Here is a 57,304-nt window from a genome sequence, read left to right as displayed (position 1 = left end):
AGCCGGATGCGAATGCGGTCGCCCGGCCGGGCGCGGAAGGTCTGCGGGTCGGTCGCCGTACGCCCGTTGACCAGGTAGTACGGGTACGCCACATCGCCCGCGTCACCGCCGAGGAGCGTGCTGGTGGCGCCCATCAGCATCCGCGAGGGCCCGCCGCCGCGCGAGGGCTTCGCCGCGGCCTTCATCGACATGCCCGCCATGTCGTGCCCCATGTCGCCGTGGTCCATGCCCCCGTGGTCCATGCCGCCGTCGCCGTGGTCCATGCCGCCCATGCCCCGGCGGAGTTCGGCGAGCACGGCGTCCGGGGTGGAGCCGTCCACCCCGTCGACCCAGTCGTCCAGGACGACGACCCACTCCTTGTCGTACGCCAGGGGCTCCCTGGGGTCCTCCACGATCAGCGGCGCGTACAGGCCCCGGTCCTGCTGGGTGCCGGAGTGCGGGTGGAACCAGTACGTGCCGGGGTGGGCGGCGGTGAAGCGGTAGGCGAACGACGCGCCGGGCCTGACCGCACGCTGGGTGAGGTCCGGCACGCCGTCCATGTCGTTGCGGAGGGCGAGGCCGTGCCAGTGCATCGACGTGGGCTGCGGGAGGTGGTTGGCCAGGGTGAGCGCGAGGGTGTCGCCCGCGGTGACCCGGATCTCCTTGCCGGGCAGCGCGTCGCCGTAGGCCCAGCTGCTGACCGTACGGCCGCCGAGGTCGAGGCGGGTGGCGGTGGCGGTGAGGGCGACCTCCCGGACGGTGCCGCCCCTGGCGGCGCGGGCCTTCTCGGCCGCTGCGGCCTCCGGGCCGTCGGGAGAGACGAAGCCGCCGGGGCCCTCGGGGCGGCTCGTGGTCCGGGCGGAGCGGCCGGCGTGGTCCGTGCCGGACGGAGTGGTGGAGCCGCAGGCGGCGAGCAGGCCGCCGCCCGCTGCGGCGAGGCCGGCGCCGAGCACGGCGCGGCGGGTGTGCATACGCATGGAGAACACCTCGTGGTGTGCGGGTGGAGGAGCAGGGCGCGCGGGCCGACGACGGGGCACGGGCAGGAGCCGGTGCGTACGTCGGCGGCCGGGCGCGCTGCTACACGCGCAGCACCGCGAGCCGGGCGAGGCGTCTGTGACGGGGGAGGGGCGGCGGGTTCGGCCACAGGGCACGCAGCAGGCGCGCCGGGGCCGCGGCGGACAACTCAGCGGAACGCCGCCGGACGAGCAGCCCGCCCGCTGCCAGCAGCGCGAGCGCTCCGACCGAGAGCACGGCGAGGCAGACCGAGCCGGGGTCCATGCCGTGCGGGCCGGGCGCCGAGGCGTGCCCGCCGGCGTGCGGCGGGGCCTGCGCGACCGGCCCGGCGGCCATGGGGTTATCCGCCGCCGTGGCGTGACCGGACGGCGTGTGCGCCGCGACTGCCACGGCGGCGCCGTGCCCCTCCTCCGGCATCGGGTGCCCGAAGGTGTGCATGGTGACGATGCCGGCCACCAGCGCGGCGAACAGCAGCAGCCGGCCGCACCAGGCGGCGGCCTTCCGCTGTGCGCGCATCGGGGTCTCCCACGGGGGCGGGGCGTACGGGTGACGGACTCCCGGTCACCTTACCCCCGCGGGGTATCGCCGAGCTGCCGGGGGATCAGCTTGCCTGGGCCTTGACGTAGAGGTTCTTCGCGTCGTTGCCGAAGTAGGGCCCGAACATGGTGTTGGGCAGGAAGGTGTAGCCGAAGCTGTTCACCGACGTCTGCAGGCCGGTGCCGGTCTTCTCGTCGAACGCGCGGAACCACGGCCCGCCGCTGGAGCCGCCGGTCATGTTGCACGGCAGCCCGTGGTCCTTCGAGGAGAACGGGTCCTTGGTGGTGGTGCCGCTGCAGTGGATCAGCCGGTTGCCGTCGTACGGGGCGGCCGCCGGATAGCCGAAGGCGTACATCTTCCGGTGGTAGCCGGAGTTGAAGGAGACGCCCTGGCCGCCGACCACGTCGGTGAGGCGCTTGCCGCCCAGCGGCGCGACGACCGCGGCCCCGACGTCGTAGTCGATGTCCTCGCTCGCGGTCCACTGCGGGGTCGAGAGCGTCCTGGCCGCGGCCCACTTGCCGTACGGGGCCCGGCCGTCGTGGTAGCCGGGCACGAAGATCCAGTCGGTGTGCCAGGCGCCGTCCAGCTTCACGCAGTGCCCGGCGGTGAGCACCGTACTGCCGTTCTTGCCGGCTACCGCGTCGCCGGAGCAGGAGGCCGGGCGTCCTTTGTAGGTGAAGAAGACCCGGCCGGCGGTCTGTACGACCTTGCCGCCGCCGGTCCACGGCCCGCCGGGCTGCGGGAAGGACCGCGGCGCGGGCGAGGGGAGGGACGGGGACGGCAGGGCGGGCGCGACGGTCGCCGGCCTGCCCCGCGGGACGGCGGGCGAGGCGTCCGCGGCCGCGCGGGCCGCCGCGGCGGTCAGCTCCCGGCGCGCGCCGGCCGGCAGGTCGAGCGGGTGCGCGGCGCGCATGCGGGCGGCGGTCCAGTGGGCGGCGGCCCGCTGTGCGTCCGGGGAGGGCCCGGCCGGCGGTGCGACGGGCCGTTCGGCGGCCGTGGCCGGTGCCGCGAGCGCCGGGGTGCCGAGGGCGCAGGCGGCGGCCAGCGCCGCGACGATGCGGCCGGCCGGGCGGCCGGACGGGCGGGAGCGGGGGCGCCGGACGGTGCCGGCGCCCCGGGCGGTGTGTCTCACGCGTTACCCCTTTGACCGATGGCCTCGCGGGTGCCGCGGGCCACGACGTACCGGCCGCCGGACGGCGGTCCGGAGCGGTGCGGGCAGTGCGGATGTGCAGCGCTGTGCAGGGGCAGGCTCCCACCGGCGCCGGGACGGTGTCAGGGGCGCGTCAACGGTTGGGCCGGAACGGCAGGGGAACGCGAAACCCCGGGCGGCCCCCGGGCCTGCCCGAAGGGGCCGTGACAACGTAATGTGACGGTAACCCCCGCACGCGATACTGGCGTGCCGCGCCCCGCCTCGGGGCGAGGGCGTGGACAGGCCGTTCGACCTGCAAGGATTGGTGAACATGGACAAGCAGCAGGAGTTCGTGCTCCGCACGCTCGAGGAGCGCGACATCCGCTTCGTACGGCTGTGGTTCACCGATGTGCTCGGTTTCCTGAAGTCGGTCGCGGTGGCCCCCGCGGAGCTGGAGCAGGCCTTCGACGAGGGCATCGGCTTCGACGGCTCCGCCATCGAGGGCTTCGCGCGGGTCTACGAGTCCGACATGATCGCCAAGCCGGACCCCGGCACCTTCCAGATCCTGCCGTGGCGCGCCGAGGCCCCCGGCACCGCGCGGATGTTCTGCGACATCCTGATGCCGGACGGCTCCCCGTCCTACGCCGACCCGCGCTACGTCCTCAAGCGCATCCTGGCCAAGACCTCGGACCTCGGGTTCACCTTCTACACCCACCCCGAGATCGAGTTCTTCCTGCTCAAGGACAAGCCGGTGGACGGCGGCCGGCCCACCCCCGCCGACTCCTCCGGCTACTTCGACCACACCCCGCAGAACGTCGGCATGGACTTCCGGCGCCAGGCGATCACGATGCTGGAGTCGATGGGCATCTCGGTGGAGTTCAGCCACCACGAGGGCGCCCCGGGCCAGCAGGAGATCGACCTCCGGTACGCCGACGCGCTCTCCACCGCCGACAACATCATGACGTTCCGGCTGGTCATGAAGCAGGTGGCGCTGGAGCAGGGCGTGCAGGCGACGTTCATGCCCAAGCCGTTCTCGGAGTTCCCGGGCTCCGGCATGCACACCCACCTCTCGCTCTTCGAGGGCGACCGCAACGCCTTCCACGAGTCGGGTGCCGAGTACCAGCTCTCCAAGGTCGGCCGGTCCTTCATCGCGGGCCTGCTGCGGCACGCGGCCGAGACCTCCGCGATCACCAACCAGTGGGTGAATTCCTACAAGCGGATCTGGGGCGGCGCCAACCGCCCGGCGGGCGCCGGCGGCGAGGCCCCCTCGTACATCTGCTGGGGCCACAACAACCGCTCCGCGCTGATCCGGGTCCCCATGTACAAGCCCGGCAAGATGGGCTCGACGCGGGTCGAGGTGCGCTCCATCGACTCCGGCGCCAACCCCTACCTGACGTACGCGGTGCTGCTGGCCGCCGGGCTCAAGGGCATCGAGGAGGGGTACGAACTCCCCGCCGGCGCCGACGACGACGTATGGGCCCTGTCGGACGCCGAGCGGCGCGCGCTGGGCATCGAGCCGCTGCCGCAGAACCTCGGCGAGGCCATCTCCCTCATGGAGCGCAGCGAGCTCCTGGCCGAGACCCTGGGTGAGCACGTCTTCGACTTCTTCCTGCGCAACAAGAAGCAGGAGTGGGAGGAGTACCGCTCCGAGGTCACCGCCTTCGAGCTGCGCAAGATGCTGCCCGTGCTCTGACGGCGGCCGACGCCGCCCGTTCATCTGAAAAACCGATCCGGCAGGTTCTCCGAGAGGCAACCGCCCGATGGCACTTCCCGCTCCGCAGGGACGGCGGAGCAGCACGTTCACCCGGCTGCTGCGGCACGGTTTCACCGATCCGCAGGCGGCCGGGAAGCTGCTGGACGCCCCCGAACTGTCCTCCGTACGGTCCGACTCGGTGCTCCTCGAAGCACTCGGGGCCACCGCCGATCCGGACCAGGCGCTCAGGGGGCTGGTCCGGCTGGCCGAGGCGCAGCCGGCGGAGGACCAGCAGCGGCTGCTGTCCACGCTGGTCACCGCCAAGCCGCTGCGGGACCGGCTGCTGGGCGTGCTGGGCGCCTCCGAGGCGCTCGCCGACCACCTGGTCCGGCACCCCGGCGACTGGGAGACGCTGGCCACGTACGAGTCGGCGGACCTGCACCCCACCACGCCCGAGTTCGAGCAGGCGCTCGCCGAGGGCGTCTGGGGCGAGCCGGGCGCGCAGCTCTCCCGCGAGGACGCGCTGCGGGCCGCGTACCGGCGGGCGCTGCTGGGCATCGCGGCCCGTGACGTGTGCGGCACGACGGACGTGGCGCAGACCGCGGCGGAGCTGGCCGACCTGGCCACCGCCACGCTGCGGGCCGCGCTGGAGATCGCCTCCGAGGAGCAGCCGGGGGACGCGGCCGGCTGCCGGCTCGCCGTCATCGGGATGGGCAAGTGCGGCGGCCACGAGCTGAACTACGTCTCCGACGTGGACGTCATCTTCGTCGCCGAGCCCAAGGACGGCGTCGAGGAGTCCGACGCGCTGCAGGCCGCCACCCGGCTCGCCGCGCGGATGATGCGGGTCTGCTCCGACGTCACGCCCGAGGGCACGATCTGGCCCGTCGACGCCAACCTCCGCCCCGAGGGCCGCAACGGCCCGCTCGTCCGCACCCTCAGCAGCCACCTCGCGTACTACCAGCGCTGGGCCAAGACCTGGGAGTTCCAGGCGCTGCTGAAGGCCCGCACGGTGGCCGGCGACCCGGTGCTCGGCCAGGAGTACGTCGACGCCGTCACCCCGCTGGTCTGGCAGGCCGCCGAGCGCGAGAACTTCATCGCCGACGTCCGCCAGATGCGCCGCCGGGTCGTCGCCAACATCCCCGCCGCCCAGGTCGACCGCGAGCTCAAGCTCGGCCCCGGCGGGCTGCGGGATGTGGAATTCGCCGTACAGCTGCTGCAGTTGGTGCACGGCCGCAGCGACGCCACGCTGCGCAGCGCCACCACGCTCGATGCGCTGAAGGCGCTGGCCGCCGGCGGCTACGTCGGCCGCCAGGACGCCACAGCGCTGGACGCCGCCTACCGCTTCCTGCGCACGCTGGAGCACCGCATCCAGCTGCACAAGCTGCGCCGTACGCACCTGATGCCGGAGGACGAGCAGGACCTGCGCCGGCTCGCCCGCTCGCTCGGCATGCGCACCGAGCCGGTCGACACCCTCCGCAAGGAGTGGAAGTGGCACGCGCGCGAGGTGCGCCGGCTGCACGAGAAGCTGTTCTACCGCCCGCTGCTGGACGCCGTCGCCGTGCTGGAGCCGGGCGAGATCCGGCTCTCCGCGAAGGCCGCGGGACAGCGGCTGGAGGCGCTGGGGTACGAGGACCCGGTCGCCGCGCTGCGCCACCTGGAGGCGCTGGCCTCCGGCGTCACCCGCAAGGCCGCCATCCAGCGGACCCTGCTGCCGGTGCTGCTCGGCTGGTTCGCCGACTCCGCCGATCCGGACGCCGGGCTGCTCGGCTTCCGCAAGGTCTCCGACGCGCTCGGCAAGACGCCCTGGTACCTCCGGCTGCTGCGCGACGAGGGCGCGGCCGCCGAGAACCTCGCCCGGGTGCTGTCCGCCGGGCGGCTCGCCCCCGACCTGCTGCTGCGCGCGCCGGAAGCGGTCGCGCTGCTCGGCGCGCCGGACGGGCTGAAGCCGCGCGGCCGGGCCGCGCTGGAACAGGAGGTGCTGGCCGCCGTCGGCCGCGCGGAGGGCGCCGAACAGGGGGTGGCGGTGGCCCGCGGGGTGCGCCGCCGCGAGCTGTTCCGCACCGCGGCCGCCGACCTGATCGGCGCGTACGGCACGGAGGCGAGCCCGGCCGAGGAGGACCACGGGCAGGCGGTGGACGCCGTGGGCTCGGCGCTGTCCGACCTGAACGCCGCGACCATCGCGGGCGCGCTGCGGGCTGCGGTCCGCGAGCAGTGGGGCGACACCCTGCCGACCCGCTTCGCGGTGATCGGCATGGGCCGCTTCGGCGGCCACGAACTGAACTACGGCTCGGACGCCGACGTGCTCTTCGTGCACGAGCCGCGCGAGGGCGCGGACGAACAGGAGGCCGCCAAGGCCGCGTTCGCGGTGGCCAACGAGATGCGCCGGCTGCTCCAGGCGCCCTCCTCCGACCCGCCGCTGCTGATCGACGCCGACCTGCGCCCGGAGGGCAAGACCGGCCCGCTGGTCCGCACGCTGGCCTCGTACGCCGCGTACTACCGGCGCTGGTCGCTGGTGTGGGAGGCGCAGGCGCTGCTGCGGGCCGAGCCGGTCGCGGGCGACGCGGAGGTCGGGCGGCGGTTCATCGAGCTGGTGGACCCGCTGCGCTACCCGCGCGAGGGGCTGGGCGAGGACGCGGTGCGCGAGATCCGCCGGCTCAAGGCGCGCATGGAGTCCGAGCGGCTGCCGCGCGGCGCCGACCCGACGATGCACACCAAGCTGGGGCGCGGCGGCCTGAGCGACGTGGAGTGGACCGTCCAGCTGCTCCAGATGCGGCACGGCCACGAGCTGCCGGAGCTGCGCACCACCCGGACCCGGGTGGCGCTGGCGGCGGCGCGCGACGCCGGGCTGATCGGCGAGGAGGAGGCGCGCACGCTGGACGAGGCGTGGGTGCTGGCCACGCGCGTACGGAACGCGGTGATGCTGGTGCGCGGCCGGCCCGGCGACACCTTCCCCGGCGACGGCCGGGAGCTGGCCGCGGTCGGGCGCTATCTCGGGTACGAGGAGGGGCACGTCGGGGAGATGCTGGACGACTACCGGCGGATCACGCGGCGGGCGCGCGGCGTCGTCGAGGAGCTGTTCTACGGGGCGTGACCCGGGCTGCCGCGCAGCAGCTCCCGGCAGTGTTCCAGGAACGCCGCCAGCGTCAGGTCGAAGGCCCGGTCCGCTCGGGCGGCGCCCGTGGCGGCCTGGGCGGCGGCCAGCCGCGGCGCCTCGGTGCCGCCGCTGACGTCCCACATCGTGTCCGGTGCCGACATGTCCAGGGCCGAGCCCAGGACGATGTTGTCCAGGCCCGTGATGACCGGCAGCACGAGGGCCGGGTCGAAGCCCGCTGCCAGCAGCAGCCCGGCCACGGTCTCGTACTGCGCGAGCACCCGCGGCGCGCGGATCGGTGCGGTCATGAGCATCGGGATGGTCCGGGGGTGCGCGGCGAACGCCGCCCGGTAGGAGCGCGCCCACCGCTCCAGGGCCGTGTCCCAGGGGACGCCCTCCAGCGTGCCCGGGTCGATCGCATCGGTGACCCGCTCCCGGAGCAGTTCGATCACCCCGGCCCGGCCGTCCACATGGTGGTACACCGAGGCGGTCTGCACGCCGAGCCTGCGCGCCACTTCCGGAACGCTGAAGTCGCCCTTCTCGTCGACGAGTTCCAGCGCCGTCGCGCCGATGCGCGCCCGGTCCAGCAGGGCCTTCCGCGGCCGCCCCATGTTCGTTTCTCCTGCCCGTGAGGTCTTCCGGAATCGTACGGCGGCGGCTACTGTGCCGAAAACCGAAAGGCTTTAGGTTTTCGCCGCGGTCGTCGTGCTGCCGTTCCACCCATGTACGTGCCGGACCGCCCCACCCCTTTCCCGCAGCAGAAGGGCAAGAGCGCATGGCCGTGAAGTCCGGCGCCCGCGACGGGTCGCCACAGCACACCGCACCACCACCCGGCGAGGGCACCCCGGCCCTGCGCGGGGGCACCCTCGGCGTCGCCGACATCGCCTTCTTCGTGGTCTCCGCCGCCGCCCCGCTCACCGTCATGGCCGGCGTCGCGCCGCTCGCCATCGGCGTCGGCGGCATCGGAGCCCCGGTCGGCTACCTCCTGGCCGGCGCCACCCTCGCGCTCTTCGCGGTCGGCTTCACCGCGATGACCCGGCACGTCCGGCACGGCGGCGGCTTCTACGCGTTCATCACCCGGGGCCTGGGCCGGCCGGCCGGTTTCGGCGCGGCGACGCTGGCCCTGCTCGCGTACAACGGCATGCAGATCGGCGTGTACGGACTGCTCGCCACCGGCACCCAGGACGCGCTGGAGGCCCTGTGGGGCGTCCATGTGCCCTGGCCGCCGATCGCGCTCGGCGGCGTCTTCGTCATCTGGTACCTGGGCTACCGCTCCATCGACTTCGGCGCGAAGGTGCTCGGCGTGCTGCTGGTCGCCGAGACCGGCATCCTCGTGCTGCTGGCCGGCGGGGTGCTGCTGCACGGCGGCGCCGAGGGCCTCGCGCTCGACTCCTTCACGCCGGGCCACGTCCTCGTCCCCGGCACCGGCGCGGTCCTCGCCTTCGCGTTCGCCGCCTTCACCGGCTTCGAGTCCACCGCCATCTACCGCCGGGAGGCCCGCGACCCGGGCCGCACCCTCCCGCGCGCCACCTACATCGCCGTCGGCTTCCTCGGCCTCTTCTACGCGTTCAGCGTCTGGGTCGTCATCCAGGCGTACGGCGGCACCAAGGTGCTGAAGGCGGTCGCCGCCGACCCGGCGGGGCTCTTCTTCACCGCCACCACGCACTACGTCGGCGCCTGGGCCGCCGACCTGATGCACGTCTTCATCGTGACCAGCATCCTCGCCTCCCAGCTGGCCTTCCACAACGCGATCAACCGCTACGGGCTGGCGCTCGCGCAGGAGGGCGTGCTGCCGCCCGTGCTGGGCCGGGTGCACCCCAAGCACCGCTCCCCGTACGTCGCGGGCGTGCTGCAGAGCGTCCTCGCGCTGCTGGTCGTCGCGGGCTTCGCGCTGGCCGGCGCCGACCCGTACCACCAGCTGCTGCTGTGGATGAACACCCCCGGCATGCTGGGCCTGCTGACGCTCCAGGCGGTCACCGCCGTCGCGGTGCCCTGCTTCTTCCGGCGCATCCGGCACACGGAGGGCCGCTGGCGCACCCTGGTCGCGCCGACCGCCGCGACCGTGCTGATGGCCGGCGCGATCTGGCTGGTCATCGCCAAGATCGACCTGATGACGGCGGCGCCGTTCGCCACCAACACCGCGCTGGTCCTCACCGTCCCCGCCGCCTTCGCGGCCGGCGTGGTCCTCGCCCTGCGGCTCAGCCGCAGCCGGCCCGAGGTCTACGCGGAGTTCGCCGCCGAGCCGCCCGAGTCTTCCGAGCCGGCGGAGACGACCGGTACGGCCGGGCCGTCCGGACCGGCCGCGCACCCGTCGTCCGCCGCACCGGCCGGCTGACCGGCCGCCACCCGCACCACCTCAGTACCGTGCAGTCCCGTAAGGAGATCCCCGTGTCCCACACCGCCGCCGACACCGTCCTCACCGGCGCCCGCGTCCGCACGCTCGACCCGGAACGTCCCTGGGCGTCCGCCGTCGCGGTCAAGGACGGCCGGATCGCGGCCGTCGGCGAGGAGCAGGACGTACGGGACTGGCGCGACGCCCGCACCGAGGTGGTCGACCTGGCCGGCGCCACCCTCACTCCCGGCCTGGTCGACGGGCACAGCCACCCCGTCTGGGGCGTGGAGATGTCCACCGGACTCGACCTCTCCGGCTGCCGCGACCTGGACGCGCTGCGCGCCACCCTGGCCGAGGCGGCCCGCGCGGCCGGCCGCGACGGCTGGGTCCTGGCGTGGGGCCTGGACCACAACGTCTTCGGCGGCAGGCCCGTGCACCGCGAGCTGATCGAGCCCGCGCTCGGCGGCGTGCCCGCCTTCATCCGCCTGTACGACGGGCACTCCGCGCTGGCCACCGGCCCGGCGCTCGCCGCCGCGCAGATCGACGGGCCGCGCGCCTTCGCACAGCGCGCCGAGGTGGTCTGCGACGCGGACGGCCGGCCCACCGGACACCTCGTCGAGCACGCCGCCATGAACCTGATGCTGCCCGTGCTGCCCCGGCCGTCGGCCGCCGAACGGCGCGCCCGGCTGCTCGGCCTGCTCGGGGACATGGCCGCCACCGGTCTGACCGGCGCGCACGTCATGGACATGGAGGGCACCGGCGTGCTGGACCTGCTGGCCGGCATCGAGGACGGTGCCGACCTCCCCGTACGGCTGCGGATCGCGCCCTGGTGCATGCCGGGCGCGGACACCGAGTCGCTGGACGAGCTGATCGCCCTCCAGCGGCGGACCGGGCGGCACTGGCGGGTGGGCGGCGTGAAGTTCTTCATGGACGGCACGGTCGAGGGCGGCACCGCCTGGCTGGAACACGCCGACTGCCACGGCCAGGGCACCGAGGCGTTCTGGCCGGACCCCGCCGCGTACACCCGCGCCGTCCACCACCTCGCGCGGGCCGGGGTGCGCACCGCCACGCACGCCATCGGGGACGCGGCGGTCCGGCACGTGCTGGACACCATCGAGGCGATGGGTGACCCGGGGCAGCGCGGGCGGCACCGCATCGAGCACATCGAGACCGTGCCGGACGCACAGCTGCCGCGGTTCGCCGCGCTCGGGGTGACCGCCTCGATGCAGCCCACCCACACCGCGTACACCCGCGCCGACCACACCGACGAGTGGTCCAAGCGGGTCGGCGAGGAGCGGGCAGCGCGCGCGTGGCGGTGCCGGGACCTGCGGGACGCGGGCGCCGTGCTGGTCCTCGGGTCCGACTGGCCGATCGCGCACTACGACCCGCGGGGCGTGCTCGCGACCGCCCGGCTGCGCCGCCCGGCCGGCTCGCCGGAGACCGCGCCGGTCACCGTCGAGCAGGCGCTGACGGGCGCGATGGCACTGGAGGGCATGACCTCGCACGCGGCGCTCGCGGTCGGCGAGGAGGAGTGCGCGGGGCGGATCGCGCCCGGCTTCCGGGCCGACCTCACCGCGCTCGGGGCGGACCCGGTGACGGCACCGGCCGACGAGCTGGGCGAGGCGCCGGCCGTCCTGACGATGACCGGCGGGCGCGTCGTCCACCGCGCCTGACGAGGTGTCGTCCACCGCGCCGTACGGGGCACCCGGCCGCGTGCCGGGATGTCCTCACGCGCCGGACGGGCTCGGTTCCGACGGACGGGTCGGGGCCGGGCCGGGCCGGGGCATCCGGGACAGCGACATGCCGTACCAGAGGCGGGCCACCGTGAAGGCGAAGCCCAGGCAGAGCACGCCGCCCACCGCGTCCAGCCAGAAGTGGTTGGCGGTGGAGATGATCACCACCAGGGTCAGCACCGGGTACACGGCGCCCAGCACCCGCACCCAGGTGGCCCGGGCCAGCAGCGCGATGGTGACGCCGCACCACAGCGACCAGCCGATGTGCATCGACGGCATGGCCGCGTACTGGTTGGACATGCTGGCCAGGTTGCCCGAGGCCATCGAGCCCCACGTGTCGTGCACCAGCACCGTGTCGACGAAACCGCCGCCGGGCATCAGCCGGGGCGGCGCGAGCGGGAAGAAGTAGTAGCCGAGGAGGGCGACCGCGGTGGTGAGGAAGAGGACCAGGCGGGAGGCGGCGTAGCGGCCGGGATGCCGGCGGTAGAGCCAGACCAGGACGCCGACCGTGACGATGAAGTGCAGCGTGGCGTAGTAGTAGTTCATCGCCACGATCAGCCACGTCACGGCGTTCACCGCGTGGTTGACGGTCTGTTCGACGGCGATGCCGATGCTGTGCTCGGTGCGCCACACCCAGTCGGCGTTCCGCAGGGCCGCTGCCTTCTGCTCGGGCACCGCGTTGCGGATCAGGGAGTACGTCCAGTAGCTGACCGCGATCAGCAGGATCTCGAACCACAGGCGAGGTCTGGCCACACCGCGCACACGGGCCGCGGCCACCCGTCGGCGCGGCGGGCCGGTGCGCTGCGGAGGGGGCGGCGGTGCGTTTCTCCGGCCCTCCAGAATCCTCGCCTTGGCATCACCCATAGTGCGACAGTCTGCCAGAAATCGGGGTAGACCTGATCATCCCGCAGTCGGGTCCTGGACAGCCTCCCTCGCCCTGGAGGGGGAGGGTATACCCCCACCGGCGGTGGGGTCGGCGCGGCGCGCCGAGGCCGTCGAACCCCGCACGACCAACTCGGGATGGAAGACGAACTCGCTCCGCAGCGGCGCCCGCGAGGACTCCGGCGGGCTCTCCGGCAGACTGCCCCCGACCTCCTCCAGCAGGGCCCGCACCGCCGCCTGCCCCATGGCCTGCACCGGCTGCCTGATCGTGGTCAGCGGCGGGTCGGTGAACGCGATCAGCGGGGAGTCGTCGTACCCGACCACCGACACGTCGTCCGGCACCTCCAGGCCGCGCTGCCGGGCCGCCCGGATCGCGCCGAGCGCCATCATGTCGCTCGCGCAGACCACCGCCGTGCAGCCGCGCTCCAGCAGCGCCCCGGCCGCGGCCTGCCCGCCCTCCAGCGTGTAGAGGGAGTGCTGCACCAGCTCCTCCGCCTCGGCCGGGCCCATGCCGAGCTGCTCGCGCATGCTGCGCAGGAACCCCTCGATCTTCCGCTGCACGGGCACGAAGCGGCGCGGCCCGAGCGCGAGGCCGATGCGCTCGTGGCCGAGCGCCGCGAGGTGGGTCACCGCGAGGGAGATCGCCACCCCGTCGTCCGGCGAGATGAAGGGCGCCTGCACCTTGTCCGAGAAACCGTTGATGAGGACGAACGGCACGCCCTGGCCGCGCAGCGCCTCGTACCGGCCCATGTCCGCCGTGGTGTCGGCGTGCAGCCCGGAGACGAAGATGATCCCGGCCACTCCGCGGTCCACCAGCATCTCGGTCAGCTCGTCCTCGGTCGAGCCGCCCGGCGTCTGCGTCGCGAGCACCGGGGTGTACCCCTGGCGGGTCAGGGCCTGCCCGATGACCTGCGCGAACGCCGGGAAGATGGGGTTCTCCAGCTCGGGCGTGATGAGCCCGACCAGCCCGGCGCTGCGCTGCCGCAGGCGCACCGGGCGCTCGTAGCCGAGGACGTCCAGTGCGGCGAGTACGGACTGGCGGGTGGTGGCGGAGACGCCGGGCTTGCCGTTGAGCACCCGGCTGACGGTGGCCTCGCTGACACCCGCCTGTGCTGCGATGTCAGCCAGGCGCGCGGTCATGGAAGGCGACCTTACCGGTCGGGATGCGGCTTGCCCACCACGCACAGGTTCCGCCCGGCAGGCACACCCGGCCGTCCCCGGCACGGACCGGCGCGCTGGCGAGCAGCAGCCGGCCGGCGACCGTCACCTCCACCGGCCGGCTACGGGTGTTGAGCACGCAGAGGAACCCGTGCCGGCGCAGCGCCAGCACCCCGTCCGGCGCCTCCAGCCAGGTCATGGTGCCGTCGCCGAGGCCGGGCAGGGCGCGGCGCCAGGCGAGCGCGGAGCGGTACATCTCCAGCGTGGAGCCGGGGTCGCCGGTCTGCGCCGCGACGCTCAGCCGCGCCCAGCTCTCCGGCTGCGGCAGCCAGCTCCCGCCGGGCCCGAAGCCGTACGGCGGCTCGGTGCCGGACCAGGGGAGCGGCACCCGGCAGCCGTCGCGGAAGCCGTCCTGGCCGTCGCCGCGGAAGAACGCCGGGTCCTGGCGGACCGCGTCGGGCAGCTCGGTCACCTCCGGCAGGCCCAGCTCCTCGCCCTGGTAGAGGTAGGCGGAGCCGGGCAGCGCCAGCATGAGGAGGGTGGCGGCGCGTGCCCGGTCCCGGCCGCCGAGCCGGGTGGTGTGCCGGACCACGTCGTGGTTGGAGAGCACCCAGGTGGTGGGCGCGCCGACCAGCGCGGTGGCGGCCAGCGAGTCGTCGATGACGGCACGGAGGGCCTGCGCGTCCCACTCCGCTTGCAGGAAGTGGAAGTTGAAGGCCTGGTGCAGCTCGTCGGGGCGTACGTAGCGGGCCAGCCGGCGGGCGTCGGGGGCCCACGCCTCGGCGACGCCGATGCGCTCGCCCTGGTAGGAGTCCAGCAGCCGGCGCCAGCGGCGGTGGATGGCGTGCACCCCGTCCTGGTCGAAGAAGGGCAGCACGTCGGTGCCGATGAGGCGGGCCTGCTGCCGGCGGCCGACGTCCGGGAGCCCGGCCGCCTTGACCATGCCGTGCGCGACGTCGATGCGGAAGCCATCGACGCCGCGGTCCAGCCAGAACCGCAGGATCGCGTCGAACTCGTCGTGCACCTCCGGGCGCTCCCAGTCCAGGTCGGGCTGCTCGGGCGCGAAGAGGTGGAGGTACCAGTCGCCGCGCTCGGTGCGGGTCCAGGCCGGGCCGCCGAACACCGACTCCCAGTCGTTGGGCGGCAGTTCGCCGTGCGTGCCGCGCCCGGGCCGGAAGACGTACCGCTCGCGGGCCAGGTCGGGGTCGCGGAACCACGGGTGCCGGTCGGAGGTGTGGTTCGGGACGATGTCGACGATGACGCGCAGGCCCAGCTCGTGGGCGGTGTCCAGGAACGCCTCGGCGTCGGCGAGGGTGCCGAAGAGCGGGTCGACGGCGCGGTGGTCGGCGACGTCGTATCCGCCGTCGGCCTGCGGTGACGCGTAGAACGGCGTCAGCCAGACCGCGTCGGCGCCCAGCTCCTTCACGTACGGCAGCCGGGCCCGGGCGCCGGGCAGGTCCCCGATGCCGTCCCCGTCGCCGTCCCCGAAGGAGCGGACGTAGATCTGGTAGATGACGGCGTCGCGCCACCAGCCGGTGCCGGGGCGGTCGGGCGCCTGCGGCGCGGCGGGCGAGGGGAAGATCAGCTCATCGGTCATCGGCCGTCCTTCGGTCGATCGGGCTACAGGAAGATCAACGCCCCGGCGGGCCCGGGGGTGACGGGTCTTGGTAACCGCGCTGCAACATCTTCCGGTGTACTTGCAGAAATTTGCCGCAAGCTCTTTCGGTTTCTTTTCGCCGCTGTTACGTTCCTGACGCCCTCTCGGGCGTTTCCCTGCGCATCTCGTGCTTATCTCGGCGTTTTCCCGAAGGAGTTCACATGCGACGTGGCATAGCGGCCACCGCGCTGGTCGCGGGTCTTGCACTGACGGCGACCGCGTGCGGCGGCAACGGCGGCGACCAGCAGAGCGGAGGTGAGCTGTCCGGCACGGTCACCTTCTGGGACACCTCCAACGACGCGGAGAAGGCGACGTACAAGAAGCTCGCCGAGGGCTTCGAGAAGGAGCACCCCAAGGTCCACGTCAACTACGTGAACGTGCCCTTCGGCGAGGCCAACGCCAAGTTCAAGAACGCGGCCGGCGGCAACTCCGGCGCCCCCGACGTGATGCGCACCGAGGTCGCCTGGGTCGCGGACTTCGCCAACCTCGGCTACCTCGCGCCGCTGGACAACACCCCGGCGCTGGACAAGAACGAGGACTACCTGGAGCAGGCCGCCGGCTCCACCCGCTTCAAGGGCAAGACCTACGCGGCGCCCCAGGTCATCGACACCCTCGGCCTCTTCTACAACAAGAAGCTGCTGAAGAAGGCCGGCGTGGAGGTTCCCAGGACCTTCGACGAGCTGAAGACCGCGGCCAAGAAGATCAAGTCGAAGACCGGCGCCACCGCGCTCTACCTGCGCGGCGACGACCCGTACTGGTTCCTGCCCTACCTCTACGGCGAGGGCGGCGACATGGTCGACGCCAAGACCAAGAAGGTCCGGATCGACGACCCGGCCGGCGTCCGCGCCTTCGCGACGATCAAGGACCTGGTGGACTCCAAGGCCGCCGTCACCGACGCCACCGACGGCCAGGAGAACCAGCTCAAGGCCCTCAAGGACGGCGACGTCGCGATGGCGGTCGACGGGCCGTGGGACATCGAGGGCGCGCTGGCCGGCAAGGAGTTCAAGGACAAGGGCAACCTCGGCGTCGCACCCGTGCCCGGCGGCAGCAAGGCCCAGGGCTCCCCGCAGGGCGGCTGGAACCTCTCCGTCTACGCCGGCTCCAAGAACCTCGACGCCTCGTACGAGTTCGTGAAGTACATGAGCTCCGCCAAGGTCCAGCAGCAGACCACCGAGAAGCTGAGCCTGCTGCCGACCCGCACGTCCGTCTACGACGTGCCGTCGGTCAAGGACAACGAGATGGTGAAGTTCTTCCGGCCCGCCGTCGAGAAGGCCGTGGAGCGCCCCTGGATCGCCGAGGGCAACTCCCTCTTCGAGCCGATCAAGGTCCAGATGAACAAGGTCCTCACCGGTGCCGCCACCCCCGAGCAGGCCGCCAAGAACACCGGTGACGCCTACCGGAAGCTGCTCAAGGACTACAAGTGACCACGCTCGCTCCCCCCAAGAGCCGTGACGACCGGGCGGTGCGCACGGCACCGCCCGGCCGGGTGCGCCGGGCCCTGAGCACCCACTGGTACGCCTGGACCATGGTCGCCCCGGTGGTGCTCGTCATCGCGGTCATCATCGGCTACCCGCTGGTCCGCGGCCTGTACCTCTCGCTCACCGACGCCACCGAGGCCAACGTCGCGCGCGACATCGGCATGAACCACATCCCGGCCACGTACCAGTTCGTCGGTCTGGACAACTACACCGCCGTGCTGAGCGACGGCGTCTTCTGGAGCCGGCTGGGCTGGACCGTGGTGTGGACCGTCGCCTGCGTCGGGATCACCTTCACGCTCGGCCTCGCGCTGGCCAACCTGCTCAACCGCAAGGTCAGGGGCCGCACCTTCTACCGGCTCGCGCTGATCCTGCCCTGGGCGATCCCGGCGTTCATCTCCGTCTTCACCTGGCGGCTGCTCTACAACGAGAAGCACGGCCTGCTCAACAAGCTCCTCCAGGGCGGCGGCATCGACGCGATCCCGTGGTTGAACGACCCGACCTGGGCGAAGCTCTCCGTCATCGCCGTCAACGTCTGGCTGGGCGTGCCGTTCATGCTCGTCGCGCTGCTCGGCGGGCTGCAGTCCATCCCCGGCGAGCTGTACGAGGCCGCCGAGATGGACGGCGCGAACGCCTGGCAGCGGTTCCGGCACATCACCGTGCCCTCCCTGCGCTCCGTCTCCAGCACGGTGATCCTGCTCAGCACGATCTGGACCTTCAACATGTTCCCGGTGATCTTCCTGCTGACCCGCGGCGGGCCCGGCGACGCCACCGAGATCCTGGTGACGTACGCCTACCGGCTCTCCTTCGTCGACAGCCCGCGCAACTTCTCCGAGTCGGCCGCCTGGGGCGTGCTGATCCTGCTGCTGCTCTCGGCCGTCGCCGTGGTCTACCGGCGCAGCCTGCGCAAGCAGGGAGAGGTGTGGTGACGATGCGCGACAAGAAGCGGAGCCCGCTGGCCTCCACCGGCCTGCACGCCACCCTCATCGCCGCGTCCGTGGTCGCGGTCTTCCCGCCGCTGTGGCTGCTGGTGACGTCCTTCAAGCCGAAGGACGACGCCTTCACCACCGCGCCGGTCACCCACTTCACCCTCGCCAACTACTCCCACGTGCTGACCGGGACCTCGTTCCTGACCTGGTTCTGGAACTCCGTGGTGATCGTTGGCGTGACCACCGTCCTCGGCGTCTTCCTCGCCGCCACCACCGGCTACGCCGTCAGCCGCTTCCGCTTCCCGGGCATGCGCCCGCTGATGTGGCTGCTGCTGATCACCCAGATGTTCCCGGTGGCCGTGCTGATCGTGCCGCTGTACAACCTGCTGGCCGGCCTCGGCCTGCTCAACCAGCCGGCCGGTCTGGTGGTCACCTACCTCACCATCGCGGTGCCGTTCTGCGCCTGGATGATGAAGGGCTTCTTCGACACCATCCCGGTGGAGATCGACGAGTCGGGCCGGGTCGACGGGCTCAACCCCTTCGGCACCTTCTGGCGGCTCGTCCTCCCGCTGGCCCGCCCCGGGCTCGCCGTCACCGGCTTCTACACCTTCGTCACGGCCTGGGCCGAGGTCGCCTACGCGTCGGCCTTCATGACCGGTGACCAGAACATGACCCTCGCCGGCGGGCTGCAGACCTTCGTCAGCCAGTACAACAACGACTGGGGCTCGATGACCGCAGCGGCCGTGATCGTCGCGGTGCCGGCGGCGCTCGTCTTCGCCTTCGCCCAACGCCACCTCGTATCCGGCCTGACCGCCGGCACGACCAAGGGATGACATGACACAGCGGCCCAACGACACTGCTGCCACTGCTGCCACTGCCACCGGCTGGTGGCGCGACGCGGTGATCTACCAGGTGTACCCGCGCAGCTTCGCCGACGGCAACGGCGACGGCATGGGCGACCTGGCCGGCATCCGCGCCCGCCTGCCGTACCTCAAGGACCTGGGCGTCGACGCCGTCTGGCTCAGCCCCTTCTACGCCTCGCCGCAGGCCGACGCGGGCTACGACGTCGCCGACTACCGTGCCATCGACCCGATGTTCGGCACCCTCGCGGACGCCGAGGCGGTGATCCGCGAGGCGCACCGGCTGGACCTGCGCATCATCGTGGACATCGTCCCGAACCACTGCTCGGACCAGCACGAATGGTTCCGCCGCGCGGTCGCCGAAGGACCCGGCTCGACGCTCAGGGACCGCTTCCACTTCCGCAAGGGCCGGGGCGAGAACGGCGAGGAGCCGCCCAACGACTGGGAGTCCATCTTCGGCGGCCCCGCCTGGACCCGGCTCCCGGACGGCGAGTGGTACCTCCACCTCTTCGCGCCCGAGCAGCCCGACTTCAACTGGGAGCACCCGGCCGTACGCGACGAGTTCCGCTCCATCCTGCGCTTCTGGCTGGACCTCGGCGTCGACGGCTTCCGGGTCGACGTGGCGCACGGCCTGGTCAAGGCCGCCGGGCTGCCCGACATGGGCCACGGCGAACAGCTCAAGCTGCTCGGCAACCAGGTGCTGCCCTTCTTCGACCAGGACGGGGTGCACGAGATCTACCGCTCCTGGCGGCAGGTGCTGGAGGAGTACGAGGGGGAGCGGATCGCGGTCGCCGAGGCGTGGACGCCCAGCGCCGACCGCACCGCGCTCTACCTGCGCCCCGACGAGCTGCACCAGGCGTTCAACTTCCACTACCTCAACACCGGGTGGGACGCCGCCGAGCTGCGCGAGGCCATCGACGCCTCGCTGGACGCCATGCGGCCGGTCGGCGCGCCGACGACGTGGGTGCTCTCCAACCACGACGTGGTCCGCCACCGCACCCGGCTCGGCGGCGGCCTGCCGCGCGCCCGCGCCGCTGCCCTGCTGATGCTCGCGCTGCCCGGCTCCGCCTACGTCTACCAGGGCGAGGAGCTGGGCCTGCCGGAGGTCACCGACCTGCCCGACGAGGTCCGCCAGGACCCGTCCTTCTTCAAGGAGAACGGGCAGGACGGGCTGCGGGACGGCTGCCGGGTGCCGCTGCCGTGGTCCGGTACGGAGGCGCCGTACGGCTTCGGCACCGGCGGCAGCTGGCTTCCGCAGCCGGCGGAGTGGGCCGGGCTGAGCGTCGCGGCGCAGACCGGCGACCCGGACTCCACGCTGGAGCTGTACCGCACCGCGCTCGCCCTCCGGAAGGAGCACCCCGCGCTCGGCGCGGGCGACGCGGTGGAGTGGCGGCCCGCGCCCGAGGGCGTGCTGCACTTCCGCCGCACCGGCGGCTTCACGTGTGCCGTGAACACCACCGCAGAGCCCGTACGGATCACCGTCCCCGGGCGCCCGCTGCTCTCCAGCGGCGTGCTGCCGCAGGAGATACCGGGGCAGCCGGGCACCTACGAGCTGGCCGCCGACACGGCCGTCTGGTGGGCGGAGTGACACTGCCCCCGCGGCTCTCGGACATCGCGGCACAGGCCGACGTCAGCGAGGCCACCGTGAGCCGGGTGCTCAACGGGAAGAGCGGGGTGGCCGGGGCCACCCGGCAGCGGGTGCTGGCCGCACTGGACGTCCTCGGGTACGAGCGTCCGGTGCGGCTGCGGCGGCGCAGCGCGGGCCTGGTCGGGCTGGTCATCCCGGAGCTGACCAACCCGATCTTCCCGGCGTTCGCGCAGATCATCGAGCAGGCGCTGGCGGGGCACGGGTACACGCCCGTGCTCTGCACGCAGATACCGGGCGGCGCCACGGAGGACGAGCTGGTCGAGCAGCTGGAGGCGCGCGGCGTCACCGGCATCGTCTTCCTCTCCGGGCTGCACGCGGACACCGGCGCCGATCCGGCCCGCTACACCCGGCTCACCACGCGGGGCGTGCCGTACGTCCTGATCAACGGCTACAACGAGCGGGTGCACGCGCCGTTCGTCTCGCCCGACGACCGGGCCGCTGCGCGGATGGCCGTCACCCACCTCGCCGCGCTCGGGCACACCCGGATCGGGCTGGCCGTGGGGCCGGCCCGGTACGTGCCGTCCCGGCGCAAGGCGGAGGGGTTCACCGCGGTCATGGGGGAGCTGTTCGGCTTACGGCAGGAGGAGGCGGAACGGTTCGTGCGGCACACGCTGTTCAGCGTGGAGGGCGGGCACGCCGCGGCCACCGCGCTGCTGGACGCCGGCTGCACGGGGGTGGTGTGCGGCAGCGACCTGATGGCGCTGGGCGTCGTACGGGCCGCCCGGGAGCGCGGGCTCGCCGTGCCGGGGCAGCTGTCGGTGGTCGGCTTCGACGACTCCCAGCTGATCGCCTTCACCGACCCGCCGCTGACCACCGTGCGCCAGCCGGTGCAGGCGATGGCGACGGCCGCGGTGGGCGCGCTGATCGAGGAGATCCAGGGAAATCCCGTGCAGCGCACGGAGTTCGTCTTCCAGCCGGAGCTGGTGGTGCGCGGCTCGACGGGCCCGGTCCCGGGGGGACCGGTCCGGCCGGCCGGGCGCGTGGGGCCCGCGTGACGGCGGGCCCCCGGCCGGCCGGACCGGGGCTTGCGGGCTTGAAGGTAACACCGTTGCAATGTCTTGCGTAAGTCCTTGCAACAACTTCGTGTCCGGGCTACAACTGCAACGGCCTTACGGGCATGGCGCGTTGCCGGGCAAGGCCTTCCATCCCCCTCAGGAGGAACCATGCCCCACCGCAGTTCCCCGGTCCGCCGCAGATCCCTGGCCCGCGGCTGTGCGGCCGCTGCCCTCGCGCTCGCCGCGGCGGCCGTCGCCGTCCCCGCCCAGGCGGCACCGCCCGGCAGCAAGGACGTCACCGCCGAACTCTTCGAATGGCGCTACGACTCCGTGGCGCGCGAGTGCAAGGACACCCTCGGCCCGGCCGGCTACGGCTACGTCGAGGTCTCCCCGGCCACCGAGCACATCCAGGGCGGCCAGTGGTGGACCTCGTACCAGCCCGTCAGTTACAAGATCGCCGGACGGCTCGGCGACCGCACGGCCTTCAAGAACATGGTCGACGCCTGTCACGCGGCCGGCGTGAAGGTCGTCGCGGACGCCGTCATCAACCACATGTCGGCCGGTTCCGGCACCGGCACCGGCGGCTCCTCGTACTCCAAGTACACCTACCCCGGCATCTACCAGCCGCAGGACATGGACGACTGCACCGCCCAGGTCAGCAACTACCAGGACCGCTGGAACGTGCAGCACTGCGAGCTGGTCGGGCTGGCCGACCTGGACACCGGCGAGCCGTACGTCCGCTCCCGCCTCGCGCAGTACCTCAACGACCTGCTCGCGCTCGGCGTGGACGGCTTCCGCATCGACGCGGCCAAGCACATGCCGGCCGAGGATCTGGCCGCGATCAAGTCGCAGCTCAGCAACCCGAACGTGTACTGGAAGCAGGAGGCCATCCACGGCGAGGGCGAGGCGGTCTCGCCGAGCGAGTACCTCGGCAACGGCGATGTGCAGGAGTTCCGCTACGGCCGCGACCTCAAGCGGGTCTTCCAGAACGAGAAGCTGGCCTACCTGAAGAACTTCGGCGAGGGCTGGGGGTACATGACCAGTGGCAAGTCCGGCGTCTTCGTCGACAACTGGGACACCGAGCGCAACGGCTCCACGCTCAGCTACAAGAACGGCGCCGACTACACCCTCGCCAACGTCTTCATGCTGGCCTGGCCCTACGGCTCCCCGGACGTCCACTCCGGCTACGAGTTCTCCGACAACGACGCCGGACCGCCCAACGGCGGCACGGTGAACGCCTGCTGGCAGGACGGCTGGAAGTGCCAGCACAAGTGGCCCGAGATCAAGTCCATGGTGGCCTTCCGCAACACCGCCGCCGGCGCCGCCGTCACCAACTGGTGGGACAACGGCAACGACGCGATCGCCTTCGGACGCGGCGACAAGGCGTACGTCGCGATCAACCACGAGGCGTCGAGCCTGAGCCGCACCTTCCAGAGCGCGCTGCCCACGGGGAACTACTGCGACGTCCAGAGCGGCCGCACCGTCACGGTCGACGGCGCCGGCCGGTTCACCGCCACCCTCGGCCCCAACACCGCCCTCGCCCTGCACACCGGCGCCCGCAGCTGCGGCTGACCCGCAGGCGCGTCAGGCCCACCGATCCGGCCGCCCGGCGACCTCCCCGCCTGCCGGGCGGCCCTTCACCCCACCGAGGAGAACCGCCGTGACCGGCACCCTCCGCCGAACCGTCACCGCGCTCGCCGCCGCGCTCTGTGCCGCGGCGGCCGCCGCCCTGCCCGGCGCCGCCCCCGCGACCGCAGCCGAGCAGCCCTACCCGGCCAAGGCCGAAGCCCAGTGGATCGACCGGGACACCGTCGTCTGGAAGGGGGCGCCCGACCCGGCCGGCGGCACCCTCCAGCTCGAATCGGGCCCCGACGGCGACCGCCGGCTGCGCCTCGCGCCCGGCACCCTCACGCCCGCCGAACGCGCCAAGCACCCGCACCTGAAGGACTTCCCCGCCTTCACCGTCGACCCCCGCGACCGGGCACAGGCCGCCACCGCCCTCCGCGACCGGCTCGTCGCCACCCGCCGGGCCGCCGACGGCAGCCTGCGCGAGGCCACCGGCGTGCAGATCCCCGGCGTGCTGGACGACCTGTACGGCGCCGCCGCCTCCCGCGCCCGGCTCGGCCCGGTCTTCGACCACGGCCGCCCCACCCTCGCCGTCTGGGCCCCGACGGCCCGCACCGTCGCGCTCGAACTGGACGGCCGCACCGTGCCCATGACGCGGGACGACCGCACCGGCGTGTGGCGCGTGCGCGGCGAGCGGGACTGGGCCGGCAAGCCGTACCGGTACGCCGTCACCGTCTTCGCGCCCGCCGCCGGGAAGACCGTCACCAACAAGGTCACCGACCCCTACTCCACCGGGCTCACCGCCGACTCCGCGCGCAGCCTCGTCACCGACCTCACCGACCCGCGGCTCGCGCCCAAGGGATGGGCGGGGCTGAAGAAGCCCGCCGCCGTGCCGCTGCGCGACGCCCGCATCCAGGAGCTGCACATCCGGGACTTCTCGGTCGCGGACCGCACGTCGAAGCACCCCGGCCAGTACCTCGCCTTCACCGACCGGTCCTCCGCCGGCATGAAGCACCTCCGGTCGCTGGCCCGCACCGGCACCACCCACGTCCACCTGCTGCCCGCCTTCGACATCGGGACCATCCCCGAACGCCGCGCCGACCAGGCCGTACCGGACTGCGACCTCGCGTCGTACCCGGCGGACTCCGACAAGCAGCAGGAGTGCATCGGGAAGACGGCCGCGAAGGACGCCTACAACTGGGGCTACGACCCGCTGCACTACACCGTGCCCGAAGGGTCGTACGCCTCGGACCCGGACGGCACGGCGCGCACCGTCGAGTTCCGCCGCATGGTGCAGGGGCTGAACGGCGCCGGGCTGCGCACCGTGATGGACGTCGTCTACAACCACACGGTCGCCAGCGGCCAGGACCCCAAGTCCGTCCTCGACCGCATCGTCCCCGGCTACTACCAGCGGCTGCTGGACGACGGCACGGTCGCCACGTCCACCTGCTGCAGCAACACCGCGCCCGAACACACCATGATGGGCAAGCTCGTCGTCGACTCGGTCGTCACCTGGGCGAAGCAGTACAAGGTCGACGGCTTCCGCTTCGACCTCATGGGCCACCACCCCAAGGCCAACATCCTCGCCGTACGCCGCGCCCTGGACGCGCTCACCCCGGCGAAGGACGGCGTGGACGGGAAGTCGGTGGTGCTCTACGGCGAGGGCTGGAACTTCGGCGAGGTCGCGAACGACGCCCGCTTCGTCCAGGCCACGCAGCAGAACATGGCCGGCACCGGCATCGCCACCTTCGACGACCGGTCCCGCGACGCGATCCGCGGCGGCGGCCCCTTCGACGCCGACCCGCGCGTCCAGGGCTTCGCCTCCGGCCTCTACACCGACCCCAACTCCTCGCCCGCCAACGGCAGCCGCGCCGAGCAGAAGGCCCGCCTGCTGCACTACCAGGACCTGATCAAGGTCGGGCTGACCGGCGGCCTCGCCGACTACACCTTCACCGACAGCGCGGGCCGCACCGTCAAGGGCTCCCAGGTCGACTACAACGGCGCACCCGCCGGCTACGCTGCGGCGCCCGGTGACGCACTGGCCTACGCCGACGCGCACGACAACGAGACCCTCTACGACGCCCTCGCCTACAAGCTCCCGCAGGGCACGAAGCCCGCCGACCGGGCCCGTATGCAGGTGCTGGCGATGGCCACCGCCACCCTCTCCCAGGGCCCCGCGCTCTCCCAGGCCGGCAGCGACCTGCTCCGCTCCAAGTCGCTGGACCGCAACTCCTTCGACAGCGGCGACTGGTTCAACGCCGTGCACTGGAACTGCGCCGACGGCAACGGCTTCGGGCGCGGCCTGCCGCCCGCCGCCGACAACAAGGACAAGTGGCCGTACGCCCGGCCGCTGCTGGCCGACCCGGCGCTGCGCCCCGGCTGCGCGGAGATCACGGCGGCCTCCGCCGCGTACCGGGACCTGACCCGCATCCGCGCCGCCGAGCCGGACTTCGGCCTGGCCACCGCCGACGCGGTGCAGCGGACGCTGTCCTTCCCGCTGTCCGGGCCCGGCGAGACGCCCGGCGTGCTCACCATGCGGCTCGGCCGGCTGGTCGTGGTCCTCAACGCCACCCCGGCATCGCAGCGGCAGACCGTGCGGGCCGTGGCCGGCACGCCGTACCGGCTGCACCCGGTGCAGGCCCGCGGTGCCGACCCGGTGGTGAAGACCGCCGCGTACGACGGCGGGACCGGCACCTTCACCGTGCCGGGCCGTACGGTCGCGGTCTTCACCCGCGGCTGACCAGCGGCTGACCCGCGGCCGGCCGGCGGCGCCGCTCCGGCTCAGGCCAGGCCGCCCGTCCGTTCCCCGGCGTCCCGCAGCGCGGGCACCTGCGGCACCGGGGGACGGACGCCCGGCTGGCACAGCAGCAGCGCCAGGTCGTCCCGGAGCGGCGCCGCCGTGTGCGCCTTGAGCAGGGTGTGCAGCTCCTCCAGGGCGTCGTCGAGGGCGGGCCGGGCCAGCGCCTCGCGGACCCGCTCGTCCAGCGGAAAGGGCACCCCGTGCGCGTCGAGCGCCTCGATGAGCCCGTCGGTGTACAGCAGCAGCCGCTCGTTGGCGGCCAGCCGGGCCCGCTGCATGCGCGGGGCCGGGTGCAGGCCGAGCGGCGGCCCCGGATCGGCCGGGGCCAGCGGCTCCAGCCGGTCGCCGAGCCGCAGCGGCGCCGGATGACCGCAGTTGACCAGCCGCACCTCACCGGGCGCGAACTCGGCGAGGACCGCCGTGACGAACCCCTCCTCGTCCAGCTCGGCGCAGAGCCGTTCGTCCAGGATGCCGGTCAGCCGGACCAGGTCGGGCGTGGTGAAGGCGTGGTCGCGGAAGCAGCCGATCGTGACCGCGGCGAGCCGGGCCGCCTCCAGGTCGTGGCCGCGCACGTCGCCGACCAGCACCCGCAGGCCGTACGGGGTGTGGGCGACGTTGATGAGGTCGCCGCCGACCAGGACGTTCTCCGCTGCGGGGAGGTAGCGCGCTGCCATCCCGACGCCGCCCACCTCCCCGGAGAAGGGCCGCAGCAGGGCCTGCTGGGTGGCCTGCGCGACCGCGACCAGCGCGGCCTCCTGGCAGTGGTGGGCGTCCGGAGCCGGGGTCGGGGCCGGTGCGGGCGGGGCGGGGGCGGCCCGCCGGGCGGCCCGTAAGCCCCGTACGGCGAGCAGGCCGCAGCCCAGACCGGCGGCGAAGCCGCAGCCGTACCCGAGCCAAGCGCCGATGAACTCCATGCCGGCCAACCCACGTTCCTCCCACGCTGCGGCAGTGGGAGGGCCACTCTTGCAGTGTCATCGAATGCCCGAAAGCGAATGCCCGAAGCTGGTGAGAGCCGATCATCCAGCGGTCGGATGTGTCGACGGGTGGTGCCAAGACGGTCGTTTCCGTAAGCCGGAGCGCCCGGCGTCGCGCGCACGGCCATGCTTGCCGGACTGCTGGTGAACGGGCGCCGGCACCCGCGGCCGGCCCGGCGGCGAGGAGCGGACGTGAACGGCACTTTCATCGGGCGGGCCGCCGAACTGGCAGTACTGGGCGCGGCCCTCCGCGAGCGCCGCCTGGTCACGCTCAGCGGCGTCGGCGGTGTCGGCAAGACCCGGCTCGCGGCCCGCGCGGCACACGCCCTGCGCCACCGGCACCCCGACGGCGTCCACATCGTCGAGCTCTCCCCGCTCCAGGACCCGGCCCTGCTCGCCATCACCCTCGCCGAAACCCTGCGGCTGGCCGACCAGACGACCCGGCACCAGACCGACGTGCTCTGCGAATGGCTCGCCGACAAGCGCCTGCTGCTCGTCCTGGACACCTGCGAGCACCTCCTCGCGGCCTGCGGGGAACTGGCGGAGCTGCTGCTCGCCGCCGCGCCCGGCCTGACCGTGCTGACCACCAGCCGCCAGCCGCTGGGCCGGGACGCGGAGCACGTCCTCCCGCTGCGGCCGCTGTCCCTGCCCGCGCCCGGCAGCGCCGACCCCGCCATGAGCGACGCGCTCGCCCTGCTGCGGGACCGCGCCGAAGCGGCAGCCCCCGGCCGGCGGCTCACCGAGCGGTACCCCGCGGAGTCCGCCGAGCTCTGCCGCCGGCTGGACGGCATCCCGCTCGCCATCGAACTGGCCGCGGCCCGGCTCGGCGCCCTCACCGTGCCCGACCTGCTCGCCCGGCTGCACGCCCGCTTCGAGGTGCTGACCGCCGACGGCCGTACGCCGCGGCGCCACCGCACCCTGCGCACCACCATCGGCTGGAGCCACGAGCTGTGCGAGCCACTGGAACGCCTGCTGTGGGCCCGGCTGTCCGTCTTCCGCGGCGGCTGGTCACCGGAGGCCGCTGCGGCGGTCTGCTCCGGCGGCCCGCTGCCCGAGGACCGGGTCGAGGCCGTGCTGCGGGGACTCACGGAGAAGTCCGTCGTGCAGTGCGACCCATCGGCGGATCCGCCGCGGTACCGCATGCTCGACACCCTCCGCGAGTACGGCGCCCAGTGGCTCGCCGAACTGGGCGAGACCACCGCCGTCGGGGACCGGCACGCCGGGTACTTCCGCGCACTCGCCAAGGCCGGTGACGCCGCCTGCATGGGCCCGGCCCAGGTCGCGTGGCACCGTCGCCTGCACACCGAGCACGCCAACCTCCGCGCGGCACTGGACTTCCTGGTGGCCCGCCGCGACGGCCGGGCCGCGCTGGAGGCGGCGGGCGCCCTGTGGTTCTTCTGGTTCGGCTGCGGCCGCCAGCGGGAGGGGCGCGGCCACCTGGGGCGCGCCCTGGAGCTGGTGCCGGAGGACTGCCCGGAGCGCACGAAGGGCCTGTGGAGCCACGGCACCCTCGCGCTGATCCAGGGCGACCTCGACGTCGCGGCGGCGGCCGGGCGGCAGTTCGCCGAGGCCGTGGCCGGGCAGGACGACCCCGACGTCCGGCACGCCGTGACCTACCTCGTCGGCGGCACCCACTGCCTCAAGGGGGACCAGCGGAGCGCCTGCGAGGTGCTGGACGCGGCACCGGAGAGCCCGGGCGACGGCCGCGGCTACCCCGCGGCCTGGCTGCTCACCCGGCTGCTGCGGCACTTCGTCCAGCTGCAGTGCGGGCAGTTCGCCGAGGCGGCGGCGGACGCGGCGGTGACCCGCGCGGAGTGCGAGCGCCGCGGCGAGCTGTGGGTGCGCTGCTTCGCCGGGTACATGCAGGCCACCGCCGAGCTGGGGCTGGCCGACATCGGGTCGGCGCTGGCGCACGGCCGCGAGGCGCTGGCGGGGATGCGGACCCTGCGGGACAGCCTGTGCACGGCGATGATCCTGGACGTGCTGGCCGCCGTGCTCGGCGCGGCGGACCGCGGGGTGGCGGGGGCCCGGCTGCTCGGCGTCGCGGACGCGATCTGGCTCACCGTCGGCCGCCGCCAGTTCGGCGCCCCCGAGCTGAGCGCCGCGCGCGCCGGCTGCGAGCAGCGGCTGCGCGCGACCCTCGGCGACGCGGTGTACGAGAAGGAGTTCCGGCGGGGCCTCTCGGCCGGCACGGAGGACGGCATCGCCTACGCGCTCGGCGAGCCGTCGCTCCTGGCGTCGGCGGACTGACCGGCACCCGGGCAGGCTGCGCGTGCCGGGTGCCCGGCCGCGCTCAGGCGTCGGTCGGCACCAGCGCGAAGAGCCGCGCCGCGAGGTCCGCGAACGGGCCGTCGATCGGCTCGGCGGCGAGGATCGCCCGCAGCGTCCCCGCCATTTCCTCGTCGTACGCGGCGCTCACCGCGGCCAGCGCGGCGAAGTCGTGCACCAGCTGCCGTTCCAGCTCCTCGCGCGGGATGCGCTTGCCGTCCAGCCACTGCAGCGCGGTGGACTCCGCGAGCGAGATCCAGGACCGGATCACCAGTTCCATGCGGGGCGCCGGCTCGGCCAGCCCCAGGTGCGCGACGATCTGCTCGTACGCGGACTGCCGGACGCCGTTGATCATCGCGCTGGTGCGGCCGGACCCGACGGCCGGACCGCCCCGCATCAGCGCCGAGAAGCCCGGCCCGTGCTCGTCGACGAAGTCGAAGAAGCGGCCCATCACCCGCAGCAGCCGCTCGCCCAGCGGCCCTTCGCGCGGCTCGACGAAGCGGGCCGCCAGCTCGTCGGCCGCCCGGCCCAGCGCCGCCTCGTACAGGCTCTGCTTGCCGGGGAAGTAGTGGTAGACCAGCGGCCGCGAGATGCCCGCGGCCTCGGCTATCTCGTCGATCGACACGTCCTCCGGGGCGCGGTGGCTGAAGAGGTCCAGAGCCACGGAGATCAGCTGTTCACGGCGTTCCTCGACGCCCATCCTGCGGCGCACCCCGGTCGTCATACGAACACCCTAACGACCGGGGTGCGGCAGCGGTATGCCACCGGCGGGGACCGGCCGGGCCCGCGCCGGGCTTGGTGCTACAGGTCCAGCACCAGGCGTTCTCCGCGGCACCGCGAGACGCAGATGAGCATCCGGTCGTCGCGCTCGGCGTCGGTCAGCAGCTCGTCGCGGTGGTCGATGTCGCCCTCGACGACGTGCTGCCGACAGGTGCCGCAGAAGCCCTGCTCACAGCTGTAGGGCAGGTCCGGCAGCGCCTGCTCGCGGATGGCGCGCAGGATGCTCTGGTCCTCGGCCACCGCCACGGTGCGGCCGGTGCGCCGCAGCTCCACCTCGAAGGCGCCGCCCGTCTCCCGGGCCGCCGGCGCGAACGCCTCGGTGCGCAGCTCCAGGCCCTCCGGCAGCAGTTCGGCGACGGCGTCCATCAGGGGCTGCGGGCCGCAGCAGTACACCGCGGAGTGCGGCGGCGCGTCGGCCAGCGCGGCGGCCAGGTCCGGGCGCCCGTCCTCGTCCTCCGCGACGACCGTCACCCGGTCCCCGTTCGCGCCCGCCAGCTTCTCGATCTCCGCCAGGAACGGCATCGACGCGCGCGACCGCCCGCCGTAGACCAGCCGCCACGGCACGCCCTCGCGCTCCACCTGGCGCAGCATCGGCAGGATCGGCGTGATACCGATGCCGCCCGCGACGAAGAGGTAGGCGTGGCACTCGTCGAGCCGGAAGCGGTTGCGCGGGCCGCGCACCGCCACGACCGTGCCCTCCTGGAGCTGCTCGTGCACCTCGCGCGAGCCGCCCCGGCCGTCCTCGATCAGCCGGGTGGCGATGGTGTACGTCCCGGTGTCGGCCGGGTCGCCGCAGAGCGAGTACTGCCGCACCGCGCCCGAGGGCAGCACGAGGTCGATGTGCGCGCCCGGCTCCCAGGCCGGCAGCGCGTCGCCCGCCAGGCGCAGCCGTACGACGCCCTCGGCCTCCTCGGTGCGCTCGACGACCAGGAGTTCGCGGCGCCCGGTGCCGGTCCGGCCGGTGCCGGATATCGGCTGCTCCAGGGCCGGCAACGGCCACAGCGGGGAGTCCTTGACCCGGCGGCGCAGGGCGCGGCTGACGAGCACGGCAGCGCCGGTGGCGACCGCGGCGGCGCGCAGGCGCCGGGAGCGGAGGATGGCGGTCATGTCAGGCGGCTCCGGGAGCGGTACGGGTCTCGGCCGCGGTCGCGGCGGGGGAGGCGGCGAGGTAGGCGGCGGCCTGGGCCGTGCTGCCGTACTGCGAGGGGTGGTACGTGCGGTGCAGGTACTGCGGGATCGTGCGGACCACGGCGCCGGTGGTGGGCAGGACGCCCTGCCGCCCGGCCCGGAAGAACTCCTTGAAACTGGCCTTGCCCTCCAGCAGCGTCGGGTCGTTCGCCATGAAGAAGCGCACGCCGCGCTGCCACAGGAAGACCAGCGCGCCGAAGGCGGTGGCCCAGGTGCGGGTGCGCCGCCGGTAGCCGCCGTCCAGGTGCATGAAGAGGTCGAAGGCGACCGAGCGGTGCTCGACCTCCTCGGCGCCGTGCCAGCGCAGCAGGTCCAGCATGGTCGGGTCGGCGCCCCTGGCGTCCAGCGCCTCGGCGTTGAGCACCCAGTCGCCGAGGAAGGCGGTGTAGTGCTCGATCGCCGCGATCAGCGCGACCCGCTCCAGCAGCCACCACTGCCGGGCCCGGCCGGGCGGCAGGGTCCGGTCGCCGAGCAGCTTCTCGAAGAGCCAGTCGACCTGCGCGGTGTACGGCGTGGGGTCCAGGCCCTGGGCCTTCAGGTGCGGCAGCACATCGTCATGGGCCTGGGAGTGCATCGCCTCCTGGCCGATGAAGCCGATGACGTCCTCGCGCAGCCGCTCGTCCCGGATGTACGGCAGCACCTGCTTGTAGACGTGCACGAACCAGCGCTCGCCGGCCGGCAGCAGGAGGTGCAGCACGTTGATGGTGTGGGTGGTGGACGGATCGCCCGGGACCCAGTGCAGCGGCGTCCGGGTCCAGTCGAAAGCGACGTTGCGGGCCTTGAGCGGGATGTGTTCCGACGCGACCGGCGCGGGCCGCAACGGGGCCTTGTTAGACATGGCGTCAATGTACTGGCGGGTAAGTGGGAGCGACACCCCCTTGCACGGAGTTTTCCCGCCGGACGCACGACGGGGGCACGGACGGCCGTCCGTGCCCCCGCGGGCCCGTTCCGCGCGCGGCCCCTCAGTGCAGCGCCGTGAACCGGCCGCCGCCCGGCAGCCGTGCGGTCAGCCGCGCGTGCGCGCCCGCCGTGGCCCGCACCGCCAGCAGCCGGCCCTTCGTACGGCCGGTCACCCCGCCGCCCGCCGCCACCCCGCGCACCTCGTCGCTGCCCGCGGCGACCAGCCACCAGTGCCCGGCCGCCGACTTCCACAGCACCCCGGCCAGCGCGTGCGGCGACCGCGGCCCGCAGTCCCGGCCGCCCTCCGAGCGGGCCGCCACCGCGCCCGGCGGATAGCGGCGCGTGCCCGGCCCGTCGCCGTCGCCCGCCACCGGCGGCTGGAACTGCGCCATCGTCCGGCTCCCCGGACCGCGCCAGGTCTCGGCACGGGTGCACAGCCACGCCGCCGTGCCCCCGTGCTCCGGCAGCCGCTGGCGCGCGTACTCCCAGGCGTTCACCTCCCGCACGCCGCGCGCCCGGACGGCCGGCAGCTGGCAGGCCGTACGCGCCCAGGCCGTCCGCGCCGCCCGCCCGGCCGGCTCGGCAGCCCGGCCGGGAGCGCCGTACGTCAGCCGGGCCGGGGTCAGTTCGCCCAGGTCGGTGTAGAGGTGGCCGGTCATCTCCAGTGCGGGCCAGCGGGTGCAGGACGAGCCGCGCGCGGGCGCGGGCACCGGGTCCGTCACGCCGTCCGCCGACCGGTGCAGCGGCGCGGCGCGCTCCTCCGGCCCTCCGGTCAGATCGGCGAGCGCCACCGAACGCACCCAAGGAGCCGTGAGATAGCGGACGTTGTCGTCCGTGCGGCTGAGCACCAGCGCCGCCGCGCCGGCCGCGTCCGCGCCGTCCGTGCGCGCGAAGTCCAGCGCGGCACCGCCGCCGGGTCCGTCCGCCGCCTCCGCGTACCGCACGACACGCAGCCCGTCGTACAGCAGCACCACGGCGGCGCCGTCCGCCTCGCCCGCGTACAGCAGCTGCGCGGGCCCGGCCGCGGGGCCGGACGGCGTGCCGGGCGTCGCGGAGACCTGCACCCGGTCGCCGGGTCTGGCCCAGGCGGCCAGCGCGCGGCGCAGCAGGGCCGTGTCGTGCGTCCGGCCGCCGCGCGCCGGCCAGGCCGAGAAGTCCGTACGGACCGCGGTCCGCCAGGCGTCACCGGGGGCGCGGGTCAACTCGGCCGGCTTCAGGGCCGCTTCGGCCGCGGCGTTGCGCGCGTACGGCGGCGCCGCCGCGCCGTCGTCCCGGCCCCAGCCGTCGCCCGGCAGCGCCAGCAGCGCCCCGCACACCGCCGCCGCGACGGCGGCGGCCAGCGCGGCCCGTACGTGCTGCCGCCGCCGGATGAGGTCCGTCGGCCGCGCCTGGAGCGAACAGGGGTCGAACTCGCCGGAGTCCAGCAGCGAGCCGTCCCGGCTGCCCGGCGGGGCCGCGGCGGCGTCCGCCTCGGCCAGCGCCTCGCGCGGCGCCGCCACGCCCGCGGCCGCCAGGATGCGGCGCACCTCGCGGTCGCCCAGGCCCTCCAGGCCACGCAGCGCGTACGCCGCGCGGGCCGGCGCGGAGAGCGCCGAGAGGGCCTGGTCCAGGGCGAGTTCGTCGGCGCCGCCGGAGCGCGGGAAGAGCCGCAGGCCCCACACCTGGGGCAGCAGCGGGGGGAGCTGGGGGAGCGGCAGCCGCCGGGACCCGAACCGCAGCGCCGGGCGGCCGGCGGCGAGCGCCGCGCGCAGCACCCGCTGCCGTACGAAGGCGTACCCGGGGTCCGGCGCCGGCCGGCCGTCGGTGCGCTGCGCGGGCAGCACGGTGTCAGCGGCGGCGGTGCGGTGCCGGGGCAGTGCCCGCTGGGTCACGGCGTGCGCGGTCAGTACCCGGCGGTTGCGGCCGAGCCCGGGCGGCAGCACCAGGTAGGCCAGCCGGACCAGCCGGGGGTAGTGCTCCACGAGCGCGGCCTCGGCCTGCTCCACGTCGATCATGCCGAGCGGGGAGGTGCGGTCCGGTGGCGGGGTTATTGCCTGCTGCTGTTCCACGTTCCGTAGAACGAGTGATTCATGGGATGGTCACTTTGACCACCGGGCCGGTTCAGTGCCGGCGGTCGAGGTCGAACTCGCCGTCCCGGGCGCCCAGGACGAAGGCGCGCCACTCGCCCTCGGTGTACCGCAGCACGACGTCGGGGTCGGTGGAATTGCGCATCGCCACCGCGCCGCGCTCCAGGAACGCGATCTCCACGGCCTCCTCGGCGTCCCCGGGGGCGCGCTGCCAGACGGCGTCGGAGATGTCGAGGGCGTAGAGCCACTCCTTCTCAGCTGCGGCGCTCATGCGGTGCACTCCTCGCGATAGCCGGGTCGGTACGGAGGTCAGCGTACGCCGCGCGCACCGGCCACGGGGAGCGAACGAACGACCCCGGACAGTCGCCTTGCCGTCCGGGGCCGCCGTCGTGCCGGTCCGGCGCGTCAGTCCGTGCGCCAGTCGCTGAACTCCGCCCGGCCGCGGGTGCCCGAGCCGCCGTTGGCCGCCGACATGTGCAGGCCGGCGTCCTGCGCCGCGGCGGCGCCGGGCACGGTGGCGGTGGCCACGGGGCGCCAGGTCGCGCCGTCGTCCGTGGAGTACTCGCCCTTGAACGCGCCGCCCGCCTCCCGTGAGAGGCGCAGCGTCACCGGCGCCTTGACGCCCGTGACCCGCTCGTACCGGTCCAGCGTGCCGTCGCCGTCGGTGTCCCAGGAGAGCGCGACCCCGTTCTCCGGCGTGACGGAGAGGTTCACGAACCCCGGCGAGCCCGCCGTCTCCAGGCTGTTGCGCACCGCGATCCCGGCCCGCGCCCACGGTCCGCTCGCCGACTGCTCGGTGACCTTCACCGTCACCGAGCCGCCGGCGCGCAGCGCTCCCGCGCGGTAGACCGTGCCGAACTCGGCGGTGGCCTTCCACAGGTCGGCGCCCGCGCCGTCGATGGCGAACCGCCCGTCGAGCTGTCCGAAAACCGCCTCGTTCGTGGTGGCCGTGCGCAGCTCCTCGTCCAGCGGACCGGCCACGAAGAGGGTGCCCGACTGCACCGCCGAGACCGGCGTCTCGCCCTTCGGTCCGTAACTCACCGTCAGTTCGTACGGCATCGGCTTGAGCGGCGACGTCAGTGGCTCGGCGGGGGCCGCGACCCGCCAGTCGACGTCTCCCTTGCCGCCGGCCGGTATCGACGGCAGCGAGACGGGGCCGCGGTCCTGGGCGTCCAGCCCGCTCAGCGCGAAGTCCACCCGGCCGGTGTCCCGCAGTCCGCTGACGTTGTGCAGGGTCGCGGTGAGGGTGGTCGCGCCGCCCGGCTCCATCGCGGAGGGCTCGGCAGCGACGACGACCCGGCCCTGGTAGGGCGCCTTGGCGAGCACCTGGTGCACCTTCTGCGCGGTGCGGTAGGCGTCGGTGGTGGGCCGCAGCGGGTAGCTCTTGCGCTCCCGCGTCCACGGCTCCTCGATGGCGTACCAGTCGAAGGACTTCGGCTTGCGGTTCCCGGCGAGCGCGTCCTCCAGCTCGTCCAGGTACCGCTGCCACTGCGGGAGGTGGAAGTCGCCGATCAGGCCGTGCCAGTCGCGGTTGGCGTAGTTGGCGAGCTTCCCGCCGTCCGCGGTGGGCCGGTCGGCCCAGGTGGTGATCAGCGCCCGCGCGGAGTGCTCCAGCTGCGCCTTTTCCTTGTCGCCGGTCCCCATCCGCTTGGCCGCTTCCAGCCAGGGGCCGAGCAGGAAGTGCCGGTGCGCGCCGGTCATCTCCTCGCTCAGTCGCATGAGCTGCAGCCACAGCCGGGCGAGCTTGCGGAAGGCGTCGAGGTCCTTGCGCTTGTAGGCGTCCTGGAGCTGCGGGATCAGCTGCCAGGAGCGGTTCGCCAGCGCCTGCCGCGCCAGGTCGGTGAGGTCCAGCCGGTAGGCGTCGCTGTTCCGCAGCGCCGGCCGGACGCCGAGCAGCGCGGCGAACGCGGTGTCGAAGCGGGCCAGGTCGAACGCGGGGGTGTGCGTGGCGTAGTGCGTACCGGACCGGGCGGACAGCGACGGGCGCGCGGCGAAGATGGAGTCGTGCGGCCGGCCGTCCTTGCTGCTGATCTCGTACGCGCTCTCCCGGAGCGCCGCGAACGCCGCCCGGGCCTTGGCGTCCTTGCCGCCGTACCGGGCGTCCGCGTACCCGTCGAACCACGCGGTGCGGTCCACCGCGTCGTCCCGCCAGGCCAGCTCGCTGAAGAGCTCGAAAGCGGCCGGGTCCCGCTCGGCGGCCTCGGCCATGTACGCCGTGCCGGCCAGCTTGCTGCCCTTCTTGTCCCGCCACTTCGTGAACCGCTCGGCCCACATGTGGGTCTTGGCCCCTATGGTCGTCCGGCCGCCGAAGTTCGGGATGGTGCCGAAGGCGTACGGGACACCGCCCCAGTCCTTCTCCCGGTCCTTGACCGTGTCCAGGTCCGAGAGGCCGTCCACGATGAGCAGGTGCTGGTGGTCGACGGCGTCCAGCAGATCGCGGCGCGGGTTCTCCTGCCAGCCCAGTATCACCCACACGGCGTCCTTGTGGGCGGCCAGCATGGCCTTCTCGACGGCCTTCGCCGCGGCCGGCACCGGCACGTCGCCGGGGTCGCCGCCCTCGTGCAGCAGGTCCATCTTGAAGTGCCGGACCGTGCCGAAGACGTCCTTCTGGTGCCGGTAGAAGGAGCGCGCCACCTTGGCGAAGACCGGCGTCCGCGGGTCCAGCCAGTCCGGCCGCTTCAGCCCCGACCAGGTGCCCTGCGGGACGACCTTGGCACCGGGGTTGCGTTTCACGAAGCCGTCCGGGACGGTGCCGAAGTAGCCCGGCAGGACCGGGTGCATGCCCAGCGAGCGCAGCCGTCCCGCGATCCGCCGGCCGAGGTCGGTGCGCTTGGCGAGCAGTTCCTTGCTGACCGGGCCGCCGTAGCCGCTCATGTTCTGCAGCAGCCACCACGGCTGGTGGGTCGGTGCCGGCAGCCAGGCACGCGCCTCGGCGTCGGAGTACCCGAAGTCCTTGAGCACCCGGTGGTACACGGCTTCCGAGCCCGGCGTGACCAGTACCTCGTTCACGCCGTGCAGCGCCAGCACGTCGATGGTCCGCTCCCAGTGCGCCCAGTCGGCGTACGGCGCGGTGTAGCCGTCGTGCGTGTCGTTGAGCGCGAAGCGGTGGACGAGCTTGGTGGTGCGCTCCAGCGGTGCCTTGGGCGCGGGGAGCTTCGCGGGCAGGTCCAGCTGCTGCCCGGCCCAGGAGATGTGCGCCTGGCACACGTACTTCAGGTACCAGTTGACGCCGGTGAGCATCGCGGCCGGGCTGGTGCCGGCGACCTGGATGCGGCCGGGGGAGCCGGTGACGCGGAACCGGTCGGCGGTGCCGGCGGCGCGTTTCTGGGGGGTGAGGCGGAACTGGTCGGCGTGGCGGGGGAGGAGACGCTGGAGCGCGGCGCGCGCGGGTGCGGTGTCGAAGGGGGCTGCGGGGGGTTTGCGGCCGGCCGGGTCCGCGGGGCGCGCCGGCTCCGGTACGGCGGAGGCGGCCATGGCGGGGGTATGCCCGCCGACCGCTGCGGCGACACCCAGGGCACCCGCGGTACCCAACACGTTTCGTCTAGTGACGTGGCTCACGCATGCCCCCACTGCTCGGCAGTATCAACGGTTACGTGCGAGGGGAAACGCTAACGGTCGATCAGCTCGTGTCCAAGGATGTTGATACGACCAGAACGCGCCGAATGTCGCTGGTGTGGGCCGGTGGAGTGAAAGGGGGAGAGCGCGCTCCCGCCGGCTCTCGCGGCGACGGCGCCGGGCGTTGCCCCGGCCCCGGGGAGGGCCAGTGTTCGGCGGTTTCTTACCCGCGCTCTTCCTGGGCGTCACGCGACGGGGCGCCGGACGGGGGAACAGTCTGCCGGGCGGACCTCGCTCACCCGGATCGGAGCTGTCATGTCCACATCTCTTCCGACGACGACCCCGTACCCGCAACCCCCTCACACACCGCAGGCCACCCCCGCGTACACCACCGCCATCGCCGACTCCACCGCGCAGATCCGCGCCGCGCAGCGGCTGCGCCACCAGGTATTCGGCGAGGAGATGGGCGCCACCCTGCACTCCCCGTTGCCCGGCCACGACATCGACGACTACGACGACCTCGTGGACCACCTGATCGTGACCGAAACCGCGACGGGCGAGGTGGTCGGCACCTACCGGCTGCTGCCGCCGGGCCGCAGCGAACGCCTCTACTCCGACGGCGAGTTCGACCTCTCCGCGCTCGCCGCGCTGCGCCCCTCGCTCATCGAGGCCGGCCGCTCCTGCGTCCACCCCCGCCACCGCACCGGCGCCGTCATCAACCAGATGTGGGCCGCGCTGGCCCGCTACACCCTGCTGTCCGGCCACCGCTACCTCGCCGGCTGCGCCTCCGTACCGCTCGCCGACGGCGGCCGGTGCGCCCGCGCCGCCTGGGAGCTGGGCCGCGGCAAGCACGCGGCCCCCGAGGAGCTGCGGGTACGGCCGCACCGCCCCTGGCTGCCGGACGCCGGCACCGCCGCCGCCACCGGGGCCGCCGCCCACGCCCAGCTGCCCCCGCTGCTCCGCGGCTACCTGCGGGTGGGCGCCTGGGTGTGCGGGGCGCCCGCGCACGACCCGGAGTTCGACGTGGCCGACTTCTTCGTCGTCCTCGACATGGACCGGCTCAGCGACCGGTACCGGCGCTTCTTCCTGGGCGACCAGCGATGAGCACCCACCTCGCCACGCCCGGCAGCGCGCGGACGGGCATCTGGGACGTGCTCTCCACCTGCACGTCCGGCTGCATCGAGCACGCCGCGCCCCGGGTGCCGCTCGCCGGGACGGCGCGCCGCGCCGCGTCCTTCACCCACGTACTGCTGCGCGCGGCCGCCGACCGGGACCGGCTCGCGGAACCGGGACGGCTGCGGCGGCACGCCCGCGCCGCACTGGGCGCGCTGGGCGTCGGCCTGGTCCACGACGGCCCGCCGCTGCGCGTGGCGGGCGGCGGGACCGGCGGCCGCGGCACGCTCGTCGTGGTCAACCACATCTCCTGGCTGGACATCCTCGCGCTGCTCGCCGTCGAGCCGGTCACCATGCTTGCCAAGCAGGAGGTCGGCGGCTGGCCCGTGATGGGCCCGCTGGCCCGGCGCGCCGGCACCCGCTTCATCGACCGCAGCAGCCCGCGCGGCCTCCCGCAGGCCGTGGCCGACCTCGCCGCGGAGCTCCGCGCCGGGCGCTCGGTGGTGGTCTACCCACAGGCCACGACGTGGTGCTCGGCGACCGAGGGCGGTTTCCGGCGGGCGACCTTCCAGGCCGCCATCGACGCGGGCGCGCCGGTCCGCCCGGTCACCGTCCGCTACCTGCAGCACGGCGCGCCCTCCACGGTGCCCGCCTTCGTCGGCGAGGAGGACCTGGCGTCCTCGCTCCGCCGCGTCCTGGCGGCGCGCGCCCTCACGGCCCGGGTCACGGTGCATCCGCCGCTGCTGCCGCACGGGCGGGACCGCCGGGAGCTGGCGGCGGTGGCCCAGGAGGTGATCCTCGGCCACCGCCGTCGCGGCCTCCGTCAGGAGACCGGCACGTACTTGTAGCCGACCCGCCGCACCGTCACGATCGACGAGCGGTGGGCGGCGCCCAGCTTGCGGCGCAGCCGGGCGATGTGGACGTCGACCGTGCGGCCGTCGCCGACATGCCCGTAACCCCACACCGTCGTCACCAGCTGGTCGCGGGTGTGCACCCGCTGCGGGTGCGCCACCAGATGTGCCAGCAGCTCGAACTCCAGGAAGGTGAGGTCGAGTTGGCGGCCCTGGACGTGGACGGTGCGGCGCTCGGGATCGACCCGTACGCCGCCCTCGCCGTAACTGGCGGCCGGCGTCTCGGGCCGCTCCTGCGGCTTCTCGGCGGCCGGTACGAGGACGAGGTAGCCGACCATCGGGGGCCGGCCGGGCAGCTCGGGCAGGGTGTGCGGGGGAGCCGGCAGCCAGGTGGCGTCGGCACCCAGCAGATCGGCGACCGGCGGGACTTCGCCGGGTGCCACGGCACGCAGCCGGGGCGGAGCGGGAACGGTGGCCGTCGGGGGAGTGGCAGGAAGGGGTCGGACGTTCGTCATGGAGGTCAGCTCTTTCGCGCAGAGGGGCGTCTGGGGACGTCGTGCGCGCGGGCAGGGCTGCCGGTCAGGTGCGTTGCGGGCCCGCGCTCAGTGCGCGCGGCAACACAGACGGTCGAAGAGGTGATCCTGCCGGGACGGCCAGAACGGCTCGAGGTCGGTGCGACCCGTCGCGCTGTCGTGGATGCTGGCCATGCCCCCATTGAACCAGACCGGACGTGATCTGTCCTTCGTCCGCCCGTCATACGGACGGACATGCGCGAGGGGCGCCCCGCGTCAAGCGGAACGCCCCTCACGGGAGTTGCGTGGCCGGGGGCGGTGCGTCCCGGCCTTCCGGATCAGACCTGGAGGGCCTTCTCCAGGGCGGTGCAGCAGGTGTCCACCATCAGGCGGGTGACCACGTACGGGTCGACGTTGGCGTTCGGGCGGCGGTCCTCGATGTAGCCCTTCTTGTCCCGCTCGACCTGCCACGGGATGCGGACCGAGGCGCCGCGGTCGGACGCGCCGTAGCTGTACTGGTCCCAGGGGGCGGTCTCGTGGGCGCCGGTCAGGCGGTCCTCGATGCCGGTGCCGTACTGGCGCACGTGCTCCAGCGGCTTGCCGTCCTGGCCCAGCGCCTCGCACGCGGTGATGATCGCGTCGTAGCCCTCGCGCATCGCCCGGGTGGAGAAGTTGGTGTGCGCGCCCGCGCCGTTCCAGTCGCCCTTGGCCGGCTTGGCGTCCAGGGTGGCGGAGATGCCGAAGTCCTCGGCGGTGCGGTAGAGCAGCCAGCGCGCGACCCACATGTGGTCGGAGACCTCCAGCGGCGGCAGCGCGCCGACCTGGAACTCCCACTGGCCCGGCATGACCTCGGCGTTGATGCCGGAGATGCCGAGGCCCGCGGCGAGGCAGTTGTCCAGGTGCTTCTCGACGATCTCGCGGCCGAAGATCTCGTCGGCGCCGACACCGCAGTAGTAGCCGCCCTGCGGGGCGGGGAAGCCGCCCTCGGGGAAGCCGAGCGGGCGGGTGCCCTCGAAGAAGGTGTACTCCTGCTCGATGCCGAAGATCGGCTCCTGGTCCGCGAACTTCTCCGCGACCTCGCGCAGGGCCGCGCGGGTGTTGGAGGAGTGCGGGGTCATGTCGGTGTTGAAGACCTCGCACAGCACCAGGATGTGGTCACCGCCGCGGATCGGGTCCGGGCAGGAGAAGACCGGCTTAAGCACGAGGTCGGAGGCGTGGCCCTCGGCCTGGTTGGTGCTCGACCCGTCGAAGCCCCAGAGCGGCAGCTCGGCCAGCTCGGTGCGCTCGGCGAGGATCTTCGTCTTCGAGCGGAGCTTGGCGGTCGGCTGCGTGCCGTCGATCCAGATGTACTCGGCCTTGATGCTCACGGGAGCTTGCCCTTCCTGCGGGGTAGTACGAATACGCGTGCGGGCGTATCCAGGCACCTTGGCAACCGGCCGTTTCCCGGCCATTGCTCGAATGTGAACCCCGTGTTACTCAGGGCCTCCCGTGACGCACCCCACCCCGAGCGGGGCGGGGCGTTCACGGAGGTAACCGGGCATAGTGCCCGGCTCACTCGATGACGATCTCCACGGGAATGTTGCCGCGGGTCGCCTTGGAGTACGGGCAGGCCGCGTGCGCCTGCTCGACCAGCCGCCGGCCGGACTCGCCGGACAGCGACTCCGGCAGCTCGACGCGGAGCGTGACGGAGAGTGCGAAGCCGCCGTCCGCGTCGGGGCCGATGCCGACCTCGGCGGTCACCGAGGCGTCCTTGGTGTCCACCTTCGCCTGCCGGCCGACCAGTCCCATCGCGCTCGCGAAGCAGGCCGCGTAACCGGCCGCGAACAGCTGCTCGGGATTGGTGCCCGCGCCGTCGCCGCCGAGCGCGGGCGGCATCGCCAGTCGCAGGTCCAGCTGTCCGTCGGAGCTCACGGCCCGGCCGTCGCGTCCGCCGGCCGTCGCCGCCGCGGTGTACAGAGCGCTCATCGCCACCATCCCTCTCCAGGTCGGAGCCGGGGCCGCCGTCCGGCCCGGTCTCCTCGTGCCTCACTACAGCACACAATTAAGTAGCGCACAACTTAAATGGGTGCCGCTGTGTTGTACGTAATTAGAGGGCGCGCAAAGTCAGAGGTAGGCTGGTCGGCATGGCGGAGACGACGGATCAGGCGGGCGGCAGCGAGGCGGCGCCGCAGGACTACCTCCGGCTCGACCAGCAGATCTGCTTCGCGCTGCACGCCGCCACCCGGGCGTTCGGCGGCCTCTACCGCACCGCCCTGCGGGACCTCGGCCTCACCTACCCCCAGTACCTGGTCATGCTGGTCCTCTGGGAGCACGGCGAGATGCCGGTGAAGCAGATCGGCGCCCACCTGCGCCTCGACTCCGGCACCCTCTCCCCGCTGCTCAAGCGCCTTGAGGCGGCCGGCCTGGTGCGCCGCGAGCGCAGCGCGGCCGACGAGCGCTCGGTCACCGTGCGGCTCACCGACGACGGGGCCGCGCTCCGCGCCCGCGCCGAGGACGTGCCCCGCCGCATCGCGGGCGCGACCGGCCTGCCCCTCGCCGAACTGGCCGACCTCCGCGGCCGTCTGCACGCCCTCACGGAGACCCTGGACGCCGCGGCGCTCGACGGCCCCGGCTGCTCCTGACCCGCTCCGGGACGCACGGCCGTCCGATGCTTCCCGGCCACCGCGCGAACGATGCCTTCCGGCCCCGTGTGCCGTGTCACAGCCGCAAAGTGCCGACGTCCTCTGGCAACTTCGTTACTCCTCCGTAGAGTTGGGGCGTCCGCCCGCGCGTGGAGAGGATCGCATGAGCACCCTGGAAGCCCTGACGCTCGACCAGGTGGTCGACACGACCCGCTACCCCCTGACGGAACCGGCCGGCGCCGAGAGCCGGGCCGTGGTCGCCCGCGCCCGCCGGGACCTGGCCGAACGCGGCTGCACCGTACTGCCGGACTTCGTACGCCCGGAGCTGCGCGACCTGCTGCGCCAGGAATGCGCCGCGCTCGCCCCGCGGGCGCACTACGACGTCGAGACGGTCAACGTCTACAACATCGCGGTGGACGACACGCTGCCCGCCGACCACCCGGGCCGCATCCCCTTCGAGCGGGGCAACGCCTTCGTCGCCCGGGACCGCATCCCGCGGAATGCCCTCATCAGCCAGCTCTACACCCACGAGGCGTTCCGCTCCTTCGTCGCCCGCTGCTTCGGCCTCCCCGCACTCCACGAACTCGCCGACCCGCTCGCCGGCCTCGTCCTGAACGTCGTCGAGCCGGGACGTGAGCACCCCTGGCACTTCGACACCAACGAGTTCACCGTCAGCATGCTCACCCAAGAGGCCGAATCCGGCGGCACGTTCGAGTACTGCCCCGGCATCCGCTCGGCCGAGGACGAGCGCTTCGACGACGTGCGGGACGTCCTCCAAGGGCGGGGCGAGCGGCTGGTCCGCCGCCTCCCGCTGCACACCGGCGACCTCCAGCTCTTCATGGGGCGCTACTCGCTGCACCGCGTCAGCCCCGTGGCCGGCGGCACGGCCCGGCACTCGGCGATCTTCGCGTACAGCGAGCGCCCCGGCGTCGTCGGCAGCGTGGCCCGCACCCGCCAGCTCTTCGGCCGGGTGCTCCCCGAGCACCTCGCGGCCGCGGAGAAGCGCGCCGTGCGGGGCGACCGGCTGCTGGACTGAGCCGCCGCCGGGCATCCTCTCCACGACGGGGCGCCCCGCGGCGCCGGAGGAGGACCGCAGAGCCTCGCAGGACGTTTTCCCATCTCGCGATCCACGGAGGAGCAACCCCGTGCGCTTCGACACGACCGGAAAAGTCTCGCTCGACCACATCTACACGCAGCCCGACCCGCGCGCGTACTTCACCGTGCTGCGCACGCTGGACTACTGCGTACCGCAGCTCGCCAAGCCGTACTTCGCCAAGCTCCTCAAGGAGTACCGCGAGGAGCACCGCGTGGTGGTGCCCAAGGTCGTCGACATCGGCTGCTCGTACGGCATCAACGCCGCCCTGCTGAAGTACGACGTGAGCATGGACGAGCTGTACGCGCGCTACGGCGGCGACGGGCCAGCGGCGCTCTCCCGCGAGGAGCTGCTGGCCCGGGACCGCGAGCTGTCCCGCGCCCGCCGGCCCGCGCACCCCACCCGCGTCGTCGGCCTCGACGCCTCGGCCAACGCCCTCTCGTACGCACGGCAGGCCGGCTTCCTCGACGACACCGTCCACGCCGACCTGGAGAACGACGACCCCACGCCGGAGCAGCGCGCCCGGCTGGCCGGCGCCGACCTGGTGTTCTCCACCGGCTGCATCGGCTACGTCACCGAACGCACCCTCACCCGCGTCGTCCGCGCGCAGGGCGGCCACCGGCCCTGGATGGCCCACTTCGTGCTGCGGATGTTCCCGTTCGAGCCGGTCGAGCGCGCGCTCGCCGGACTGGGATACGAGACCGTCCGCGCCGACGGCGTGTTCAAGCAGCGGCGGTTCGCCTCCCCCGAGGAACAGACGCTCGTCCTGGACACGATGGCGGCGGCCGGAGTGGATGCCACCGGGCTGGAAGCGGAAGGCTGGCTCTACGCACAGCTCTACGTCTCCCGGCCGTACGGCCCGGCAGCACGCACCAGGTCAGCAGGACGCACCACGTCCCCCGATCACGACCCGAATCGAGAGCAGCTTTGAACGTCAGCAGGTCCACGGCCACCGCACCCACGGCCACCGCACCGTCGGCCCAAGCTCCCGGCACCGCCGCCACCTTCGCCCACGAGGACACCCTGCCGCGGGTGCCGCTGCCCAGCCTGGCGGACAGCTGCGCACGGTTCCTCGACTGGTGCGGGCCGCTGCTCACGCCCGAGGAGCGGGCGGCGACCGAGGCGGAGACGGCCGCCTTCAGCGCCCCGGACGGGCCGGGCCCGGTGCTCCAGGCGGCGCTGGAGGCGTACGACGCCACCCCCGGCGTGCACAGCTGGCTCGACACCTTCTGGCCGTACCGCTACCTCGGCCGCCGGGACCGCATCGCCCTCAACGCCAACTTCTTCTTCCTCTTCCAGGACACCGGGGAGGCCCAGGTGGCGCGGGCCGCCGGGCTGACCGCCGCGGCCGTCGCGTACAAGCGGCGGCTGGACCGGGAGGAGATCCCGCCGGTCGTGCTGCGCGGCGCGCCGCAGACCATGGAGCAGAACAAGTACCTCTTCTCCACCACCCGCATCCCCGGCGCGCAGCAGGACACGGTCCGCCACCCCTACTCCGAGGAGTGGCCGGGCCCCTCCGACGCGCGCCACGTCGTGGTGTTCTTCCGGGGCGCGATGTACCGGATGGACGTCCTGGGCGAGGACGGCACCCCGTACGCACTGGCCGACCTGGAGGCGGGGCTGGCCGCCGTCATGAAGGCCGGCACGGAACCGGCGGCGCCGGGCACCTCCGTCGGCCACCTCACCACCATGGCGCGCGCCGAGTGGGCGGCCACCCGCGAGACCCTGCGGGACCACCACCCGGCCAACGCGGCGGCCCTCGACGACATCGAGACCGCCCTCTTCTGCGTGGCGCTGGAGGACTTCGCGCCGGCCGGCACCCAGGAGACCTGCGACGAACTGCTCTACGGTGACCGCGGCAACCGCTGGTTCGACAAGGCGGTGACCTTCGTGGTCTTCGCCGACGGCCGGGCCGGCATCAACGTCGAGCACTGCGGCCTGGACGGCACGACCATCCTCAGCTTCGTCGACACCCTCCTCGGCACCCCGGCCGAGGAGCACTCCCGGCTCTCCGGCGCGCGCTCCCAGGGCCGCCCGCAGATCGCCCCGCTCCGCTTCCAGCTGGACGACGCCCTCCAGGCCCGCATCCGCGCCGCCGCCGAGGCGTTCGCCCAGTACGGCGCGGACACCGCGACCCGGACCGTCTCCTTCGACGACTTCGGGTCGACGGCCGCCAAGGCGCTGCGGGTCTCGCCCGACGCCTTCGTGCAGCTCGCGTACCAGCTCGCCCACCAGCGCGCCAAGGGCCGGCTGGGCGCCACGTACGAGTCGATCGCCACCCGGCAGTGGCGGCGCGGCCGCACCGAGGCCATGCGCGTCGTCACCCCGGAGATCCAGGCGTTCGTGGCCGCGATGGAGGACCCGTCGGCCGACGCGGAGACCCGCCGCGCCGCCTTCCGCGCGGCCGCCACCGCGCACGTCACCCGCGCCAAGGAGTGCCAGGCGGGCGACGCGCCCGAGCAGCACCTGTGGGAGCTGGAGCTCATCCAGCGCCGCCGCGGCGCGGAGCTCGGCATCACCGAACAGCCCGCCCTCTACCGCTCCCCGGGCTGGCTGATCATGCGTGACGACTACCTGAGCACCAGCTCGGCCCCGTCGGAGCACATCCAGTACTTCGGCTTCGGCTCCACCAGCAGCCGCTGCATCGGCGTCGCGTACGTGCTGCTGCCCGACCGCTTCAACCTCTACCTGAGCACCCCGCGCCCGGTCGCCGACCAGATGGACGCCTTCGCCGCCCACCTGCGCACGGTGGTCGGCGAGCTCCGCGCACTGCTGGCCACGGAAGGCTCCTGACCTCACGCGTCGGCACGGCCGCCGCCCCGGCCCGGAGCGGCGGCCGTACCGACCGGTCCGCTATTCCTGGCGTGCCCCGGCCTGCGAGCCGTCTCCGTTCGCCTGTGCGGAGCCTGTCCCGCTCTCCCCGTCCAGACTCGCCAGTGCCCGGCGGACCTGCTCCGCATCGGCTCCGGAAACGGTGATGCGCACGTCGCCGCTCTGCCGGGTCAGCACGACGGTGGGGTGGTCCTTCCGCTTTCCGCGCCACACCCGAAAGGCGAGGGACGTGGCCACGGCACTGATGCCCGCGCCGAGTCCGGCCGCGATCTCAGGAATGAGTGCCCACATCACGCCTGCTCCCATTCTGCGATGAAGGTGCTCGCGCCGGCGGTGACGAAGGTCGCGAAGAAGAGCACCAGTGACGATCCGGTCACGGACCCCTCGTCCAGCTTCTGGCTCATCTGCGGGGCCGAGGTGACGAAGGCGAAGAGACCCGCGGTCACGCACGCCATGGCGATATTCGAGAACGCCAGGAACCCGACGATGTTTCGCAGGCCCGAGCCGGACCGAGTGATGATCTGCCCGGCAGCCGCGGCGGCAAGGCTGGTGGTCACGATCAGCAGCTCGCCCCGGCTGAGGATTTCCGACAGGCTGACCCCCCGGTGGGTGAACGAATTCATGACGTAACCGAGGCCGATCGGCAGTACGCCGAATCCGACGCCGAAGAACAGCCAGTGCAGCATTTTCGGCCCCACGACCGCCCACGGCGACGGAGCGGCCGCGGCGGTGCGCCCCGCGGACCCGTCCCCGACGTCGGGGGCGGCCCCGTCCGTGCCGCCCACCGCGTCTGCCGGTGCTCCCACGCGCCCGGTGACGACCGGGTCGTGGGGCTGCTGCGAAGTCGCCACGCGCGTCCCCCTGCTTCGAAGCCTGCTCGTCCGCCCCGCCCCGAGCAGGCGTGACGGCACCAAGTTCCTACCCCACCAGCGCGCCAAAGTGCAGGGGTTCGGCCGGACCGGTACCTGTCTGTCGCGGGGTGGCGGCCCACTTTGTTGTAGCGCTCACGAATGTGCTGCGGCGCCGGATTTGCCCCGGCCCCGGGGCGGTGTGTCACAGTGGGCCGTCCCGGTCTGCCGGGCGCGCGCGTGCGCGCCGCTGCCGGGAAACCCCCTTACCCCAGACCTTCCGGCCGTGGCAGCGGCATGTCCGGAATGTCGTAGTGCTGGACTTCCCGACGACCTTCCTGAGAGCGATGCAGGCAACGACTCTTGCTCCCCGAGCCGCCGACCTGTTCACCCAGGGCCTGGAGCGCCGTACCGGCTCCGCCCTGCTGCGCTTCGGCGCCGCGCGGCAGCGCCCGGCCGGCCGGACCGGCTGGACCGGCGACGGTGCCGTCGCCTGGCTCGACGACACCCGCGGCCACGTGTGGAGCGTCGGCGAACCGGACGCGGCGGCCGGGCTCGTGCTGCGCGCGGCCCTGACCCGGCCCGACCGGGTACGGGAGTTCACCGGGCCGCGCGGCACCGAGACCCTGGTCGGCCGCCACCTGCCGGTCGCCGACGTCGTCGAGTGGATCTTCCGCTGGACGCTGGCGGAGCCGCCCGTCCAGCGCGGCGAGGACCGGGTGACCGCCCTCGACGAGTCCCACCACGACGAGCTGCTCGCCTTCCTCAACACCCACAGCCCGGCCCACTCCACCGGCCCCGGCGCCGAGGGCGTCAGCCTGTGGGCCGGCATCCGGGACCCGGAGGACGGCCGACTGATCGCCTGCGGCGCCCTGAGCAGCCTCCGCGACAGCGGCGCCCCGCTGATGGCCTCGGTCGCCACCGACGCGGCCCTCCGCGGCCAGGGCCTCGGCGCGGCCCTCACCTCCTGGCTCACCCGGCACGCCGTACGCCGCCACGGCTTCTGCACCCTCTGGCAGCTCGCCGACAACACCCCCGCCGAACGCCTCTACGACCGCCTCGGCTACCGCAACGAGGACCCCTGCGTCTCGGGCCGCCTCATCACCCCCTGAGCACGGCGCCCGAAAACGCCCGAGGGCCGTCACCCCCGACTGCGGGGTGACGGCCCTCGTACTCCCTGATACTGCGGGAGGGGTGCTCTTAGATGTCGAAGTACAGCTCGAACTCGTGCGGGTGCGGGCGGAGCTGGATCGGGGCGATCTCGTTGGTGCGCTTGTAGTCGATCCAGGTCTCGATCAGGTCCGAGGTGAAGACGCCGCCCTGCTGGAGGTACTCGTTGTCCTGCTCCAGGGCGTCGAGGACGGCCGGGAGGGAGGTCGGCACCTGCTGGACGTTGGCGTGCTCCTCGGGAGCCAGCTCGTAGAGGTCCTTGTCGATCGGCTCGGCCGGCTCGATCTTGTTCTTGACGCCGTCCAGGCCCGCGAGCAGCAGCGCGGAGAACGCCAGGTACGGGTTGGAGGACGGGTCGGGCGCACGGAACTCGACGCGCTTGGCCTTCGGGTTCGAGCCGGTGATCGGGATGCGCATCGCGGCGGAGCGGTTGCGCTGCGAGTACACCATGTTGACCGGGGCCTCGAAGCCGGGCACCAGGCGGTGGTAGGAGTTCACCGTCGGGTTGGTGAAGGCCAGCAGCGACGGGGCGTGCTTGAGGATGCCGCCGATGTAGTAGCGGGCGGTGTCCGAGAGGCCCGCGTAGCCCTGCTCGTCGTAGAAGAGCGGCTCGCCGCCCTGCCACAGGGACTGGTGGACGTGCATGCCGGAGCCGTTGTCACCGAAGATCGGCTTGGGCATGAAGGTCGCGGTCTTGCCGTTGCGCCAGGCGACGTTCTTCACGATGTACTTGAAGAGCATCAGGTCGTCGGCCGCGGCGAGCAGCGTGTTGAACTTGTAGTTGATCTCGGCCTGGCCGGCGGTGCCGACCTCGTGGTGCTGGCGCTCGACCTTCAGGCCGGCCCGGTCCAGCTCCAGGGAGATCTCGGCGCGCAGGTCGGCGAAGTGGTCGACCGGCGGGGCCGGGAAGTAGCCGCCCTTGTAGCGGACCTTGTAACCGCGGTTGTTCTCGATCGCGCCGGTGTTCCAGGCGCCCGCCTCGGAGTCGATCTCGTAGACCGAGCGGTTGGCGGAGGTCTCGAAGCGGACCGAGTCGAAGACGTAGAACTCGGCCTCGGGGCCGAAGAACGCGGTGTCGGCGATGCCGGTGGAGGCGAGGTAGGCCTCGGCCTTCTTCGCCACGTTCCGCGGGTCACGGCTGTACTGCTCACCGGTGATCGGGTCGTGGATGAAGAAGTTGACGTTGAGGGTCTTGTCCCGGCGGAACGGGTCGACGCGGGCCGTGGAGAGGTCCGCGCGCAGCGCCATGTCGGACTCGTGGATGGCCTGGAAGCCGCGGATCGAGGAGCCGTCGAAGGCGAGCTCCTCGGCCGGGTCGAACGCCTCCGCGGGCACCGTGAAGTGCTGCATCACACCGGGCAGGTCGCAGAACCGGACGTCGACGAACTTGACGTCCTCGTCCGCGATGAACTTCTTGGCCTCGTCGGCGTTCTGGAACATCCAACTCCTCCTAGCCCGGTCACCGGTCGGCGGCTCGGGGTTGCTCCTCGGATCGCGACCATGTGCGGTGGCGCGCTCGCCCGACCTTAGGCAGGCGGGATTTCCCGAGCATGACCCATTTGTTTCGCTCAGGTTAACCGGCGCGCGGTGGCCGTGACCGGCCTTACCGGCCCGGCCGCAGGCCGGTACCGCCGCGTTACGCCGTACGGAGGGGCGGTCCCCGCACCCCGCTTCGGGGTGCCCCGGCCCGCGGGAAATGTATGCGTTCGCAGTACCGTGGACGGGTGGACAACAGGCAAGCAATGGGATCGTGGCTCTCCGGGCCCCGCGCGGCGGCCGAGGACATGGGCGTCGACTTCGGCTACCGGGGCCAGCAGCTGGGACTGCCGGAGCACGGCCCCGGCTCCGTCGCCCGGCCGGGCCGCCGGATCGTGGCCCTCCTCGTCGACTGGGCCCTCTGCATGATCATCGCATACGGGCTGCTCAGCGGCGGCCGGGCGAACGCGGCGAGCAACTGGGCCCTGCTGGTCTTCCTCGTGCTGAGCCTGCTCACCGTCGGCACGGTCGGCTTCACGCCCGGGAAGCGGCTGCTGGGCCTCCGGGTCGTCGCCGAGGGCGGCGGCCGGCTCTCGCTGCCCCGCGTACTGGTCCGCACGATCGCGCTGATGATCGTCATCCCCGCCGCGATCTGGGACCGCGACGGCCGCGGCCTCCACGACCGCCTGGCCCGCTCGGTCCAGGTACGCATCTGAGCCGCCGCCCCTGAACGCGCGCGCCCCCCGGGCGCGCGAACGCAAGGCCCGCGGCGGCCCGCCCGGCCGCCATGCACGTGTACGTACGGCCGTCCCCGGGCAGCGCATACGAGTCCGGGGCGGCGGCCTGTCCCGTACGGAGAGTGTCCCGCCCCGGTCGGCCGGCGCGTGCACGTACGGCCGTTTCCGGCAGCGCACGTGAGCCCGGGGCGCGGCCCCGCAGCCGTACGGCGAGTGGCCCGCCCGGTCGGCGCGCGCGTACGCCTACGGTCGCTTCCGCGACGCGTACGGGGCCCGGCGCGCGCACCACGAGCCCGTGGCAGCGGCCCGGCAGCCCTACGTACCCGAACGCCGAGCGGCCCGGGACCAGCTGGTCCCGGGCCGCTCGGCGTGTGTCGGTCGTACGACGCCGGAGGCGTCAGCGCATCCGGCCGCCCTTCGGCATCCGCATGCCCTTGGGCATCGGCCCCTTCGGGACCGGCATGTTGCTCATCAGGTCGCCGAGCGCCCGCAGCCGGTCGTTGACCACGGTGACCTGGGAGCCCGGGAGTACGCGCGGCAGCTTCAGCAGCGTCGTACGGAGCTTCTTCAGCGGTACCTGGCCCTCGCCGTCGCCGACGACGAAGTCGTGGACGGGCGCGTCGGAGACGACCCGGGCCATCCGCTTCTTCTCGGCGGCCAGCAGACCGCGGAGCCGGTTCGGGTTGCCCTCGCCGACGAGCACGATGCCGGCCTTGCCGACCGCACGGTGCACGACGTCCTGGTTGCGGTTCATCGCGACCGCCGGCGTCACCGACCAGCCGCGGCCGATGTTCTCCAGTACCGCGGCCGCGGCTCCCGGCTGGCCCTCCATCTGTCCGAAGGCGGCCTTCTCGGCACGCCGGCCGAAGATGATCGCCATGGCCAGGAAGGCCAGCAGGAAGCCCAGGATGCCCAGGTAAACGGGGTGGCCGATCAGGAAGCCGATGGCAAGGAGAACGCCGAATACGACGATGCCCACGCCCGCGACGACAAGACCGACCTTGGAGTCGACCCGACGGGTCATCTTGTAGGTCAGGGCGATCTGCTTGAGCCGCCCGGGGTTCGCAGAGGTGTCTGCGTTTTCCTTCCTCGCCATGTACGGAAGTTTACGTGGCCGAGGTGCTCCGGGTCGCCGCGGCCTCCAGTACGTACTGGGCGGCCCGCCGGTCCTCGGCCCGGCGCCGGTCCTCGAGGACGGCGGTCCAGGCATTTCGCCGGGCGGTGCGCTGGCCGCCGCGCATCAGCAGCGACTCCATGGCGCGCAGGGCACCGGTGACGGACGGGATGGGCAGTGCGGCGGTGGCGCGGACGGGCGCGGCCTGCATGGCGGTAGTCCCCTTCGGGGTGGTGGGAACAACGGGGGTGTGAGCGGTGCGTGCATCCATCGTCACGGAAAGCTTCACGCAACGGTGTTACCAACGGATGACCGTACGGTCAAACGTCCATGAAAGCCCGGCGCGGCCCGCACCGCCCCAGCCTGGGAGAAGTGCGGACCGCGCCGTTTCGCGTGTGCCGGGATTCACATCGCCGGGGCCCGAAAGGGCCGCTTGCGAAGGCAAAGAATCCGCGGACGATCATGCGGATGGAGGGCGCCCGACAGTGATCCACGTGGCACGGCGGCCACCCGTCCACCATGCGGGCGCTTCCCGATGGTGATCACACCGCAGGGCACTGGGGCCCTGCCGGTGATCACACTGCCGGGCGCTGGGCCTCCGCCGCGCGCTTGTCCATGGCCTGCTGGTACAGCCGGCCGGCCCGGTACGAGGAGCGGACCAGCGGCCCGGACATGACGCCCTTGTAGCCGATCTCCTCCGCCTCCTCCTTGAGCTCGACGAACTCCTGCGGCTTCACCCAGCGGTCGACCGGGTGGTGCCGCACCGTCGGGCGCAGGTACTGGGTGATGGTGATCAGCTCGCAGCCCGCGTCGTGCAGGTCCTGCAGCGCCTCGCTGATCTCCTCGCGGGTCTCGCCCATGCCGAGGATCAGGTTCGACTTGGTCACCAGGCCGGCCTCGCGGGCCTCGGTGATGACCTTCAGGGACCGCTCGTAACGGAAGCCGGGACGGATCCGCTTGAAGATCCGCGGCACCGTCTCCACGTTGTGCGCCAGCACCTCGGGGCGCGAGGAGAAGACCTCGGCCAGCTGGTCCGGCTCCGCGTTGAAGTCGGGGATCAGCAGCTCCACGCCCGTGTCGGGCATCAGGCCGTGGATCTGCCGGACGGTCTCGGCGTACAGCCAGGCGCCGCCGTCCTCCAGGTCGTCGCGGGCGACGCCGGTGATCGTGGCGTAGCGCAGGCCCATGGTCTGCACGGATTCGGCCACGCGGCGGGGCTCGTCGCGGTCCAGCTCCTGCGGCTTGCCGGTGTCGATCTGGCAGAAGTCACAGCGGCGGGTGCACTGGTCACCGCCGATGAGGAAGGTCGCCTCGCGGTCCTCCCAGCATTCGAAGATGTTGGGACAGCCCGCCTCCTGGCAGACCGTGTGCAGGCCCTCGCTCTTCACCAGGCCCTGCAGGTGGTTGTACTCGGGGCCCATTTTCGCCCGGGTCTTGATCCACTCGGGCTTGCGCTCGATGGGGGTCTGGCTGTTCCGGACCTCCAGGCGCAGCATCTTGCGTCCGTCGGGTGCGACAGCGGACACTCCGGCTCCCTAAGCTTCGTTTCTTCGGCGTACCCAGGGTACGCCCGTTGATTCGCACGTCTTTACGTGCTGCGCAACCCGCTGCTGCCGGGTTGCATTCCGCCGGGGCCCGCTCGTGGCGGCCGCCGGCGGGCCGGGTCAGACGGCGCGCGGCAGGAGCTCGGCGTTCTCCAGCACGTCCCGCAGGTGCTTCTCGGCGACCGGCAGCACCTCGTCGATGGTGACCTCGCGGCCCAGCTCGTACGAGAGCGACGTCACGCCCGCGTCCCGGATGCCGCACGGCACGATCTTGTCGAACGAGGTGTTGTCCGGGTTCACGTTCAGCGCGAAGCCGTGCATGGTGACGCCCTTGGCCACCCGGATGCCGATCGCGGCCAGCTTGCGGTCCTCGCGGCGCTGCCCGGCGTTGGACGGGGCGTACTCCGGGCCGTTCAGCCGCGGGTCGAACAGCTCGTCGTTGACGCGCGGGTCGAAGTCCAGGTTCAGGCCCCCCAGGGCCGCGCGCTGCTCCACCGGGTCGCCCAGCACCCACACGCCGCTGCGGCCCTCGACACGGCTGGTCTCCACACCGAACTCGGCGGCCGTGCGGATCAGCGCCTCTTCGAGGCGGCGCACGTGCGCGACCACGTCCACCGGGCGCGGCAGCTTCTGGATCGGATAGCCGACCAGCTGGCCCGGGCCGTGCCAGGTGATCTTGCCGCCGCGGTCCACGTCGATGACCGGGGTGCCGTCCAGGGGGCGCTCGTCGTCGCTCGTCCGCCGGCCCGCCGTGTAGACGGGCGGGTGCTCCAGCAGCAGACAGGTGTCCGGGATCTCGTCGGCGAACCGGGCGGCGTGCACCCGGCGCTGCTCCTGCCACGCGGTCTGGTACTCCACGGCGTCGGCGCCGAAGCCCATCCGGACAAAGCGCAGCTCACTCATGGCAGCTCCTCTTATTGCAACCTTCGCGCCCGCCCCCACTGTACGGCCGTGCCCGGGAAACCCCGCGGGCGGCCGGTTACGGGACGGTACGGGGCCGGGGACGGCGGGCCTCGGGGGCGGGTGCCGGGGCGCTCTTCGGGGCGCGCGGACGGACGGGCGGGGCGCGGGCCCGTGCCGTGCGCCCGGGCAGCCGGGCGGCGCCCTCCGGGGTGTCCACGGGGCGGCTGGACAGGGCGTACGCGTGCCGTGCGGACCGGACACCAGGTGTGAAGCGAGGCGAGCCGTACCGGCCTGCGGAGCTGTGCTCACACGATCGGATGAACGCGGACGAAACGTGGCCGGAACTCCTCGTTGGGCCGCTACATTCACGCCGTTCCAGGAGGGCGAAAGCGCCGGACGGTGTCGACCGGGCCCGAACGGCGCGGCCCGGAAGGCAGGAGACCGCAGAGCTGATGACGGAACGACCCGACCCAGGCCCACAGCTTGAGGGATCGCCGCAACGCACACCCAACCGCAGACTCGCCGCGCTCATCGCGGAGGCGGGATTCTCCAATGCCGGTCTGGCCCGCCGGGTGGACCAGCTGGGGCTGGAACACGGGCTCGACCTGCGCTACGACAAGACATCGGTGACCAGATGGCTGCGCGGCCAGCAGCCACGCGGCACCACCCCCGCACTGATCGCCGAGGTGTTCACCCGCCGCCTCGGCCGCCGGCTCTCGGCACAGGACCTGGGTCTGGACGCCTGCGCACCCGTGTACGCAGGGCTGGAATTCGCCGCGACGCCCGCCGAGGCGGTGGACATCGTCAGCGGCCTGTGGCGCAAGGACTCCGGCAGCCACGCCGAACTGCGGAAGATCGCGTTCACCCCGGCGGGCCTGGTCGTGCCCAGCCGCGACTGGCTCATCGGGCGCGCCGACGAACGGGTCGCGCGCGGCGAGCAGGGCCCCGAGACCGGGCCGCCCCGAGTGCCGGCGCAGCTGCGTACCGGGGTGCCCCGGCAGCGCCGCCCCGACCGCGCGGACCGTCCCGACCCGGCGCACGGCTACCGCGTCTCCGCCGGCGACATCGCGGCCCTGCGCTCGGTCGCCGAGCTCTTCAGGACGCTGGACCACGCGTACGGCGGCGGCCACGCCCGCCAGGCGCTGGTGCGCTACCTGGAGCACGAGGCCGAGCCCATGCTGCGCGGCTCGTACAGCGAGAGCACCGGACGGCGGCTGTTCTCCGCCACCGCCGACCTCACCCGGCTGGCCGGCTGGACCTCGTACGACATCACCGCGCACGGGCTCGCGCAGCGCTACTTCGTGCAGGCGCTCCGGCTGGCCCAGGCGGCCGGCGACCGCGCCTACGGGAGCTACGTCCTGATCACCATGAGCCGGCAGGCGGTGTACCTGGGCCACGGCCGGGAGGCCGTCCAGCTCGCGCGGGTGGCCCAGCAGGGCATCGGCAGCGGCCCGCCGCCCCTGGTCCAGGCCCTGCTGCACACCGCGGAGGCGCGCGGGCACGCCGTCATGGGCGAGGTACGCGCCTGCACCGCATCCCTGGCCCGCGCCGAACGGGCCCTGGAGGCCGCGCGCCCCGGCGACGAGGTGCCGCACTGGGCACGGCTCTTCGACGAGGCGCAGCTCGCTGACGAGTTCGGGCACTGCCACCGCGACCTCCAGCAGTACCGCGCGGCGGCCCAGCACGCCGAGCGGTCGCTGCAGCTCCGCGGCGCCGGCTACGCCCGCAGCCGGCTGCTCTGCCGCATCGTCCTGGCCACTGCCCGGCTCGGCCTCGGCGAGCTGGAACAGGCGTGCACGCTGGGCGCCGAGGCAGCCGTACAGGCGGCGGAGATGCGGTCCGTACGCGTGCATGAGTACGTACGGGACTTCGAGCGCAGGCTGGAACCGTACCGGGACGCCGCCCCCGTACGCGGCTACCGCGACAAGGTGACGGCGCTGGGCTGAAGCGAGCGGCGGGAGGGCGCCGGCGCGGAGCCGGCGGTCCGGTGAGGGGCCGGAGCGGTGGTGGTGCCGTTCCGGCCCCTCGTGCGCGGGGGCCGCTTGCGGGGCGTGTGGTCGCGGGCCCGGTGCTCGGAGCCGCAGGCGGCCTGCTGACCGGTGGCGCCGTGGAACCTGCCGGCGGGGGGCGTCAGGCGGCGTCGGGGAGGGCGGGCGCCGAGTCGTCCGGCGGCGCCATCCCGAAGTCCTGCAGCAGGGCGTGGGCGGCCCGGCGGCCCGAGCGCAGCGCGCCCTGGACGGTGCCGGTGTCGCGGTGGTCGCCGCACACGTACAGCCCGGCCAGTACGCGTACCGGCCGCAGCGGATCGTGCGGCGCCGGCGTGGCCGGCACGGCGTACGGATCATGGTGCGAGGCCAGCAGCCGCCAGCCGTCGGCGGCCGTGCCGTACAGCCGCTCCAGCTGCGGGCGGACCGTCTTGTCGAGCGTGCCGGCGGGCAGCGTGGCGGCGGAACCGAGCACGGCCGTGGTGATCAGCGACCTGCCGGGCGGGGTGCGCGAGGGGTCGACCGCGCTCGCCAGATAGCTGTACGCCACCGGCCCCTCCGTCGGCAGGAACAGCGTCGGGTCCTGTGCCTGTGGATAACTCAGGGCGGAGTCGGTGGTGTGGTGCAGCATGGTGACCGGATGGAAGTCGGGGACCCGCAGCCCCGGCAGCAGTTCGGCGGCGTCGCGCGCTCCGGTGGCCACGAGCGCGGCACGGCACCGCAGTTGACGGTGATCGGAGGTGGTGACGAGCGTGGTGGAGACGGAGACGGCGCGGACGGACGTGCGCACGGTGCCCGGCGGCAGCGCGGCGGCGAGCAGCTCGGGGACGCTCGCCGCGCCTCCCGCCGGCAGACAGAGCCGGCCGGTGGCGAAGGCCTCCAGGGCGAGGGCGGCGCCGTGGCTGGAGCCCTGCAGCGTGGGGTCGCCGAGCAGGGCGGTCAGCAGCGGTCGCAGTGCCGCGGCGCGGGGCGACAGGACGTCATGGACCGGCTGGTCGCGGCCCGGGGCCTGGGTGCTTCGCGCGGCCCGCTGCGCGCTGGGGGCCGCGCGCAGAGCCTGGAGCCGGGAGGAGCCGAGCGAGGGGAGCCGCGGGGCACCGAGCCCGAGGCCGGGAAGCCGGGACGCGCCGAGGGACGGCAGTCGCGCGGTGCCGAGGGGGCCCGTCTGTGCGAGGGTGCCGAGCGAGCGGATCGGTCCCAGTTGCCCCAGGGAGGGCAGCCGGGACGTGCCGAGCGAGGGGAGGCGCCTGCTCTCGCCCTGCGGGTCGCCGTCGGGTGACGGCAGGCGGGGGCCGG

General features: G+C 73.4%; 46 protein-coding genes (1 of these 46 cut by a window edge). 21 read left to right on the top strand and 25 right to left on the bottom strand.

Annotated elements, in window-relative coordinates:
- From C3486_RS13175 to C3486_RS13165, 3 genes are all read right to left on the bottom strand, one after another.
- On the bottom strand, nucleotides 1-956 hold the 5' portion of the coding sequence (locus tag C3486_RS13175; protein ID WP_103832840.1) for a multicopper oxidase family protein. Its footprint begins 682 nt before the window's first position; only the first 956 of its 1,638 coding nucleotides appear in the window; it begins with the start codon at nucleotides 954-956; the stop codon falls past the left edge of the window.
- A gap of 100 nt (nucleotides 957-1,056) precedes the next feature.
- Entirely contained in the window at nucleotides 1,057-1,509 is a 453-nt protein-coding gene (locus C3486_RS13170; protein WP_103832839.1) for a hypothetical protein, read from the bottom strand.
- Between the two features lie 85 nt (nucleotides 1,510-1,594).
- The gene (locus C3486_RS13165) at nucleotides 1,595-2,662 is read right to left on the bottom strand and encodes a serine protease (protein ID WP_258052748.1); all 1,068 of its coding nucleotides are present in this window, start codon (nucleotides 2,660-2,662) and stop codon (nucleotides 1,595-1,597) included.
- 328 nt (nucleotides 2,663-2,990) lie between these two features.
- Here C3486_RS13165 and glnA (C3486_RS13160) point away from each other — a divergent pair, with 328 nt between their 5' ends.
- Together glnA (C3486_RS13160) and C3486_RS13155 are read left to right on the top strand one after the other, a co-directional pair.
- Complete coding sequence (gene glnA / locus C3486_RS13160) at nucleotides 2,991-4,352, top strand: type I glutamate--ammonia ligase (protein WP_030617823.1); 1,362 nt, start codon at nucleotides 2,991-2,993, stop codon at nucleotides 4,350-4,352.
- A 67-nt stretch (nucleotides 4,353-4,419) separates the two neighbouring features.
- The gene (locus tag C3486_RS13155) at nucleotides 4,420-7,443 is read left to right on the top strand and encodes a bifunctional [glutamine synthetase] adenylyltransferase/[glutamine synthetase]-adenylyl-L-tyrosine phosphorylase (RefSeq protein ID WP_103832838.1); all 3,024 of its coding nucleotides are present in this window, start codon (nucleotides 4,420-4,422) and stop codon (nucleotides 7,441-7,443) included.
- Here the strand turns inward: C3486_RS13155 and C3486_RS13150 are convergent.
- Complete coding sequence (locus tag C3486_RS13150) at nucleotides 7,431-8,054, bottom strand: TetR/AcrR family transcriptional regulator (RefSeq protein ID WP_103832837.1); 624 nt, start codon at nucleotides 8,052-8,054, stop codon at nucleotides 7,431-7,433. The genes C3486_RS13155 and C3486_RS13150 overlap by 13 nt on opposite strands.
- Nucleotides 8,055-8,218: 164 nt before the next feature.
- Between C3486_RS13150 and C3486_RS13145 the strand changes: the two genes are divergently transcribed.
- Both C3486_RS13145 and C3486_RS13140 read left to right on the top strand, forming a co-directional pair.
- Nucleotides 8,219-9,778: an APC family permease gene (locus tag C3486_RS13145; protein WP_103832836.1), complete on the top strand. Its 1,560-nt coding sequence runs from the start codon at nucleotides 8,219-8,221 to the stop codon at nucleotides 9,776-9,778.
- A gap of 53 nt (nucleotides 9,779-9,831) precedes the next feature.
- Nucleotides 9,832-11,448, top strand: a complete 1,617-nt coding sequence (locus C3486_RS13140) for an amidohydrolase (protein WP_103832835.1) — start codon at nucleotides 9,832-9,834, stop codon at nucleotides 11,446-11,448.
- A gap of 54 nt (nucleotides 11,449-11,502) precedes the next feature.
- Here the strand turns inward: C3486_RS13140 and C3486_RS13135 are convergent, their stop codons facing one another.
- Genes C3486_RS13135 through C3486_RS13125 form a run of 3 tightly spaced genes read right to left on the bottom strand, consistent with a single transcriptional unit; the run spans nucleotide 11,503 to nucleotide 15,145 of the window.
- Nucleotides 11,503-12,372: a phosphatase PAP2 family protein gene (locus C3486_RS13135; RefSeq protein ID WP_103832834.1), complete on the bottom strand. Its 870-nt coding sequence runs from the start codon at nucleotides 12,370-12,372 to the stop codon at nucleotides 11,503-11,505.
- Between the two features lie 36 nt (nucleotides 12,373-12,408).
- Nucleotides 12,409-13,530: a LacI family DNA-binding transcriptional regulator gene (locus C3486_RS13130; protein ID WP_258052747.1), complete on the bottom strand. Its 1,122-nt coding sequence runs from the start codon at nucleotides 13,528-13,530 to the stop codon at nucleotides 12,409-12,411.
- Nucleotides 13,511-15,145 carry a glycoside hydrolase family 13 protein gene (locus tag C3486_RS13125; RefSeq protein ID WP_103832833.1) on the bottom strand — a complete coding sequence of 545 codons (1,635 nt, stop codon included), beginning with the start codon at nucleotides 15,143-15,145 and terminating at the stop codon, nucleotides 13,511-13,513. Before C3486_RS13125 ends, C3486_RS13130 begins: the two co-directional genes overlap by 20 nt.
- A gap of 221 nt (nucleotides 15,146-15,366) precedes the next feature.
- Here C3486_RS13125 and C3486_RS13120 point away from each other — a divergent pair, with 221 nt between their 5' ends.
- From C3486_RS13120 to pulA, 7 genes are all read left to right on the top strand, one after another.
- Complete coding sequence (locus tag C3486_RS13120; protein WP_103832832.1) at nucleotides 15,367-16,629, top strand: extracellular solute-binding protein; 1,263 nt, start codon at nucleotides 15,367-15,369, stop codon at nucleotides 16,627-16,629.
- 101 nt (nucleotides 16,630-16,730) lie between these two features.
- Nucleotides 16,731-17,609 (top strand): carbohydrate ABC transporter permease, encoded by an 879-nt coding sequence (locus C3486_RS13115; protein ID WP_103832864.1) that lies wholly within the window; start codon nucleotides 16,731-16,733, stop codon nucleotides 17,607-17,609.
- 2 nt (nucleotides 17,610-17,611) lie between these two features.
- A complete protein-coding gene (locus C3486_RS13110; protein WP_181138530.1) occupies nucleotides 17,612-18,442 on the top strand; it encodes a sugar ABC transporter permease in 831 nt (276 codons plus the stop codon).
- 1 nt (nucleotide 18,443) lies between these two features.
- Complete coding sequence (locus C3486_RS13105) at nucleotides 18,444-20,057, top strand: glycoside hydrolase family 13 protein (protein WP_103832830.1); 1,614 nt, start codon at nucleotides 18,444-18,446, stop codon at nucleotides 20,055-20,057.
- Nucleotides 20,042-21,112 (top strand): LacI family DNA-binding transcriptional regulator, encoded by a 1,071-nt coding sequence (locus C3486_RS13100; protein WP_374936862.1) that lies wholly within the window; start codon nucleotides 20,042-20,044, stop codon nucleotides 21,110-21,112. The genes C3486_RS13105 and C3486_RS13100 overlap by 16 nt, the downstream gene beginning before the upstream one ends.
- 168 nt (nucleotides 21,113-21,280) lie before the next feature.
- On the top strand, nucleotides 21,281-22,684 hold the full coding sequence (locus C3486_RS13095; protein ID WP_103832828.1) for an alpha-amylase family protein: 1,404 nt from the start codon (nucleotides 21,281-21,283) through the stop codon (nucleotides 22,682-22,684).
- 88 nt (nucleotides 22,685-22,772) lie between these two features.
- Complete coding sequence (gene pulA / locus C3486_RS13090; RefSeq protein ID WP_103832827.1) at nucleotides 22,773-25,418, top strand: pullulanase-type alpha-1,6-glucosidase; 2,646 nt, start codon at nucleotides 22,773-22,775, stop codon at nucleotides 25,416-25,418.
- Nucleotides 25,419-25,459: 41 nt separating this feature from the next.
- On the opposite strand, the gene C3486_RS13085 is transcribed toward pulA, so the two are convergent.
- On the bottom strand, nucleotides 25,460-26,392 hold the full coding sequence (locus C3486_RS13085; RefSeq protein WP_258052752.1) for a PP2C family protein-serine/threonine phosphatase: 933 nt from the start codon (nucleotides 26,390-26,392) through the stop codon (nucleotides 25,460-25,462).
- 252 nt (nucleotides 26,393-26,644) lie between these two features.
- Between C3486_RS13085 and C3486_RS13080 the strand changes: the two genes are divergently transcribed.
- Nucleotides 26,645-28,702 (top strand): NB-ARC domain-containing protein, encoded by a 2,058-nt coding sequence (locus C3486_RS13080; protein WP_103832825.1) that lies wholly within the window; start codon nucleotides 26,645-26,647, stop codon nucleotides 28,700-28,702.
- Between the two features lie 43 nt (nucleotides 28,703-28,745).
- On the opposite strand, the gene C3486_RS13075 is transcribed toward C3486_RS13080, so the two are convergent.
- From C3486_RS13075 to C3486_RS13050, 6 genes are all read right to left on the bottom strand, one after another.
- Entirely contained in the window at nucleotides 28,746-29,444 is a 699-nt protein-coding gene (locus C3486_RS13075) for a TetR/AcrR family transcriptional regulator (protein ID WP_103832824.1), read from the bottom strand.
- A 77-nt stretch (nucleotides 29,445-29,521) separates the two neighbouring features.
- Nucleotides 29,522-30,607: a PDR/VanB family oxidoreductase gene (locus C3486_RS13070; RefSeq protein WP_103832823.1), complete on the bottom strand. Its 1,086-nt coding sequence runs from the start codon at nucleotides 30,605-30,607 to the stop codon at nucleotides 29,522-29,524.
- Nucleotide 30,608: 1 nt separating this feature from the next.
- Nucleotides 30,609-31,526: a metal-dependent hydrolase gene (locus C3486_RS13065; RefSeq protein WP_103832822.1), complete on the bottom strand. Its 918-nt coding sequence runs from the start codon at nucleotides 31,524-31,526 to the stop codon at nucleotides 30,609-30,611.
- A gap of 124 nt (nucleotides 31,527-31,650) precedes the next feature.
- Nucleotides 31,651-33,636 (bottom strand): hypothetical protein, encoded by a 1,986-nt coding sequence (locus C3486_RS13060; protein ID WP_103832821.1) that lies wholly within the window; start codon nucleotides 33,634-33,636, stop codon nucleotides 31,651-31,653.
- 52 nt (nucleotides 33,637-33,688) lie between these two features.
- Nucleotides 33,689-33,925: a DUF397 domain-containing protein gene (locus C3486_RS13055; protein WP_103832820.1), complete on the bottom strand. Its 237-nt coding sequence runs from the start codon at nucleotides 33,923-33,925 to the stop codon at nucleotides 33,689-33,691.
- A 134-nt stretch (nucleotides 33,926-34,059) separates the two neighbouring features.
- Entirely contained in the window at nucleotides 34,060-37,128 is a 3,069-nt protein-coding gene (locus C3486_RS13050; protein WP_374936860.1) for an alpha-N-acetylglucosaminidase TIM-barrel domain-containing protein, read from the bottom strand.
- A gap of 396 nt (nucleotides 37,129-37,524) precedes the next feature.
- On the opposite strand from C3486_RS13050, the gene C3486_RS13045 reads away from it, so the two are divergent.
- Both C3486_RS13045 and C3486_RS13040 read left to right on the top strand, forming a co-directional pair.
- Complete coding sequence (locus C3486_RS13045) at nucleotides 37,525-38,313, top strand: GNAT family N-acetyltransferase (protein WP_103832818.1); 789 nt, start codon at nucleotides 37,525-37,527, stop codon at nucleotides 38,311-38,313.
- Nucleotides 38,310-39,170, top strand: coding sequence for a 1-acyl-sn-glycerol-3-phosphate acyltransferase (locus tag C3486_RS13040; protein WP_103832817.1), 861 nt, complete (start codon nucleotides 38,310-38,312; stop codon nucleotides 39,168-39,170). The genes C3486_RS13045 and C3486_RS13040 overlap by 4 nt, the downstream gene beginning before the upstream one ends.
- Here the strand turns inward: C3486_RS13040 and C3486_RS13035 are convergent.
- The 3 genes from C3486_RS13035 to C3486_RS13025 all read right to left on the bottom strand — a co-directional run bounded on the left by C3486_RS13035 (nucleotide 39,146) and on the right by C3486_RS13025 (nucleotide 41,650).
- The gene (locus tag C3486_RS13035) at nucleotides 39,146-39,688 is read right to left on the bottom strand and encodes a winged helix-turn-helix domain-containing protein (protein ID WP_103832816.1); all 543 of its coding nucleotides are present in this window, start codon (nucleotides 39,686-39,688) and stop codon (nucleotides 39,146-39,148) included. The genes C3486_RS13040 and C3486_RS13035 overlap by 25 nt on opposite strands.
- A 335-nt stretch (nucleotides 39,689-40,023) precedes the next feature.
- Nucleotides 40,024-41,052: a glutamine synthetase gene (gene glnII, locus C3486_RS13030; RefSeq protein ID WP_103832815.1), complete on the bottom strand. Its 1,029-nt coding sequence runs from the start codon at nucleotides 41,050-41,052 to the stop codon at nucleotides 40,024-40,026.
- Between the two features lie 184 nt (nucleotides 41,053-41,236).
- Nucleotides 41,237-41,650 (bottom strand): organic hydroperoxide resistance protein, encoded by a 414-nt coding sequence (locus tag C3486_RS13025; protein WP_103832863.1) that lies wholly within the window; start codon nucleotides 41,648-41,650, stop codon nucleotides 41,237-41,239.
- A 158-nt stretch (nucleotides 41,651-41,808) separates the two neighbouring features.
- Between C3486_RS13025 and C3486_RS13020 the strand changes: the two genes are divergently transcribed.
- The 4 genes from C3486_RS13020 (at nucleotide 41,809) to C3486_RS13005 (ending at nucleotide 46,192) form a co-directional block, all read left to right on the top strand.
- Nucleotides 41,809-42,306, top strand: coding sequence for a MarR family winged helix-turn-helix transcriptional regulator (locus C3486_RS13020; protein ID WP_103832814.1), 498 nt, complete (start codon nucleotides 41,809-41,811; stop codon nucleotides 42,304-42,306).
- Nucleotides 42,307-42,469: 163 nt separating this feature from the next.
- Nucleotides 42,470-43,342, top strand: a complete 873-nt coding sequence (locus tag C3486_RS13015; RefSeq protein WP_103832813.1) for an arpA protein — start codon at nucleotides 42,470-42,472, stop codon at nucleotides 43,340-43,342.
- Between the two features lie 109 nt (nucleotides 43,343-43,451).
- Nucleotides 43,452-44,330: a class I SAM-dependent methyltransferase gene (locus C3486_RS13010; protein ID WP_103832812.1), complete on the top strand. Its 879-nt coding sequence runs from the start codon at nucleotides 43,452-43,454 to the stop codon at nucleotides 44,328-44,330.
- Nucleotides 44,327-46,192, top strand: coding sequence for a choline/carnitine O-acyltransferase (locus tag C3486_RS13005; RefSeq protein ID WP_103832811.1), 1,866 nt, complete (start codon nucleotides 44,327-44,329; stop codon nucleotides 46,190-46,192). The genes C3486_RS13010 and C3486_RS13005 overlap by 4 nt, the downstream gene beginning before the upstream one ends.
- 60 nt (nucleotides 46,193-46,252) lie before the next feature.
- Here the strand turns inward: C3486_RS13005 and C3486_RS13000 are convergent, their stop codons facing one another.
- On the bottom strand, nucleotides 46,253-46,522 hold the full coding sequence (locus tag C3486_RS13000) for a hypothetical protein (RefSeq protein WP_103832810.1): 270 nt from the start codon (nucleotides 46,520-46,522) through the stop codon (nucleotides 46,253-46,255).
- Entirely contained in the window at nucleotides 46,522-46,917 is a 396-nt protein-coding gene (locus C3486_RS12995; protein WP_146074993.1) for a hypothetical protein, read from the bottom strand. The genes C3486_RS13000 and C3486_RS12995 overlap by 1 nt, the downstream gene beginning before the upstream one ends.
- Before the next feature lie 509 nt (nucleotides 46,918-47,426).
- Here C3486_RS12995 and C3486_RS12990 point away from each other — a divergent pair.
- Nucleotides 47,427-48,191, top strand: a complete 765-nt coding sequence (locus tag C3486_RS12990; RefSeq protein ID WP_103832862.1) for a GNAT family N-acetyltransferase — start codon at nucleotides 47,427-47,429, stop codon at nucleotides 48,189-48,191.
- Nucleotides 48,192-48,279: 88 nt separating this feature from the next.
- Here C3486_RS12990 and glnA (C3486_RS12985) read toward each other — a convergent pair whose 3' ends face one another.
- Nucleotides 48,280-49,689: a type I glutamate--ammonia ligase gene (glnA, locus tag C3486_RS12985; RefSeq protein WP_103832808.1), complete on the bottom strand. Its 1,410-nt coding sequence runs from the start codon at nucleotides 49,687-49,689 to the stop codon at nucleotides 48,280-48,282.
- A gap of 284 nt (nucleotides 49,690-49,973) precedes the next feature.
- Between glnA (C3486_RS12985) and C3486_RS12980 the strand changes: the two genes are divergently transcribed.
- A complete protein-coding gene (locus C3486_RS12980; protein WP_103832861.1) occupies nucleotides 49,974-50,441 on the top strand; it encodes an RDD family protein in 468 nt (155 codons plus the stop codon).
- A 418-nt stretch (nucleotides 50,442-50,859) separates the two neighbouring features.
- On the opposite strand, the gene C3486_RS12975 is transcribed toward C3486_RS12980, so the two are convergent.
- The 4 genes from C3486_RS12975 to lipB form a co-directional block, all read right to left on the bottom strand.
- Entirely contained in the window at nucleotides 50,860-51,558 is a 699-nt protein-coding gene (locus tag C3486_RS12975) for a DUF4191 domain-containing protein (protein ID WP_103832807.1), read from the bottom strand.
- Nucleotides 51,559-51,568: 10 nt separating this feature from the next.
- Nucleotides 51,569-51,787 carry a hypothetical protein gene (locus C3486_RS12970; RefSeq protein WP_103832806.1) on the bottom strand — a complete coding sequence of 73 codons (219 nt, stop codon included), beginning with the start codon at nucleotides 51,785-51,787 and terminating at the stop codon, nucleotides 51,569-51,571.
- 364 nt (nucleotides 51,788-52,151) lie between these two features.
- Nucleotides 52,152-53,102, bottom strand: coding sequence for a lipoyl synthase (gene lipA / locus C3486_RS12965; protein ID WP_103832805.1), 951 nt, complete (start codon nucleotides 53,100-53,102; stop codon nucleotides 52,152-52,154).
- A 138-nt stretch (nucleotides 53,103-53,240) separates the two neighbouring features.
- A complete protein-coding gene (gene lipB, locus C3486_RS12960; RefSeq protein ID WP_103832804.1) occupies nucleotides 53,241-54,023 on the bottom strand; it encodes a lipoyl(octanoyl) transferase LipB in 783 nt (260 codons plus the stop codon).
- 452 nt (nucleotides 54,024-54,475) lie between these two features.
- Between lipB and C3486_RS12955 the strand changes: the two genes are divergently transcribed.
- Nucleotides 54,476-55,969: a regulator gene (locus C3486_RS12955; RefSeq protein WP_103832803.1), complete on the top strand. Its 1,494-nt coding sequence runs from the start codon at nucleotides 54,476-54,478 to the stop codon at nucleotides 55,967-55,969.
- Between the two features lie 184 nt (nucleotides 55,970-56,153).
- On the opposite strand, the gene C3486_RS12950 is transcribed toward C3486_RS12955, so the two are convergent.
- Nucleotides 56,154-57,304 (bottom strand): FAD-dependent oxidoreductase (locus C3486_RS12950; protein WP_103832802.1); only part of this gene is annotated, 1,151 nt, incomplete at its 5' end.

The sequence above is a fragment of the Streptomyces sp. Ru73 genome, assembly GCF_002920575.1.
GTDB lineage: Bacteria > Actinomycetota > Actinomycetes > Streptomycetales > Streptomycetaceae > Streptomyces.
This window is presented reverse-complemented; position numbering and strand designations above follow the sequence as displayed.

What these genes read in the sequence shown, in the direction of transcription:
- C3486_RS13170 (WP_103832839.1), bottom strand. Translation starts at nt 1,509, where the DNA reads ATGCGCGCACAGCGGAAGGCCGCCGCCTGGTGCGGCCGGCTGCTGCTG.
- glnA (WP_030617823.1), top strand. Translation starts at nt 2,991, where the DNA reads ATGGACAAGCAGCAGGAGTTCGTGCTCCGCACGCTCGAGGAGCGCGAC.
- C3486_RS13155 (WP_103832838.1), top strand. Translation starts at nt 4,420, where the DNA reads ATGGCACTTCCCGCTCCGCAGGGACGGCGGAGCAGCACGTTCACCCGG.
- C3486_RS13150 (WP_103832837.1), bottom strand. Translation starts at nt 8,054, where the DNA reads ATGGGGCGGCCGCGGAAGGCCCTGCTGGACCGGGCGCGCATCGGCGCG.
- C3486_RS13145 (WP_103832836.1), top strand. Translation starts at nt 8,219, where the DNA reads ATGGCCGTGAAGTCCGGCGCCCGCGACGGGTCGCCACAGCACACCGCA.
- C3486_RS13135 (WP_103832834.1), bottom strand. Translation starts at nt 12,372, where the DNA reads ATGGGTGATGCCAAGGCGAGGATTCTGGAGGGCCGGAGAAACGCACCG.
- C3486_RS13130 (WP_258052747.1), bottom strand. Translation starts at nt 13,530, where the DNA reads ATGACCGCGCGCCTGGCTGACATCGCAGCACAGGCGGGTGTCAGCGAG.
- C3486_RS13125 (WP_103832833.1), bottom strand. Translation starts at nt 15,145, where the DNA reads ATGACCGATGAGCTGATCTTCCCCTCGCCCGCCGCGCCGCAGGCGCCC.
- C3486_RS13120 (WP_103832832.1), top strand. Translation starts at nt 15,367, where the DNA reads ATGCGACGTGGCATAGCGGCCACCGCGCTGGTCGCGGGTCTTGCACTG.
- C3486_RS13115 (WP_103832864.1), top strand. Translation starts at nt 16,731, where the DNA reads ATGGTCGCCCCGGTGGTGCTCGTCATCGCGGTCATCATCGGCTACCCG.
- C3486_RS13110 (WP_181138530.1), top strand. Translation starts at nt 17,612, where the DNA reads ATGCGCGACAAGAAGCGGAGCCCGCTGGCCTCCACCGGCCTGCACGCC.
- C3486_RS13105 (WP_103832830.1), top strand. Translation starts at nt 18,444, where the DNA reads ATGACACAGCGGCCCAACGACACTGCTGCCACTGCTGCCACTGCCACC.
- C3486_RS13095 (WP_103832828.1), top strand. Translation starts at nt 21,281, where the DNA reads ATGCCCCACCGCAGTTCCCCGGTCCGCCGCAGATCCCTGGCCCGCGGC.
- C3486_RS13085 (WP_258052752.1), bottom strand. Translation starts at nt 26,392, where the DNA reads ATGGAGTTCATCGGCGCTTGGCTCGGGTACGGCTGCGGCTTCGCCGCC.
- C3486_RS13075 (WP_103832824.1), bottom strand. Translation starts at nt 29,444, where the DNA reads ATGACGACCGGGGTGCGCCGCAGGATGGGCGTCGAGGAACGCCGTGAA.
- C3486_RS13070 (WP_103832823.1), bottom strand. Translation starts at nt 30,607, where the DNA reads ATGACCGCCATCCTCCGCTCCCGGCGCCTGCGCGCCGCCGCGGTCGCC.
- C3486_RS13065 (WP_103832822.1), bottom strand. Translation starts at nt 31,526, where the DNA reads ATGTCTAACAAGGCCCCGTTGCGGCCCGCGCCGGTCGCGTCGGAACAC.
- C3486_RS13055 (WP_103832820.1), bottom strand. Translation starts at nt 33,925, where the DNA reads ATGAGCGCCGCAGCTGAGAAGGAGTGGCTCTACGCCCTCGACATCTCC.
- C3486_RS13050 (WP_374936860.1), bottom strand. Translation starts at nt 37,128, where the DNA reads ATGGCCGCCTCCGCCGTACCGGAGCCGGCGCGCCCCGCGGACCCGGCC.
- C3486_RS13045 (WP_103832818.1), top strand. Translation starts at nt 37,525, where the DNA reads ATGTCCACATCTCTTCCGACGACGACCCCGTACCCGCAACCCCCTCAC.
- C3486_RS13040 (WP_103832817.1), top strand. Translation starts at nt 38,310, where the DNA reads ATGAGCACCCACCTCGCCACGCCCGGCAGCGCGCGGACGGGCATCTGG.
- C3486_RS13035 (WP_103832816.1), bottom strand. Translation starts at nt 39,688, where the DNA reads ATGACGAACGTCCGACCCCTTCCTGCCACTCCCCCGACGGCCACCGTT.
- C3486_RS13025 (WP_103832863.1), bottom strand. Translation starts at nt 41,650, where the DNA reads ATGAGCGCTCTGTACACCGCGGCGGCGACGGCCGGCGGACGCGACGGC.
- C3486_RS13020 (WP_103832814.1), top strand. Translation starts at nt 41,809, where the DNA reads ATGGCGGAGACGACGGATCAGGCGGGCGGCAGCGAGGCGGCGCCGCAG.
- C3486_RS13015 (WP_103832813.1), top strand. Translation starts at nt 42,470, where the DNA reads ATGAGCACCCTGGAAGCCCTGACGCTCGACCAGGTGGTCGACACGACC.
- C3486_RS13000 (WP_103832810.1), bottom strand. Translation starts at nt 46,522, where the DNA reads ATGTGGGCACTCATTCCTGAGATCGCGGCCGGACTCGGCGCGGGCATC.
- C3486_RS12995 (WP_146074993.1), bottom strand. Translation starts at nt 46,917, where the DNA reads ATGCTGCACTGGCTGTTCTTCGGCGTCGGATTCGGCGTACTGCCGATC.
- C3486_RS12990 (WP_103832862.1), top strand. Translation starts at nt 47,427, where the DNA reads ATGCAGGCAACGACTCTTGCTCCCCGAGCCGCCGACCTGTTCACCCAG.
- glnA (WP_103832808.1), bottom strand. Translation starts at nt 49,689, where the DNA reads ATGTTCCAGAACGCCGACGAGGCCAAGAAGTTCATCGCGGACGAGGAC.
- C3486_RS12975 (WP_103832807.1), bottom strand. Translation starts at nt 51,558, where the DNA reads ATGGCGAGGAAGGAAAACGCAGACACCTCTGCGAACCCCGGGCGGCTC.
- C3486_RS12970 (WP_103832806.1), bottom strand. Translation starts at nt 51,787, where the DNA reads ATGCAGGCCGCGCCCGTCCGCGCCACCGCCGCACTGCCCATCCCGTCC.
- lipB (WP_103832804.1), bottom strand. Translation starts at nt 54,023, where the DNA reads ATGAGTGAGCTGCGCTTTGTCCGGATGGGCTTCGGCGCCGACGCCGTG.
- C3486_RS12955 (WP_103832803.1), top strand. Translation starts at nt 54,476, where the DNA reads ATGACGGAACGACCCGACCCAGGCCCACAGCTTGAGGGATCGCCGCAA.